The sequence below is a fragment of the Mycolicibacterium rhodesiae genome, assembly GCF_002086695.1.
Taxonomy (GTDB): Bacteria; Actinomycetota; Actinomycetes; order Mycobacteriales; family Mycobacteriaceae; genus Mycobacterium; species Mycobacterium rhodesiae.
In genome coordinates this window covers 399641-456932 of the sequence record NZ_MVIH01000003.1, presented here as the reverse complement: position 1 = coordinate 456932, position 57292 = coordinate 399641, and the positions used below count along the sequence as shown (strand labels likewise).

General features: G+C 65.8%; 52 protein-coding genes, 1 tRNA gene and 1 pseudogene (2 of these 54 cut by a window edge). 34 read left to right on the top strand and 20 right to left on the bottom strand.

Annotated elements, in window-relative coordinates:
• Together BST42_RS09510 and BST42_RS09505 are read right to left on the bottom strand one after the other, a co-directional pair.
• On the bottom strand, window positions 1-313 hold the 5' portion of the coding sequence (locus BST42_RS09510; protein WP_083118307.1) for a ferric reductase-like transmembrane domain-containing protein. Its footprint begins 230 nt before the window's first position; only the first 313 of its 543 coding nucleotides appear in the window; its start codon is at window positions 311-313; its stop codon lies off the left edge, out of view.
• Complete coding sequence (locus BST42_RS09505) at window positions 310-801, bottom strand: hypothetical protein (protein ID WP_083118306.1); 492 nt, start codon at window positions 799-801, stop codon at window positions 310-312. The genes BST42_RS09510 and BST42_RS09505 overlap by 4 nt, the downstream gene beginning before the upstream one ends.
• Window positions 802-894: 93 nt before the next feature.
• On the opposite strand from BST42_RS09505, the gene BST42_RS09500 reads away from it, so the two are divergent.
• Window positions 895-1335, top strand: coding sequence for a DUF5709 domain-containing protein (locus BST42_RS09500; RefSeq protein WP_083118305.1), 441 nt, complete (start codon window positions 895-897; stop codon window positions 1333-1335).
• On the opposite strand, the gene BST42_RS09495 is transcribed toward BST42_RS09500, so the two are convergent.
• Entirely contained in the window at window positions 1332-3731 is a 2400-nt protein-coding gene (locus BST42_RS09495; RefSeq protein ID WP_083118304.1) for a cadherin-like domain-containing protein, read from the bottom strand. The two genes, BST42_RS09500 and BST42_RS09495, sit on opposite strands and share 4 nt — an antisense overlap.
• Before the next feature lie 111 nt (window positions 3732-3842).
• On the opposite strand from BST42_RS09495, the gene BST42_RS09490 reads away from it, so the two are divergent.
• Window positions 3843-5027, top strand: coding sequence for an ROK family transcriptional regulator (locus BST42_RS09490; RefSeq protein ID WP_083118303.1), 1185 nt, complete (start codon window positions 3843-3845; stop codon window positions 5025-5027).
• Between the two features lie 4 nt (window positions 5028-5031).
• Here the strand turns inward: BST42_RS09490 and stpK7 are convergent, their stop codons facing one another.
• Window positions 5032-6831: a serine/threonine protein kinase StpK7 gene (stpK7, locus tag BST42_RS09485; RefSeq protein ID WP_083118302.1), complete on the bottom strand. Its 1800-nt coding sequence runs from the start codon at window positions 6829-6831 to the stop codon at window positions 5032-5034.
• 219 nt (window positions 6832-7050) lie between these two features.
• Here stpK7 and BST42_RS09480 point away from each other — a divergent pair, with 219 nt between their 5' ends.
• From BST42_RS09480 to BST42_RS09425, 12 genes and pseudogenes are all read left to right on the top strand, one after another.
• On the top strand, window positions 7051-8550 hold the full coding sequence (locus BST42_RS09480) for a hypothetical protein (RefSeq protein WP_083118301.1): 1500 nt from the start codon (window positions 7051-7053) through the stop codon (window positions 8548-8550).
• 420 nt (window positions 8551-8970) lie between these two features.
• The gene (locus BST42_RS09475) at window positions 8971-9837 is read left to right on the top strand and encodes an MlaE family ABC transporter permease (protein ID WP_083118300.1); all 867 of its coding nucleotides are present in this window, start codon (window positions 8971-8973) and stop codon (window positions 9835-9837) included.
• Window position 9838: 1 nt separating this feature from the next.
• On the top strand, window positions 9839-10693 hold the full coding sequence (locus BST42_RS09470; protein ID WP_083118299.1) for an MlaE family ABC transporter permease: 855 nt from the start codon (window positions 9839-9841) through the stop codon (window positions 10691-10693).
• Window positions 10694-12043, top strand: a pseudogene (locus BST42_RS09465) (MlaD family protein); the annotation flags it as partial. It abuts the gene before it with no gap.
• Window positions 12044-12057: 14 nt separating this feature from the next.
• On the top strand, window positions 12058-13113 hold the full coding sequence (locus tag BST42_RS09460; protein ID WP_083118297.1) for an MCE family protein: 1056 nt from the start codon (window positions 12058-12060) through the stop codon (window positions 13111-13113).
• On the top strand, window positions 13106-14125 hold the full coding sequence (locus BST42_RS09455) for an MCE family protein (RefSeq protein ID WP_083118296.1): 1020 nt from the start codon (window positions 13106-13108) through the stop codon (window positions 14123-14125). Before BST42_RS09460 ends, BST42_RS09455 begins: the two co-directional genes overlap by 8 nt.
• Complete coding sequence (locus BST42_RS09450; RefSeq protein WP_083118402.1) at window positions 14116-15231, top strand: MCE family protein; 1116 nt, start codon at window positions 14116-14118, stop codon at window positions 15229-15231. Before BST42_RS09455 ends, BST42_RS09450 begins: the two co-directional genes overlap by 10 nt.
• Window positions 15228-16430 carry an MlaD family protein gene (locus BST42_RS09445; protein ID WP_083118295.1) on the top strand — a complete coding sequence of 401 codons (1203 nt, stop codon included), beginning with the start codon at window positions 15228-15230 and terminating at the stop codon, window positions 16428-16430. Before BST42_RS09450 ends, BST42_RS09445 begins: the two co-directional genes overlap by 4 nt.
• The gene (locus BST42_RS09440; protein WP_083118294.1) at window positions 16427-17677 is read left to right on the top strand and encodes an MlaD family protein; all 1251 of its coding nucleotides are present in this window, start codon (window positions 16427-16429) and stop codon (window positions 17675-17677) included. Before BST42_RS09445 ends, BST42_RS09440 begins: the two co-directional genes overlap by 4 nt.
• Before the next feature lie 10 nt (window positions 17678-17687).
• Window positions 17688-18254 (top strand): Rv1363c family protein, encoded by a 567-nt coding sequence (locus BST42_RS09435; RefSeq protein ID WP_083118293.1) that lies wholly within the window; start codon window positions 17688-17690, stop codon window positions 18252-18254.
• The gene (locus BST42_RS09430) at window positions 18254-19030 is read left to right on the top strand and encodes a mannan-binding lectin (RefSeq protein WP_083118292.1); all 777 of its coding nucleotides are present in this window, start codon (window positions 18254-18256) and stop codon (window positions 19028-19030) included. Before BST42_RS09435 ends, BST42_RS09430 begins: the two co-directional genes overlap by 1 nt.
• A gap of 15 nt (window positions 19031-19045) precedes the next feature.
• Window positions 19046-20263 carry a TetR/AcrR family transcriptional regulator gene (locus BST42_RS09425; protein ID WP_237159325.1) on the top strand — a complete coding sequence of 406 codons (1218 nt, stop codon included), beginning with the start codon at window positions 19046-19048 and terminating at the stop codon, window positions 20261-20263.
• 345 nt (window positions 20264-20608) lie between these two features.
• Here the strand turns inward: BST42_RS09425 and BST42_RS09420 are convergent, their stop codons facing one another.
• Window positions 20609-21418 carry a glycoside hydrolase family 16 protein gene (locus BST42_RS09420; RefSeq protein ID WP_237159324.1) on the bottom strand — a complete coding sequence of 270 codons (810 nt, stop codon included), beginning with the start codon at window positions 21416-21418 and terminating at the stop codon, window positions 20609-20611.
• Between the two features lie 100 nt (window positions 21419-21518).
• Here BST42_RS09420 and BST42_RS09415 point away from each other — a divergent pair, with 100 nt between their 5' ends.
• Window positions 21519-22001 carry a hypothetical protein gene (locus tag BST42_RS09415; RefSeq protein WP_083118289.1) on the top strand — a complete coding sequence of 161 codons (483 nt, stop codon included), beginning with the start codon at window positions 21519-21521 and terminating at the stop codon, window positions 21999-22001.
• Window positions 22002-22003: 2 nt separating this feature from the next.
• On the opposite strand, the gene BST42_RS09410 is transcribed toward BST42_RS09415, so the two are convergent.
• The 5 genes from BST42_RS09410 to BST42_RS09390 all read right to left on the bottom strand — a co-directional run bounded on the left by BST42_RS09410 (window position 22004) and on the right by BST42_RS09390 (window position 25972).
• Entirely contained in the window at window positions 22004-23662 is a 1659-nt protein-coding gene (locus tag BST42_RS09410) for an SWIM zinc finger family protein (protein WP_083118288.1), read from the bottom strand.
• Window positions 23663-23737: 75 nt separating this feature from the next.
• The gene (locus BST42_RS09405) at window positions 23738-24136 is read right to left on the bottom strand and encodes a type II toxin-antitoxin system VapC family toxin (RefSeq protein WP_083118287.1); all 399 of its coding nucleotides are present in this window, start codon (window positions 24134-24136) and stop codon (window positions 23738-23740) included.
• Window positions 24133-24396, bottom strand: coding sequence for a type II toxin-antitoxin system VapB family antitoxin (locus tag BST42_RS09400; protein ID WP_083118286.1), 264 nt, complete (start codon window positions 24394-24396; stop codon window positions 24133-24135). Before BST42_RS09400 ends, BST42_RS09405 begins: the two co-directional genes overlap by 4 nt.
• A 57-nt stretch (window positions 24397-24453) precedes the next feature.
• Window positions 24454-25371, bottom strand: coding sequence for a hypothetical protein (locus tag BST42_RS09395; protein ID WP_083118285.1), 918 nt, complete (start codon window positions 25369-25371; stop codon window positions 24454-24456).
• A 22-nt stretch (window positions 25372-25393) separates the two neighbouring features.
• Window positions 25394-25972 carry a hypothetical protein gene (locus tag BST42_RS09390; protein WP_110918528.1) on the bottom strand — a complete coding sequence of 193 codons (579 nt, stop codon included), beginning with the start codon at window positions 25970-25972 and terminating at the stop codon, window positions 25394-25396.
• Window positions 25973-26115: 143 nt separating this feature from the next.
• Between BST42_RS09390 and BST42_RS09385 the strand changes: the two genes are divergently transcribed.
• A complete protein-coding gene (locus tag BST42_RS09385; protein ID WP_083118284.1) occupies window positions 26116-26331 on the top strand; it encodes a DUF4926 domain-containing protein in 216 nt (71 codons plus the stop codon).
• 80 nt (window positions 26332-26411) lie between these two features.
• Here BST42_RS09385 and BST42_RS09380 read toward each other — a convergent pair whose 3' ends face one another.
• A complete protein-coding gene (locus tag BST42_RS09380; RefSeq protein ID WP_083118283.1) occupies window positions 26412-26846 on the bottom strand; it encodes a cupin domain-containing protein in 435 nt (144 codons plus the stop codon).
• 126 nt (window positions 26847-26972) lie between these two features.
• On the opposite strand from BST42_RS09380, the gene BST42_RS09375 reads away from it, so the two are divergent.
• Together BST42_RS09375 and BST42_RS09370 are read left to right on the top strand one after the other, a co-directional pair.
• Window positions 26973-27221: a type II toxin-antitoxin system Phd/YefM family antitoxin gene (locus BST42_RS09375; RefSeq protein ID WP_083118282.1), complete on the top strand. Its 249-nt coding sequence runs from the start codon at window positions 26973-26975 to the stop codon at window positions 27219-27221.
• The gene (locus tag BST42_RS09370) at window positions 27222-27617 is read left to right on the top strand and encodes a type II toxin-antitoxin system VapC family toxin (protein ID WP_083118281.1); all 396 of its coding nucleotides are present in this window, start codon (window positions 27222-27224) and stop codon (window positions 27615-27617) included.
• A gap of 329 nt (window positions 27618-27946) precedes the next feature.
• Here the strand turns inward: BST42_RS09370 and BST42_RS09365 are convergent, their stop codons facing one another.
• Both BST42_RS09365 and BST42_RS09360 read right to left on the bottom strand, forming a co-directional pair.
• The gene (locus BST42_RS09365; protein WP_083118280.1) at window positions 27947-31021 is read right to left on the bottom strand and encodes a DUF3427 domain-containing protein; all 3075 of its coding nucleotides are present in this window, start codon (window positions 31019-31021) and stop codon (window positions 27947-27949) included.
• A gap of 170 nt (window positions 31022-31191) precedes the next feature.
• Window positions 31192-31605 carry a hypothetical protein gene (locus tag BST42_RS09360; protein WP_083118279.1) on the bottom strand — a complete coding sequence of 138 codons (414 nt, stop codon included), beginning with the start codon at window positions 31603-31605 and terminating at the stop codon, window positions 31192-31194.
• Window positions 31606-31761: 156 nt separating this feature from the next.
• Between BST42_RS09360 and BST42_RS09355 the strand changes: the two genes are divergently transcribed.
• The 7 genes from BST42_RS09355 (at window position 31762) to BST42_RS09325 (ending at window position 40375) form a co-directional block, all read left to right on the top strand.
• Window positions 31762-33384, top strand: coding sequence for a helix-turn-helix transcriptional regulator (locus BST42_RS09355; protein ID WP_083118278.1), 1623 nt, complete (start codon window positions 31762-31764; stop codon window positions 33382-33384).
• Window positions 33385-33462: 78 nt separating this feature from the next.
• On the top strand, window positions 33463-33765 hold the full coding sequence (locus BST42_RS09350; protein WP_083118400.1) for a hypothetical protein: 303 nt from the start codon (window positions 33463-33465) through the stop codon (window positions 33763-33765).
• A gap of 3 nt (window positions 33766-33768) precedes the next feature.
• Window positions 33769-35301 carry an MFS transporter gene (locus BST42_RS09345; RefSeq protein ID WP_083118277.1) on the top strand — a complete coding sequence of 511 codons (1533 nt, stop codon included), beginning with the start codon at window positions 33769-33771 and terminating at the stop codon, window positions 35299-35301.
• On the top strand, window positions 35298-36740 hold the full coding sequence (locus BST42_RS09340) for an amino acid permease (protein ID WP_083118276.1): 1443 nt from the start codon (window positions 35298-35300) through the stop codon (window positions 36738-36740). The genes BST42_RS09345 and BST42_RS09340 overlap by 4 nt, the downstream gene beginning before the upstream one ends.
• A gap of 365 nt (window positions 36741-37105) precedes the next feature.
• The gene (locus BST42_RS09335; RefSeq protein ID WP_165760818.1) at window positions 37106-39598 is read left to right on the top strand and encodes a cadherin-like domain-containing protein; all 2493 of its coding nucleotides are present in this window, start codon (window positions 37106-37108) and stop codon (window positions 39596-39598) included.
• A 112-nt stretch (window positions 39599-39710) separates the two neighbouring features.
• Window positions 39711-39992: a hypothetical protein gene (locus BST42_RS09330; protein WP_083118274.1), complete on the top strand. Its 282-nt coding sequence runs from the start codon at window positions 39711-39713 to the stop codon at window positions 39990-39992.
• Window positions 39993-40024: 32 nt separating this feature from the next.
• A complete protein-coding gene (locus BST42_RS09325) occupies window positions 40025-40375 on the top strand; it encodes a heme-binding protein (protein WP_083118273.1) in 351 nt (116 codons plus the stop codon).
• 200 nt (window positions 40376-40575) lie between these two features.
• Here BST42_RS09325 and BST42_RS09320 read toward each other — a convergent pair whose 3' ends face one another.
• Together BST42_RS09320 and BST42_RS09315 are read right to left on the bottom strand one after the other, a co-directional pair.
• The gene (locus BST42_RS09320; protein WP_083118272.1) at window positions 40576-42021 is read right to left on the bottom strand and encodes a beta strand repeat-containing protein; all 1446 of its coding nucleotides are present in this window, start codon (window positions 42019-42021) and stop codon (window positions 40576-40578) included.
• Window positions 42022-42118: 97 nt separating this feature from the next.
• Window positions 42119-44326: a hypothetical protein gene (locus BST42_RS09315; protein ID WP_083118271.1), complete on the bottom strand. Its 2208-nt coding sequence runs from the start codon at window positions 44324-44326 to the stop codon at window positions 42119-42121.
• Window positions 44327-44497: 171 nt separating this feature from the next.
• On the opposite strand from BST42_RS09315, the gene BST42_RS09310 reads away from it, so the two are divergent.
• The 3 genes from BST42_RS09310 to BST42_RS09300 are packed head-to-tail and all read left to right on the top strand — an operon-like array spanning window position 44498 to window position 47533.
• Complete coding sequence (locus BST42_RS09310) at window positions 44498-45295, top strand: alpha/beta fold hydrolase (protein WP_083118399.1); 798 nt, start codon at window positions 44498-44500, stop codon at window positions 45293-45295.
• The gene (locus BST42_RS09305) at window positions 45292-46437 is read left to right on the top strand and encodes a PP2C family protein-serine/threonine phosphatase (RefSeq protein WP_083118270.1); all 1146 of its coding nucleotides are present in this window, start codon (window positions 45292-45294) and stop codon (window positions 46435-46437) included. The genes BST42_RS09310 and BST42_RS09305 overlap by 4 nt, the downstream gene beginning before the upstream one ends.
• Window positions 46438-46447: 10 nt before the next feature.
• On the top strand, window positions 46448-47533 hold the full coding sequence (locus BST42_RS09300) for a DUF2855 family protein (protein WP_165760817.1): 1086 nt from the start codon (window positions 46448-46450) through the stop codon (window positions 47531-47533).
• Between the two features lie 15 nt (window positions 47534-47548).
• On the opposite strand, the gene BST42_RS09295 is transcribed toward BST42_RS09300, so the two are convergent.
• Together BST42_RS09295 and BST42_RS09290 are read right to left on the bottom strand one after the other, a co-directional pair.
• Entirely contained in the window at window positions 47549-48625 is a 1077-nt protein-coding gene (locus tag BST42_RS09295; RefSeq protein ID WP_083118269.1) for a GGDEF domain-containing protein, read from the bottom strand.
• Window positions 48626-48728: 103 nt separating this feature from the next.
• On the bottom strand, window positions 48729-49304 hold the full coding sequence (locus tag BST42_RS09290) for a TetR/AcrR family transcriptional regulator (RefSeq protein WP_083118268.1): 576 nt from the start codon (window positions 49302-49304) through the stop codon (window positions 48729-48731).
• Between the two features lie 73 nt (window positions 49305-49377).
• On the opposite strand from BST42_RS09290, the gene BST42_RS09285 reads away from it, so the two are divergent.
• The 3 genes from BST42_RS09285 to BST42_RS09275 all read left to right on the top strand — a co-directional run bounded on the left by BST42_RS09285 (window position 49378) and on the right by BST42_RS09275 (window position 53057).
• Window positions 49378-51147 carry an ABC transporter ATP-binding protein gene (locus tag BST42_RS09285; RefSeq protein WP_083118267.1) on the top strand — a complete coding sequence of 590 codons (1770 nt, stop codon included), beginning with the start codon at window positions 49378-49380 and terminating at the stop codon, window positions 51145-51147.
• Window positions 51148-51172: 25 nt separating this feature from the next.
• Window positions 51173-51730: a hypothetical protein gene (locus BST42_RS09280; RefSeq protein WP_133057438.1), complete on the top strand. Its 558-nt coding sequence runs from the start codon at window positions 51173-51175 to the stop codon at window positions 51728-51730.
• A 142-nt stretch (window positions 51731-51872) separates the two neighbouring features.
• On the top strand, window positions 51873-53057 hold the full coding sequence (locus BST42_RS09275) for a sensor domain-containing phosphodiesterase (protein ID WP_133057437.1): 1185 nt from the start codon (window positions 51873-51875) through the stop codon (window positions 53055-53057).
• 57 nt (window positions 53058-53114) lie between these two features.
• Here the strand turns inward: BST42_RS09275 and BST42_RS09270 are convergent.
• Window positions 53115-53200: transfer RNA gene (locus BST42_RS09270), tRNA-Tyr, on the bottom strand.
• A gap of 101 nt (window positions 53201-53301) precedes the next feature.
• Here BST42_RS09270 and BST42_RS09265 point away from each other — a divergent pair.
• The 3 genes from BST42_RS09265 (at window position 53302) to BST42_RS09255 (ending at window position 56496) form a co-directional block, all read left to right on the top strand.
• A complete protein-coding gene (locus BST42_RS09265) occupies window positions 53302-53793 on the top strand; it encodes a YajQ family cyclic di-GMP-binding protein (RefSeq protein ID WP_083118264.1) in 492 nt (163 codons plus the stop codon).
• A 77-nt stretch (window positions 53794-53870) separates the two neighbouring features.
• On the top strand, window positions 53871-55385 hold the full coding sequence (locus tag BST42_RS09260) for a flavin-containing monooxygenase (RefSeq protein WP_083118263.1): 1515 nt from the start codon (window positions 53871-53873) through the stop codon (window positions 55383-55385).
• Window positions 55386-55470: 85 nt separating this feature from the next.
• Window positions 55471-56496, top strand: coding sequence for an NAD(P)H-dependent glycerol-3-phosphate dehydrogenase (locus BST42_RS09255; RefSeq protein ID WP_083118262.1), 1026 nt, complete (start codon window positions 55471-55473; stop codon window positions 56494-56496).
• A 6-nt stretch (window positions 56497-56502) separates the two neighbouring features.
• On the opposite strand, the gene BST42_RS09250 is transcribed toward BST42_RS09255, so the two are convergent.
• Window positions 56503-57054, bottom strand: coding sequence for a hypothetical protein (locus BST42_RS09250; RefSeq protein ID WP_083118397.1), 552 nt, complete (start codon window positions 57052-57054; stop codon window positions 56503-56505).
• A gap of 93 nt (window positions 57055-57147) precedes the next feature.
• A protein-coding gene (gene htpX / locus BST42_RS09245) for a zinc metalloprotease HtpX (protein ID WP_083118261.1) crosses the window boundary here: on the bottom strand, window positions 57148-57292 show its final stretch. 722 nt of this gene lie beyond the right edge of the window; 145 of the gene's 867 nt are visible here — the last part of the coding sequence; the start codon falls outside the window, past its right edge; it ends in the stop codon at window positions 57148-57150.

Here is a 57292-nt window from a genome sequence, read left to right as displayed (position 1 = left end):
CGGCGAGCACGTCGACCGCGACGGTGCCCAGGCCCTGCCACAGCGGGCGGTAGGCGCCGAGGAACGGCACGACGATGTCGATGAGTTTCAGCTTGGCGTAGGGGTCGAGGAACAGCAGGCCGATGTGCAGCGCCACCAGCAGCGTCGACGACAGCGCGGCGAAGCGATGGACGTCAGAGACCGCGAATCTGGGCAGCACGAGCAGCGGGCGTCCAGACCGCGCGGCGATGCCCAATGCCATCGACACCGTCATGAACACCAACGCGACCACGCCGTTGCCGCGGCCCAGCGCCCATAGAGCCTCGTTCGTCATGACCCACGCGACACCGTGACGTGCGGCGAGAAGCTGTTGCCGCCCGATGTCCCGCCGCCACCGGCCGGGACATGGCTCTGCCGGATCGGGAACGCGGGTTGCGACTTGGTGCTCGGCGCGGCAGCCGGTGCGGGAGCCTGTTCCTGAACAGTCGCCTTCGGCGTGTAGGCCGGCTTCTGGGTGTAGGTCGGCTGCGGGGTGTAGGTCTCCGCAGGGGCCTGCGCGACCGTCGGCTCCGGGCTCGGCGGCGCCGGAGTGTCCGGCGCGGGAACCGGCGCCGGGGGTGGGTCGACGACGGGAGGTGCCGGAGGCAGGTCCACTGCCGGGTCGGTTGCGACCGGGTCTGCCGGCGGAAGCTCGGCAACGACGGGCTTGACGGTGTCGCCGTAGGCCAACGCCGATGCGCCTGCCACTCCGGCGATGCCGATGCCGGCCAGCGCCCACGAGGTCACGGCGGCCCGGCGGAATCCGGAACGAGGTGAGTCCATGCGTTGATGGTGGCGGTCGATTCTTTATGGCCTCTAAGAACTGGTGACGAAAGTCCCCGTGGCCCTGCTCCGAGGTCGTGACATTCTGGAGCGGTGAGCACCTGGGACGACAGCACTGACACCGGCGAATACAGCGTCGAGGACGACAACCAGCTCCAGCCCGAGGACACGTTGGTCGACCGCGGCGTCGACGACATCCTCGACGAGGGTATTTCCCCTCCGGAGCGGCCGGTCGCCCGCACGAACCTCGACCACCCCGGCCCGGAGACGCTCGACGAGCTGCTGGCCGAGGAGGAACCCGATCCGGTGTCCCGGCTGAACAACGTGCTCGACGAGCTGGACGGAGTTTCCGACGACTCCGACTATCCGGAGGACGACGAGGTGGGCCGGGCTCGGTCGGGGCGTTTGGTCGCACCTGACGCGGGCTTCGGTGAGGACGACGAGTCCGAGCTCGTGGCCGAAGACGTCGGTATCGATGGCGGGGCGGCCTCCGCGGAGGAGGCCGCCATGCACGTCATCGAGGATGGTGACTAGGCGCTCAACTGGTCGTCGATGACCTTCGTCGGATCGAGCAGCACCTGGGTGTTGCCGTCGAGTGTCGACGAGATCGTGCCGGTGATCGATCGGGTCAGCTTGTTGATGGTGGCGTCGGCCGTCAAGGAGCCGGTGTGTTCGCCGGTGACGACAATGTTGGCTTTGTAGACGATCGACGACTGGCTGGCCCCAGCGCTCGTCGACTCGGTGCCGTTGAGGATCATGCCTTCGGAGTTGACGTAATTGGTGTACGTCACGGTGCGGATCGTGTTGCCGGCGGTGGTGGAATCCGGCGCCTCGGAGACGTAGGCGGTGCCGCCGTACTGACTGGTGTACGCCCCGACCGGCGGCAGCGGTGCCGGTCCGGCTTTGTACGTGCTCAGCGTCGGTGCCCAGTCCGGATTCGGCGTTGCGAGATCACCCTGCACGGCGCCGACGCTGGTCGTGTACTTCAGGTTGGTGATGACCAGTCGAGTGTCCGACGGGTCGGTGATACTGCGCTCCCAGAAGGCTACTGAGGTGCCGTCGGCGTTCCAGCTGGGCATACTGCGCGCGGTGTAGCCGTCGCCGTTGACGAACAGCGGGATTCCGTTCTCGCCCTTGAGATCGTCTTCGACGGCGACCAGCCATTCCTGGTTGGACACGTTGATGCCGGTGCCATTGGGATAGTCGGGGGTCTTGAGCCCGCCGGCATAGGCGGTGTACACCGCGCCCTGGATGTCGGCGGGCAGCAGCGCCGGCCGGTCGATCCGAGTCATCGGGGTCAGGGCGTCGAGTCCGCGGGTGCTGCAGATCGCGATCCACTGCTGGTTGGGCGACATGTCGACGTCCTCGTCATAGTCGAGGTTGCCGGTCAGACGCGTGACGTTCCCGGTGGCCAGGTCGACGACGATGTCGTCGACGTTGCCCGACTCATACCGGCCTCCGAGGATGATCACGCCCTTGCCGTCGGGCGTCCACTGTTTACCTTCGCCGACCGGGTAGACCACCCTTGCGTCGTCGATGTGGTACTCCGGGGCACCGGTGGCCGCGTTGGTGGTCAGATTCAGTTTGCCGACGACCGGAATGGCGGTGATGAGATTGCCTGTGCCCAGCTGGATTTGGCTGAACAGCACGTACTTGCCGTCGGGCGAGATCCGCATCTCGCGTTGCTTGTCGATCGCGGTGGATCCCGATGGCGGCGTGATGATGGGGATCAGCGAGGCCGGGGCGGAGTCGGTCGCGGGCTGAAAGACGACGTTGGTGTAGACGCCGGTGGCCGGGTTCTCAGATTGCAGGACCATGCGGCCCGAGCCGTCTGCGGCGGGAACCGGTTTGCGCAAATCGTTGGTGATGTTCGTCGACACCCCACACGTGATGCAGGTGACGGTCGACCCGTCGGTGTCGTCGGCGCTGATCGAGTAGATTTCGGCGCGCCCGCCGGCCGCCGGTGTGCCGGAGAAGAACAGCGTCTTGCCGTCCGGGCTGAACCGCGGGATCTGGGGGCTGGTGATCGTGCTGGGCACGTTCAGGATCACCCGGGTGGCTTGCGGACTGAGCACTGTCAGGCTGCTGCTGGCCGATGCGGTGCGCGAACTGAACGGCATCAGAACGTTGAACTTGCCGTCGGTCACCGAGATGGTGAACGAATCGGCTTGCGCGGCAGTGTAGTTGATGTCGTCCGGCGCGTAGGTGAAGTTGCCGGTGGCCTGGTCGATCGTCAGCGTGCCGTACTTGGGCCCCTGGGTGACGGTGTACTTCAGCGCGTCGCCTTCGATGTCGGTGGCGCCGATGTTGCCGGTCACGGTCTGGCCGGTCTGCACCGTGGTACTCGGGGTTCCGATCGTCGGCGCCTGGTTGAACAGATCGCGCCGGACGGACCCCAGGGCCGTCCAGATGACCGGCACGATGGGTCCGCTGTTGGTCGGCGGCGGCTTGAGGAACGGGTTGAGCAGCGAGGTGACGATGCCGTTGAGCAATCCGGCCGGATTAGGGGCCACGACGGGTGCGCTGACCGCGGCGGGCACGGACGAGACAGCAGTCCGCAGGCTGCCGGCCTTCAGCTTTGGTGCGGCCGGCGTGACGGCCGCTGCCACCGCTCCGGTGCCGCTCGACTCGCGCGACTTCGTCGTGGCGGAGGGCTTCGAGAGCCGGCTGCCTCTAGCCTTGGCGGTACCGGTGGCACGCGGCCCGGCGTGGGCCGACGACGATCCACCGGACGACGAGCCACCGGCGGAGGAAGCGGACGAGGATGCACCCGAGGAGCTCCCGGTCGAGTCGGCCGCCGCAACCCCGTGACCAGCCGCGACCGCCCCGGCCAGCCATGCGGCCACCGCTATGCCGCCGTACGCGCCGACCTTGGCGGCATCCTGGACGGAGATCGGCAGCGGTTTGGCAGGTCGACGATCAGCAGGCATTGGAGGACTCCCCGGTTTAATTGGTGTGACGTACTTAATACGATTTAGTTGGTGTGACGAATTTAATAGCAGTTCGTCAGCCGTGCAGTCAAGAAGGGTGCACTGAAACCGTTGGAGTCGACGAAGCAGAGCAGGCAGGTTGCGCGCCTCCTGCAGCGCCAGCGCGTCGTTCATCTGCTGCGCACCTCTGGTCCGCTGGCCAGAGCAGACCTGGCTGACCGGCTCGGCCTACCCCGGCCATCGATCACCACGCTCGTCGCCGACCTCATCGAGGACGGCACTCTCGTCGAGTTGGAGTCGCGCGTCGAGGGGGTCAACTCGCGCGGCCGGCCGCGCATCCTGCTCGACTGCAACCCGGAAGCCCGCCGGGTGTTGGGCATTCGAATCGACGGCGTCCGCGCGCGGGTCATCCTTGCCGACGCCACCGGGAACATCTCAGATAAGGGCGAGACCCCGACAGGCGACAGGGAAGCGGCGGCGGTGATCCGCTCGATCACCCGCATCGCCAAGAAGCTGGTGAGCGACCCGAACGGTAAGCAGGCCTCCGTCGTCGGCGTCTGCATCCCTGGACTCGTCGATGAGACCACCGGGCTGGTCATCGCATCGCACGAGGTCGGCTGGGCGAATGTCGAACTGGGCAAGTTGCTTTCGCGTGATCTCGGCATCCCGGTGGCCGTTCAGGACACCACCAAGGCGATCACGTTGGCCGAGACGATTGCGGGCGCAGCCCGAGAGGCGCGCTCGGCGGTGGTCCTGGATCACGGCGGCCGGCTGGGTGTCGGACTGATCATCGACGGACGGCCCTACTCGGGTTCGACGGGCGTCGCCGGCGCCATCGGGCATGTGCCCGTCTACGGCAGCACCGCGTCGTGCCGATGCGGGCGAACCGGCTGCGTGGAAGCCGACATGTCGATGTACGCGATGCAGGCCGCCGCGCCGCAGACCGTCGGCCAGACCTACGAGGACGTCGACATCGAAGCGCTACGCGCAGAAACTTCTCGAAACGAGCGCGCACAGAACATCATTCGTGATGTCATCGACCGCGTCGCACACACCGCCACGATGATCGAGGCCCTGCTCGACCCGGAACTGGTCATCGTCGCCGGCTTGATCACCGAGTTCGACGAACTCGCCGAGGCTTTGGTCGCCCGTATCGACGAACTCCGTCCGCCGGAGCGGCAGGGCCGCACCACCACGGTTCGGTCCACCATCGGCCGCGACGCACCGATCGCGGTGATCGTTGCGCTGCAACAACTCGACCCCGACATCGCGGGGATGCTCCACACAACCGCGTAACTGACTACCGCACTGCGGCGTTGATCGACGGTTTGTCGATCATCCCCTTCTCGACGCCCCAGATCGTGGCGATGGTGCGGTACTCCCCGGTCTCGATCAGATGCTGCAGCGCCTGGCGGAGGGGTTCGGCGAGGCCGGAATCCTTGGCCACCGGCCATCCGTACGGTGCGGAGTCGAACACCGTGCCTGCGGCCTCGAGTTGCCCGCCGCTGGTTTTGATGGTGAACCCGGTGACGGGCGAATCCGCCGACATGGCATCGACTTCCCCGGCCATCAGCGCGGTGTTGAGGTCGTCCTGCCGGGTGTAGACGACCTTCTTGATGGCAGGCTTGCCTGCCGCCACACAGTCCTTGCTCTTGGCGGGCAACTCTTCGGACTCCTGCAGGGAGGGGTACGCCACCCCGACCCTGAGGCCGCACGCGTTGTCCGGGTCGATCGCGGCGCCTTGCCGCTGCGCCCACAGCGTGCCGGCCCGGAAGTAGGTGACGAAGTCGGCTGCGGCTTCGCGTTCCTTGGTGTCGGTGAACGACGACATCCCGAGGTTGAAGTCGCCGGCTCGTACCGACGGAATGATGGCCTCGAACGCGGTCTGGCGATATTCCGGTGTCAGCCCCAGCGTGCGGGCGACGGCATTCATCAGGTCGACGTCGAACCCGACCACCTTGCCGTCGGCGTCGATGAATTCGTTTGGCGCATAGGGGATGTTGACGCCGACGACGAGCCGTCCCGACTCCCGGATCTTGGCGGGCACCAGGGCGGCGATGGACGGCACCGCGCCGTCGGCCTGCGGTAGCGGTTGCGAGCTGGATGCGGTGCCCGCCAAACTCGTTGCGCTGCTGGACCGATTGTCCGATCCCTGCCACTGCCAGGCGCCGATACCCGCCGCGGCCACCAGCACGACGGCGGCGCCGATGGCGGCGAACGCGCGCCGCCGGTGTGGCCGCGGTTCGGCCAACACGTGCCGACCGGAACTGCCGGTCTTACGAATCCGCGCGGTCAGGGCCTGGCGCGCGGCAGCGGCCAGCTCGCCGGCGCTGGCGTAACGCTGGGCGGCCTTCTTGGCCATTCCTTTGGCGATGACGCCGTCGAACGCGGCCAGCTTGGGATTCTTCTCGGACGGTCGCGGCGCGGGGGTGGTCATGTGCCCCGCGATCTGCTGTTCCAAGCTGTCGTCCGGGTACGGCCGGTCGCCGGTGAGGCATTCGTAGAGGACGCATGCCAGGGCGTAGACATCGGATCGGTGATCGGCCTGACTGCCGCTGAACCGCTCCGGAGCCATGTACGCCAGCGTTCCCAGGGTGCTGCCTGCTGTGGTCAGCCCCGCTTCACTGGCGGTGCGGGCCAGGCCGAAGTCGATCAGGTAGGCGAAGTCACGACCGGTGATCAGAATGTTGGATGGCTTGACGTCGCGGTGGATCAGGCCGGCGGCGTGGGCGGCGTCCAACGCGGCGGCGACCTGCTCGACGATGCTGACCGCGAGCGCGGGGTCCAACGGCTTGCCGGTGTCGGACAGGATCGATCCCAGCGTGTGGCCCTCGATCAGCCGCATGTCCAGGTACAGCCTGCCGTCGATCTCGCCGTATCCGTGGATCGGGACGACGTGCGGTTCGTTGAGGGCGGCGGCGGCTTGCGCCTCACGCCTGAAACGTTGCTGGAACGTCTGGTCCTCGGCCAGCCGGTGCGGAAGTACCTTGAGGGCGACGACGCGATCGGTCTTGGTGTCGAAAGCCCGGTAGACCTCGCCCATGCCGCCGCGACCTATCAGCTCCTGCAGCTGATAGTGCCCGAATGGTGTCGCCTCCACCCTGTACTCCTCGGCAGCTCCCGTGGAGGTTGAAGCTACCGCACCTTTGCCAGGGACGCCGAAGGTCGGCATGGATCGTCGGACACCGCATGCCATCGGATGGACACTCACCCAAAACCGGGACTGACATTGCGCGTTGTCATACGCTCGTCGGCAAGGTAGGGCGACACCGGGCGGGCACATCCACCGGGATTACGCCGGGACACTTCGGGGGGATGCGTGACGGCACGGCTGCGAGACCGAGCGGACCGTCGCACGAACACGGCGCACCGGTGCGGTCTGGCCGCGGCCGCGCTCGGCATCGGTCTGGGCTTAGGGGTCTTGAGCGGACAGGCCCCGGCCTGGGCGGATACCGGTCACGCCGATTCGTCAGCCTCGTCGTCGAGCCATTCCACGGCGACCGCCGCCCGCACGTCCACCGGCGGTCACAGCGCACACCGTGAGGTGTCTCGGTCTACCGCCCACTCCGCCGCGCCGCGCGCCGGGCTGGCGACCAGCCGCCGCAGTGCCGTCCACACCGGTTCGACTGCCCCACAGCTCACCTCGACGACACCGGTCACCACATCAGCGGCTACCCCGCCGGGACAGCTGTCCCCGATCGCTCGGCTCATCGGCCTGCCCGGGCACGTCGTGAACACGGTGCTGCAGTCGCTGGACATGACTGCCGCCACCACCGGCCCGCAGAGCCCGCTCAACTTCGCACCGATCGACCAACTGGTGTTCGCGGCGTTCCGCAGGATCGAACACGTTGCGGGACTGGACGCGACGCCAACCAATCAGCCGATCCCGCCCACCATGACCTACACCGGTTCCACGACGGCGCTGACGCCGACGGTGGCGCAGTTCCTCAATGCGGCGGCGGCCGAATATGTCCTGGGAGGTGTCCCGGGCGGCCTGCGTCAGTTCACGGTCAACGGTGTCCCGGTGACGTCGACGAATGTTCTGTCCGGAGAGTCTGCCCAGGTCTGGGTGACGCCGCAGAATCAGATCATCATCGCCTATCAGGGCACCACCGGCGGGACGAACCTGTTGTTCAACCCGCTGATCGCCATCTCGCAGATCGTCACCGACCTCCAGATCCTGTTCACCGGCACCACGCCCCGAGCTTTCACCGACGCGCTGCGGTTCGAACAGCGGGTGCAGGGCCTGGCCACCGAACAGGGTTACAGCACCTCCGACATCTTCGTCACCGGCCACTCGCTCGGCGGCTGGGAAGCCGAATACGTCTCGCAGCAAACCGGATTGGGCGGAATAGGCTTCGAGAGTCCCGGCATCAACACCATCGTCGACGGCAACGGCGCCAACTCCGGCTTCGTCAATATCGAGACCTATGGCGACCCCGCGGCGTACTTCGCCAGCGACCTGCCCGGCCTGCAGCCGTTCATGCCCGCCTATGTCCCCGGCGGCGGAACCAAACCGCATTACGGACCGATCGTGATGATCGGTGACCCTGATGCGGTTGCGCCGCTGTTCAATTCGTCTGCTCTATACGGATACGGACCCATCGGGGATGCGATCTTCATGATCGACACCCTGGGCAATTTCTTCGAACATCATCTGCCCGCCATGCAGGCCCACAACCTGGACGTCGCCCCGGATCCGACGGTGGTGCCGTGGCTGGGGCTACCGATGGGGCCGGTCGAGGACGGCTACGGCACGCTGACGATCTCGCAATTGTTGCAGGCCGCGTCGCTGGCGGGGACGCTGATCAGGCCCTAAGCCTTTTGCCGCCGCGATGTGAATGGCCAGTCCAGAGGCCATCGCACGGAATCGGGTTCGTTCCCGCACGGATGCTGCGCCCGCCGACGCGGCGCACACCCAACACCGTCATCCGTAAGTGCGCTTATGGATGCACTTATCAGCTCGGCAGCTGACGGTGGGCGGAGCCCACACCTCGGGTCGGCAGCGGGCAACACCCTGATCAGTTGAGCAGTATGTGAATGAATATTCTTCAATACCTTGACGTCACAAGTCGGTCAGTCATACGGTGCAAACGGCAACCCATGAAACGCGTCACGTGACGACGTCGGCATCAAGCAGTGAACGGATGTGAATTCCTCATCTTCTGTGTCCACCAAATGCATTTGTGCGTAGGTCATTTGACGTTCAGAGCGCTCACCGCCTCAGGAATGCACGTCGATGCCTAGGCAGGATCTGGCCGCAACCCAACAGCCGAACACCGGCGGCGTCGAAGCCATCGAGAACTGGACCGTCGGCTATGTGAAGCGGCATCCGCTCGCATCGTTGACCACTGTCGGCGATCAGTTCGTGCTCGGTGTGCGGACTCTGCAGTACTTGTTCCTCGACCTCGTCACCGGCCGCTTCCCGTTCCAGGAGTTCGTCCGCCAGGGCGCCTTCCAGGCCGGCACCGCGGTGGTACCGACCGTGCTGGTGGCGCTACCGGTCGGCGTGACGCTGTCGATCCAGTTCGCCCTGCTCGCAGGCCAGGTCGGCGCCACCTCGCTGGCGGGTGCGGCCAGCGGCCTGGCCGTCATCCGGCAGGCCGCGTCACTGGTCGCGGCGATCCTGATGGCCGCCGCCGTCGGCTCCGCCATCACCGCCGACCTCGGCTCGCGGACCATGCGCGAGGAGATCGACGCCATGGAAGTCATGGGTGTCTCGGTGATCCGCCGCCTCGTCGTGCCGCGATTCGCCGCCGCCATCATGATCGGCGTCGCGCTGACCGGGGTGGTGTGCTTCGTCGGGTTCCTGGCGAGCTATCTGTTCAACGTCTACTTCCAGAACGGCGCACCCGGCAGCTTCGTGGCCACCTTCGCCTCGTTCACCACCCCCGGCGACATGGTGCTCGCGCTGCTCAAAGCGGTGGTGTTCGGCGCGATCGTCGCGATCGTGTCCAGCCAGAAGGGGCTGTCCACCAAAGGCGGCCCGACCGGGGTGGCCAACTCGGTGAATGCCGCTGTCGTCGAATCGATTCTGATCCTGATGGTCGTCAACGTCGTCATCAGCCAGCTCTACAACATGCTGTTCCCCCGGGTGGGGCTGTGACGTGACGGTATCGACCTACAGTCCGTTCCGGGTCCCGTGGGCGCGGCTCTCACGCATGCTCACCTCGCCGATCCTCCGACTCGGCCACATGCTGGTGTTCTTCATCCGTGCGGTCGCCGCGGTGCCGATCGTCTTACGGCACTACCGAGCCGAGTTCGCCCGGCTGCTGTCAGACATCGCCTGGGGCAACGGATCACTGGTGGTGGGCGGTGGCACCGCAGGCGTCGCGTTGGTCTTGGGCGTGACGGTCGGTGCCATAGTCGGCATCGAGGGCTACAACTTCCTGAACCTGCTGGGCCTCGGACCCGCAACCGGAATCATCTCCTCGCTGGTGAACACCCGCGAGCTCGCGCCGATCGCGGCATCGCTGGCGTTCGCCACCCAGGGTGGTTGCCGCTTCACCGCGCAGCTGGGGTCCATGCGGATCGCCGAGGAAATCGACGCTTTGGACTCGCTCGCCATCCGGCCGATCCCGTATCTGGTCACCACCCGGCTGATGGCGTCGGTGGTCGCCGTGATCCCGCTCTACGTCTTGTGTTTGGCGGTGAGCTACCTGACCACCCAGATCGTGGTCGAGGTGATCAGCGGCGGATCGAACGGTGCGTACATGCACTACTTCACGCTGATGCTGTCCGGCACGGACATCCTGTACTCACTGCTGAAGGCGGTCGTGTTCGTCTGGATCGCCTCGACGATCCAGTGCTACTACGGCTTCTACGCCAGCGGCGGACCCGAAGGCGTCGGCATCGCCGCCGGGCACGCGATGCGGGCCGCCATCACCGTGACGATCGTGGTGAACATGCTGATGACCATGGCGCTGTGGAGCGTCGACGCCGGCGCGAGGTTCGGCGGGTAGATGGCGAATTCCTTTGACACCGACGGGCGCGGCCCCACGGATCGTCAGCTGCTCGGCTGCGGTGTCGCCGTCGTGGTGGTCGCCGCGTTGGTGACGACGCTGCTGCTGGCCAAGTCGAACGGCAAACTCGACAACTACGTGCGGGTGGTCGCCGATCTGCTCAACGTCGGTGACGGGCTGCCGCAGAAGTCGGATGTGAAGTATCACGGTGTCCTCGTCGGCGCGGTCGACAGTGTGGTCCCCGCGGCCGACGGCCACCCCAACTACGTTCACATCGACCTCAAACCCGAGTACGCGGGCTCGATTCCGGCGTCGGTGACCGCGCGGGTGGTGCCGTCCAATGTGTTCGCGGTGTCGTCGGTGCAACTCGTCGCAGACGGCGCGGGCCCGGCGATCCGCGCCGGTGAGCACATCCCCGAGGACACCGCGCTGCCGACTGTGCTGTTCCAGACCACGATCAGCAAGCTGCGCGATGTGCTCGCTGCCACCGGCCGCGGCCGCGAGGACCGCAGCGTCGGCATCCTGGCCGCGGTCAACGCCGCGACCGAAAACCGCCGCGGGAAGCTGCTCACCGGCGGCGCGCAGCTGAATCGGCTTCTGGATCAACTGAACTCGGTGGTCAGCACCGACGACGGACCCTCGACGGTCTCAGCGCTGATCGACGCCACGCACGGGCTGGCCCAGACCGCGCCCGATCTGGTCGATGCCCTGCACCAGGCCGTCCGACCCATGCAGGTGCTGGCCGAGAAGCGTTCGGCGTTGACCGCGTTGGTGACCGGCGGCACCCACACTCTGGGCACCACGCGCACCGCGCTCGACAATCACATCGACCAGCTGACCGGCATCAGCCACGACCTGACGCCGGTGGTGGGCAGCCTCGCGATGAATGCAGGCAAGTTCGTGCCGGCGTTCACCAAACTGAACGGGTTGTCACGCAAGTTCTTCGACGAAGTGTGGATGCCGGCGCTGGACACCGGCAACATGCGCGTCAACCTGTCGCTGACACCGAGCTATGACTACACCCGCGCCGACTGCCCCCGGTACGGCCAACTGCTGGGCAACAGCTGCTACACCGCGCCGAAGATCGTGGTGCGCCCCGACCTGCCGGAGATGCTGCTGCCGCAGAACTACCAGCCGCCCAAGGATCTGGCCCCGCCGCCCGGCACCGTCGTCGGGGCAGGTGGCAACCTCGTCGCCGTCGGTCCGCCGCTGATCAATCCGACGCCGAACCTGACCGACCCGAACCCCCCGACGCCGTGGTGGGCACCGCCGTTTCCGCCGGTACCCGGCACCGCCGACCCGAACAACGTGCCGCCGCCACCGGCTGCGCCTGCGCCGCTACCCGCCGAAGCCGGAGGGTCTTGATGAGATTCCGTGCCCCGTTGATCGGGCTGTCGCTGTTCATGATCGTGGCGGTGACGCTGACCTGGCTGGTGTACGTCACGCTGCGCCGCGACGTCGCCGGCCCCACCACCCCGTACGCGGCGATGTTCACCGACGTGTACGGACTGCGGGAAGGTGACGACGTCCGGATGGCCGGCGTGCGGGTCGGGCGCGTCGAAAAGATCGAACTGGCAGGCACATTGGCCAAGGTGTCGTTCGTCGTCCAGAACGATCAGCCGTTGTTCGGCAACACGGTCGCCTCGGTGACCTACCAGAACATCGTCGGCCAGCGGTACCTCGGGCTGTCGCTCGGCACGCTCGGCAGCCCGGGTCCCCTCGCACCGGAGGCCACCATCCCGGTCGAACGCACCGACCCGTCGTTCGACGTCGGCACCCTGCTCAACGGTTACGAGCCGCTGTTCAGCGTGCTGAACCCCCGCGACGCCGACAACCTGACGAAGGGCGTGATCCAGTCGTTGCAGGGCGACAACGCCTCGATCGTGAACCTGGTGAACCAAACATCCACGCTGACCGACACATTCGCCGGGCGGGATCAGACACTGGGTGACGTCATCACCCAGCTGAACACGGTGATGAGCAACCTGGCCGGGCAGAACAAGAGCCTCGATCAGGTGCTGTCCCAGACCAGCAAGGTGGTCGCTGATTTCAACGCGCGGCGCCCCGAACTCGTCGACTCGACGGGCGCGCTGGCGCGGGTGATCCGCCAGCTGTCCACGATCTCCGACACCGTCAACCCGCAGCTGAACGACATGATCACCCGCCAACCAGGTTTCACCGGCCACCTGGTCGACATCGAGCCGCAGCTCGCGTTCACCGGCGCCAACCTGCCGCTGTTGCTGAAGGGGCTGGCCCGGATCACCAATGAAGGCGCGTACGCCAACGCCTACGCCTGCGACCTGAACGGCACCGGCTTCTTCCCCGGCCTCAACGACATCACGCCGATCATCGTCAACGCGGCGACCCCAGGGAACAAGGCGATGTACACCCCACGATGCAGGAACATGGCCAATGGCTAGGCGCACGCTGGAAAGCTACAACAAGACCTGGCTCGGCCTGATCGCCGTCGCCGTGGTCACCGTCATCGTCGGAGCGATGCTGATTGCCAACGCGGCCAACATCTCTCACCGGCACTACACCGCGAAATTCCTGCAGGCCGCGGCGCTGCAGGTGGGCAACCCGATCACCATCGGCGGCATCCAGGTCGGCAAGGTCACCAGCATGAAGCTGGCCGGTGATCACGTCGAAGCCGGCTTGGAGGTGCGCGACGACGTCACACTCGGCAAGGACTCGAAGGCGGTCATCAAAGTCGCCACCATCCTGGGCTCACGCTATCTCGCGCTGGAGCCTGAAGACGGGGGTAGCCTGCCGGACAACACCTTCGACCTGTCCCACACCGAGGTGCCCTACGATCTGCAGGCCGCGCTGGCCGACGTGACGACCACCTACGAGCAGGTCGACACCGACGCGTTCGCGAAGTCGCTGGGGATCCTGGGCACGCAGATGCAGGGGCTGCCCGCCGTCGTGCCGCAGGCCATGCAGAACATCCAGACCCTGTCCACGGTGATCGCCGACCGTCGAGACCAGTTGGGCGCCTTACTGAAAAGCACCGACATGATCAGCAGCACCCTGGAGCGTCAGCACGCCAACATCGCCGCGATGATCACTCAGGGCCAAGAGTTGATCGGCCGGTTCGTCGATCGCAGTGCGACGTTCCACGCGATGCTCGCGGCGCTGACCAACCTTGTGAACACGATGAGCACCACTGTGGTGGCCAACCGCGGCGAGCTGGATCAAACCATCACGAATCTGCGCCGGCTGTCCGACCTGTTGGCCCAGCACGACGATCTCCTCCGCAGCACCCTGCAGGCCGGGCCGGTGGCGCTACGCGGCTTCGCCAACGCCAGCGGCACGGGCAACGCGGTCGACTTCAACACGCCCAACGGAATCGCCGTCGACTCGTGGATGTGCGCAATCAGCGGGCGGGCCAAGCAGTTCGGCATGATCTCGTACTACAAGGACTGCAAGTGAGCGCGCGGCTGTTGGCTCTCGTGACGGTGGCCGTGGTGGTCGTGGCGTCCGTGGTCACGGTGGCGTGGGTGTACTTCCGCTCGACCACTGACCACATCACGCTGACCGCTCAATTCGACAGCGCCGCAGGGCTTTATGTCGACAACACGGTCGCAGTGCTCGGCATGCCGGTCGGCAAGGTCACCGCGATCACCCCGAAGAGCGGCTACGTCGAGGTGCAGTTCACCGTCGACCGCGACGTGCAGATCCCGGCCGATGCGCAGGCGGTGACGATCTCGACGTCGATCCTCACCGACCGGCAGATCGAGCTGACGCCGCCGTACCGCGGCGGCCCGGTGCTGAAGAACAACGACACCATCGGCCTGCCGCGCACCAAGACGCCGGTCGAGTTCGCCCGGGTGCTCGGAGTGCTGGACAAGATCTCGACGTCGCTCAAGGGCGACGGGAACGGCAACGGTCCGGTGGCCGACGTGGTCAACTCGGGTGCGGCGATCGCCGACGGTAACGGGCAGAAGATCAAGGACGCACTGGGCCAGCTGTCGAATGCGTTGCGCCTGTCCGCCGACGGCGGCGAACAGACCCGCGATCAGCTGACCACGATCGTGCGCAACCTGAGCTCGTTGTTGCAGGCCGCCGCCGACAATGACGCCACGTTGCGCGACTTCGGCACCACGGTGCGCCAGCTGAGCCAGATCGTCAACGACGAAGACTTCGGCAGCGGCACCACCGGCAAGACGATGAACACCCTGCTCACCCAAGTCGGTGACTTCCTGGAGAAGAACAGGGACAACATCAAAGCCGTTGTCAACAATGGCAATACGACGGCCAACACCCTCGTCGAACGGCAGCGTGATCTCAAGGAGTTCATCGACGTCGCGCCGCTGACGCTGGACAACATGTACAACGTCGTCGACCAGAACAACGGCGCCGCGCGCGCCCGGGTGCTTACTGACCGGGTGCTGTTCGACAGCCAGTACACCAAAGAGATCTGCAACCTGATGGGCCTGCGCCAGTTGGGCTGCAGCACCGGCACATTGCAGGACTTCGGGCCGGACTTTGGCCTGTCCTATGTGCTGGACGGCATGGCTGCGATGGGCCAGAAATGAAGCGCTGCGTAGCGATTCTGGTGGTGGCGGTCGGTGCCACGGCGTGCTCGTCGAATGGGCTGTCCAGCCTGCCGCTGCCGGCACCCACCGTCGGCAACGGCGGCTACCGGATCACCGCGGTGTTCTCCAACGCGCTGAACCTGCCCGCGGAGGCCAAGGTGAAACTCGCCGGTGCCGATGTGGGCCAGATGGAATCGATGGTGGCGCACAACTACACCGCCGTCACCACCATCCGGATCATGGACGGAGTGCGGCTGCCGCAGGGCAGCACAGCCGAATTGCGCTCGGCCACCCCGCTGGGCGATGTGTTCATCGCGCTGAAGCCCCCTCCCGGAGCCTCCCCGGCGACGCCGTTGTTGAAGGACGGCGACACCATCGGCCTGGACAAGACCGCCGCCGCGGCGACGGTCGAATCGGTGCTCAGTTCGGCGGCGGTGATGGTGAACGGCGGCGCGGTGCGCAACTTCACCAACATCATCAACGGGATGGGTAAGGCGACCGGAGATCAGGGCCAGGCGTTCGGCGACCTGATCGCCAAGACCAACGGCACACTGTCCAAGCTGACCGCGCGCTCCGACCAGATCTCGGATGCGTTGACCGAAACCTCGCGACTGGCCGGCGAACTCGACGCCAAGAACCAGGCGCTGACCGAGGTGATGGTGGCTGCGGGTCCGGCGACCGATACGCTGGCCGCCAACGCCGACACCGTCGCCGACGTCGTCCAGCAGGCCGGTGACACCAGCAAGCAGTTGGAGAAGTTCCCGTCGATCGCGGGCACCGACACCAGCGGGCGCAGTGTGATCGGCGACGCCAACACCATCGCGCGGTCGTGGAATGACCTTGTCCTGGCGCCGGACGCGAATCTGGCCGCCTTGAACCGGTTGATGCCGCCGATCATCAAAGCGACTGCCAGCAACGCGTTTTCGGTGCGGGCCAGTATCGACCGGCTGGTGCTCGGCTCGATGCCCGATGCCGGCTTCCTCGGCGACCCCGGGTTCCACGGGCCCAAGCGCTACGACTGGGCGCAGATGGTCGGCTCGTTCAAGTACACGCTGTGGCGCTTGCAGCAGCGGGTCGTCGGGTCCGGTCCCGGTGTGCCGCAGGTGCCGGTGCTGCCGAGCCCGACTGATCCGGGGCAGTTGATCGTCGCGCCCCAGGGGCCGCCGCCGGGACCGCCGCCGTCGGAGCCGCCGCCATGATCTCTCACGCCGCCGACCTCCTGGTCCGGGTGGTCAGATTCGGCTATCGACAGCGATTATGGCTCTCGACAGCGGGTTTGGTGATGACCCTGGTGGTCGGCGCCGCCTACGTGATGCTCGGCGCGTTGCGGGTGTCACCATTCGACTCGGCGTACCGGGTGACCATCCAGTTGCCGGAATCCGGCGGCCTGCTGCCCAATCAGGACGTCACACTGCGCGGGGTGGCGATCGGGCGGGTGCAGTCGCTGGCGATCACACCCGACGGCGTCAACGCGGTGGCGACGGTGCGCTCGGACGTGCGGATCCCGGCGGCGAGCCCGGTGCGGGTATCGGGGCTGTCCCCGGCCGGTGAGCAGTACATCGAATTCGCACCGGATTCCGACGCCGGCCCCTACCTCCACGACGGCAGCGTGATCGCGCAGAGCAAGACGTCGGTGCCGGTCAGTCTGGCCGACGTCCTCGCCCATGCCGACGGGATGCTGAAGCAGGTCGACCCGGCCAAGCTCGAGCTGATCAAGAAGGAGCTCAGCCTGACCAAGGAGGGCCCGCAGAAGCTGGCCGACATCATCGACGGCGGCACATTCCTGCTCTCCACCCTGGATTCGGTTCTGCCGCAGACCACGAGCATTCTGCGGACCAGCCGGATCGTGCTGACCACGGCGGCCGACAAGAACGCGGGCATCAAGGTAGCCAGCGGCAACCTCGCGCGCACCTTCGTCGGGGTGAACAAGATGGTCGACGGGTACCGGCGGTTGGTCGACCAGACGCCCCAGACACTGTCGGCCACCGACAACCTGTTCACCGACAACTCCGACACCATGGTGGGGCTGTTGACCAGCATGGCCACCGCGTCGCAACTGTTGTACGTCCGAGTGCCGGCCCTCAACGCGCTGTTCCCGGATTATCGCGGGTCGCTGCTCGACGCGTGGAGCACGGTGATGCACGACCACGGCCTGTGGGCGACCGCCGACATCTACCCGCGCTACGCGTGTGACTACGGCACGCCTCGGCGGCCTGCGTCGTCAGCCGACTACCCCGAGCCCTACCTGTACACCTACTGCCGCGACGACGATCCCGCGGTGCTGATCCGCGGCGCCAAGAACGCACCGCGGCCGGCCGGCGACGACACCGCCGGGCCGCCCCCGGGTGCCGACCTGGGCGCCACCACGGACCCGACACCCAAGGGCCGCTACACCATTCCGACCCCGTACGGCGGCCCTGTGCTGCCGATCGAACCGCCGAGTTGAGGAGATTGTGATGACTGCGACGACTGACATCGAACCCGAGGTCTCGGCCGCGGAGGAGACGGCTGACGAGGTTGCCTCCGACGAGCCGAACACGCGGCGACGCTGGCCTCTGATCCGGCGAGTGTTGCTGGGCGCGTTGATCGTTGCGCTGCTCGGCGGATCCGGCTTCCTGGGCTGGCAGGCGTGGCAGCAGCATCGGGTCGAGGTGGCGTCCCGCGACGGGCAGGCCGCGGCCGTGCGCTATGCGCAGGTGCTGACGAGCATCGACTCCAACAACGTCGACCAGAACTTCGCCGACGTCCTCAACGGGGCGACCGGCGAATTCAAGGACATGTACTCGCAATCCAGCGCGCAACTGCGTCAGCTGCTGCTGGACAACAAGGCCACCGCGCATGGTGTGGTGATCGATTCGGCGGTCAAGTCGGCGACGCCCGACAAGGTGGTCGTGTTGATGTTCGTCGACCAGACGGTGGCCAATAAGGCGGCGCCGGACCCGCGGATCGACCGCAGCCGGGTCAAGATGACGATGGACAAGGTTGACGGAGCCTGGCGGGCAAGCAAAGTCGAACTCCCCTGATGTTTGTTCGGTTGTCCGGCGTTCTCGCTGCGGCCGCGGTTGCGGCGGCTCCGGTGGCCGGCGCGTCGGCACCGGATCTGTGCGCCGGTCTGGGTACCGATTGGGACGGCGCCTACTGTCACACCTCGGTGCTCTCGGAGCGCAAGGCCGTCCGCGATATCAAGGTGGCGGTGCCCGGCGATCTGGTCGACAACCCGGTGACCGGACCGACCATTCGCGACTACCTCACGCAGTTGGTCAACAACTGGCGCAACGTCGGCGTGCACATGGTGGCCGACAGCTTCGGTGAGGAGAACTTCCAGATCCTGCAACGCGGCGACGTGCTGAGCGTGGTGTTCCACGAGGACTATCACGCCGACGGACCCAGAGTTAACAACGCTTTTCGCACGTTCACCTGGGACATGGGCCGCGGCGTTCGGCTGGGCCTGGTCGACGTGCTCAAGCCCGGAGTGGACCTCGGAGCGATCGCGTCGCTGGGCGCGCCCTTCGTTCAGGATGCGTTGGACGCCGCGCCGCCGCAGCATCAGCCGGGCACGTATCCGTTCGTGGCGGACCGGTGGGGGCCGGACAAGGTGTACTCCGGCGGCTACAAGGCGTGGGCGTTGAGCGGTGACGAGCTGATCCTGTACATGCCGGACTATCCGGTCGCCCATGACACGCCGCTCGACTACACGCCCGGCACCATGCAGTGGTCGATGGACGGCGGCACCGTGCAGGTGCACATTCCATTGTCGGCGCTGAGTTCGGTGCTGCGGCCCGAGTTCGGCGGGGTGTGATCTAGCGTGGAATCCGTGTCAGAAGGCGAACCCGGTGTTCGGCGGCGGCCCAAGGATCGCAAGGCGCAGATAGCGCGGGCGTCGGCCGATGCGTTCGGGTCGCAGGGTTATCACGCCGTCAGCATGGAGGACATCGCCGCCCGGGTCGGCATCACGCCCGCCGCGCTGTATCGGCACTCCCCCAGCAAGTACGACCTGTTCCGCGACGCCGTGCTGGGGCTGAGTCAGATGCTCGTCGACGTCACCGCGTTCGCCGATGACGCAGCCGACGCCAATCCCGCAGAAACGTTGCAGGCGTTGATATCTGCATTGGTCGACGCCACGATCACGAACCGGGCGGCCGGTGGGCTGTATCGGTGGGAAGCGCGGTATCTCAAGGACGACGACCGTGCGATCCTGGTTCACCAGCTCAAGGTCGTGAACGAGCGCCTGCACCTTCCGTTGCTCGCGCTGAGGCCCAAACTGCGCGCGAGTCAGGCGTGGACACTGTCGTCGGCTGCCCTGACCGTGATCGGCAGCATCACGGATCACTCCAATCCGCTTGCCGTGGGCGAGATCCGGTCGGTGTTGAACACGATGACGGCCGACGTGCTGGCCGCCGAGCTACCCGTGGGGCGGCGCCGCGCGGTGTCACGGCCCGAGCCTCTGACCATCGGCGCCGAGGCCGGTATGTACGAGCATGTGCTGTTCGAATCGGTGCGGTTGTTCTACGAGAACGGGTATCGCAATACGAGCATGGAGGACATCGCGTCGGCGGTGGGCATCCAGGCGTCGGGGCTGTACCGGTCATTCCCCGGTAAGGCGGACATTCTGGCGCTGGCGTATCGACGCGCGGCCGACCAGCATTCGAGCGACACCGCCGCCGCGCTGTCCCGCACCTCCGATCCGGAGGAGGCACTGGACGAAGTGATCGACGAGTACCTCGGCCGGGTGATGGAGTGGCCGGACCTGCCGTACGTGTATTACACGGAGCGGCACAATGTTCCGCCGGGCGATCTTCGCGTATTGGAGACCATCGAATCGTCGACGATGGATGCGTGGGCGCGGTTGGTGACGACTGCGCGCCCGGAGATGAAGGTCGGCGCTGCACGGTATGCGGTGGGCGCAGCCTTGGCGCTGACGGTGGACTTCCGGCGGCTGTTCGCGCGCGAATCCGGGCCGGAGTCGGTGGCGACGATCCGGCGGCTGATGGAGGTCACGCTGCTGGGCCGGCCGGTGCGGCGTCGACGGTAGGGGTTTCGACTGTGGGGCCTATGCACGCGAAATCGCCAAAATGCGTGCACGAGGCCCACACTCGAGATGCTTCCCCGCCCAGCGTGGGCGTTGTCGTCGACTTCTTGACGATTCGCCACCGATAGGGCGCACGCTCGGCGCTGGGCGTCCGCCGATCGAGTCCGCACGCTCCCGGTGGTTATGGCGTTGTTCTGGAACGTGATATCACCGGCGATATCGCGTCCTGGACAACCCCATTACCCCAGCGCGCTTTAGGGTTTCGACTCTGCGGTCAGCACATCGAGATTGCATACAGATCGCCATTTTTCGCCAATTTGCGATCTGAGCGCAGTCTCGATGAGGCGTTTACCAGACGCGGATGTAGTCGATCAGCATGTTGGCGGGGTAGCTGCCGCCGGTGGGATCACCACCACCGGAGCCGGCGACCGCGAGGTCGAACACCGGCATCATCGAGTAGCCCGGGTCGTTGAACTGCCAGTCCGGAAGTGAACGCGCCGGCACGTTGAAGTAGGGCGCCGCACCGTCCTTGGAGAACCGCATGCCGGCGTCGTCCCACACCACGCGCCAGGTGTGCCAGGCGCTGTCGACGGAGATCGTCTGGCTGACGTGTTCGCCGCCGTTGAGCTTGGCGTGCACCGCGGTGCCGGGGGCCCACTTGCCGTTGCCGTACCACTCCATGACGTCGACTTCGCCGCCGTTGACGGGGCTCTCGTTGGATAGGTAGAACGCGGGCCAGCAGCCTGGGGTCAGGCAGTCCATCTTCATCCGGGCTTCCCAGGTGTGGCCGATGCCGCCCTGCCACTTCCCGAAGATCTTGCCGCTGTAGTAGGTGGGGCCGTCTTTGGCGGCGTGGAAGACGAGGTTGGAGTTGCCGTCGAGGTAGACGTTGCGGCGGTCGTCGCGGTATTGGCCAACGTTGCCGGGCAGCTCCCAGAAGGTGGGGTCTTCCATCGATTCGCGGGCCAGCGCGGTAGTCCACTTCGACGGGTCGGGGGCGGAGCCGGCGGGGCCGTCGAATTCGTCGTGGAAGATGTAGTTCTGCGGTGCCGGGGCCTCGGGGACGGGTCGCGACGGGGCGGCGCCGGCCTGCGGGATCTTGGTGGCGGCGACCAGCAGGCCGAAGCCTGCGGTCATGAGCATCTGGCGACGATCCATGGACCCATGAAAGCCGCTGCGTTGGACTGGGCGCAACCTTGCGGTCGGCTGTATGCGCATTGAGCTGCGGTTATGCCTGTTGCGGTCGTACCGTTGTCGGGTGGCAGATCAGACAGCGGCGATCACGCCGGCGCCTCCGCCGGATGCGATCATGCGGGCCGTCAACCCGCTCATGCGGTATCTGTTGCGCACCCCGCTCGCCGGTGGGCTGCGTAAGCAATTCATGGTGCTGTCGTTCAAAGGGCGCAAGACCGGGCGGGAGTTCGTGGTGCCGGTTTCTGCGCATCACATCGACGGCGATCTGTATGCGTTAATCGGGAGCGTGTGGAAGCTGAACTTCCGCGGCGGCGCTCCTGCGTCGGTGTTGTACGACGGTGTTGAGCGGCCGATGCGCGGCGAGCTGATCGAGGACCGTGAGCAGACGGTGTCGCTATTTCATCGGTGTGCGTCGGCGTATGGAGTGAAGCGGGCGCAACGGATGATGGGGCTTCAGTTCCGCGATGATCGGATTCCGACGGTCGAAGAGTTCCGCGAGGCGATCGAGGTGAACAAGCTGGCGGCGATCCGGTTCACTCTGGAATAGCGTTAAAGTCGTTTAGCGTCAAGGGCTTTCATCAGCGAGGGTCGCCTCGCGTAGTCCTGGCGAATCTGCGCGATGAAGGACGCGAAATCGGCGCTGCAACCGCCGCGGTCATAAAGTTTCTTCATCGTCGCCAGCGTCGCGGCAATACCGGGATAGAGCTTGGTATCGGGGTAGCGGAGATCGCTCTCGAGCTGCGGACGGTACAGGTCTGCGGCTTCCACCGGCCGAGCCTCCGCGCCGCGGTCGGCGAGTTCCTTCCATGCCCAGCCGGGGCCATAACGCTCGGCCGCGTGCCACGCAGCGTCGACGTCACCCTCGCTCAAACACAGCTGAACCAAAACCGCGCCGAACGCGAAGCGGTCAGACACTGCCAGTTGCCGCGCGTGATCGAAGGCCCAGGTGCGCTCGGTATCGGCACGGTCGATGCCGGCAGCGAAATCGATCAGGACTCGATAGGTGGCGACCGACGATCTTCGGACGAAGTCCGTTCGAAGCACGCCGACCGCATCATCGATCCGGCCAAGGTCTCGGTAAGTCGCAGCGACATCGTCGGGGCTCAGCCAGTATTCGTTGCCGCCGCCCTGACTGCTGACTCTCCCCTGGGCCACTGCGCGGTCGATCCATGCCAGGGCTTCCTCAGCGCGGCTGGCGCCGCGTAACCGGTCGACGATCGCCCCGTATTGCGGGTGTTCCTCCCGGTGGGCGAGCAACTGGACGGCCCGGTCGACGTCACCGTCGTGATCAGCGAGCTCGAGCAACATTGCGTCGATTTCGAACCGTTGCCAGTGATCGCGGTCTGCCAGCTTTCGATCCAGTGCCGCGACCGCACGGCGATAGGTTTCGAGTGCTTGTTCGTCGAAAGAACCCACGAAGTCGGCCAGCACCACGTGCGGCCACCCCGGGGAGTCGGCCCGGAATTTCACCAGCCACTTCGCCAGTTCGACGGAGTCAGGCTGACCCAATCGACAGGCTCGCGCGTAGAGATCGGCAGCGCGTTGGCATTGATCGCCGATCGAGCCTGAGGAGTCGTCAACGTTGCCGAGCATCTTTCGTAACCGGGTCAGCGCGTACAACAGGGCAGGACGCACGAGTTCCGCAAAACCACTGTCCAAATGGACTTCGAGTTCGTCGAGCATGTCACTGGCCGATTCCGCGACCTCAAACGAACGGCGATAGTCGACAAAGCCTCTGAATGTCAGGGCATTTCGCACGTAGGCTTCCAACTCGGCCTTGGTCTGCGAGTTGTCGCCGGACGCGGCCGTCGCGCGAACCTCCAGCATTCGACGGACGCCGGCATCGCGCTGCGCAAGCGTCATGACGAGATCGCGCAACTCAGCGATTTCCATTGCCTGCACCGCCGCTTCGACCGTGGTGGTTGCTGTGTCGTCGGCAGGGACCCTTCCCGTGTCGATCGCCGCGAGTCCCGTCGCAACCAAATGCTTGCAGAAGTTGCCGTCGCCATGGTGCGGGCAAGTGCAAAATCCGGTGAGCGAGGGTCCGGACCAATCGAGCTCTACGGTGTAGACGTTCTTGGCCTGAATCGACGCATAAGCCTTGGAGGCGGTCATGCGGAGCCCTCGGACATAGCGCACGTAATCCTCGCCCCGGCCGTAGACCCGCTCGCCGGCAGCCCGGAGCAGCGTGGTTTCGGAGAGCGGCACATGATCATGGTGCCCGATAACGAGTCTGCGCGCAGTCGCCTTTTGTCGAGTGTGGCGGCGTGGGCATCCTATATCTCATTCGAGTGCAACAGCGGTGATGTCCGTATGAATGAAGTCGTCGCCGACGAACAGCAATGGTTCACCGGTGACCGAGGCAAGGGCGTAGGAGTAGCAGTCACCCAGATTCAGGCTGGCACGGTGGCCGCTGCCGCGCCCGAACTCTCGGTAGGCGCGTGCGGCATTCGTAGCCTGCTCGGCATCGAAAGGCACTGTCACGATGCCCAATTGGTCGATGAGGCGCTCTACACGTCGCAGATCTTCGGGTTTCAGTCGCCTCATGAGGACCGCCGCCACCTCGACCAGCGTGGCAGCGGACATCTTCGGCTCGGCCGCACCCATCAGCGCCTCGACTAACCGATCGCGCCCCGACTCGTTGAGCGCTATGGCCACGATCGCCGAGGTATCGACTATCACGCAGGCAGCCCGTTCTCGTCGTACAGGTTGGTTTGGTCTTTCATAATCGATTTGCGCTGATGCGCGGTGATCGACCGATCCAGTTCGGCGAGCAAGTCATCGACCTTCTGGCGTCGAGTATCTCCGCCCTCGCCAGCGGTGACCTGGGCGAGCCTAGCGCGCACCGCTTCTTCGACGGCGCTCGTCTGACTAAGTCCCGTACGCCGAGCGAGTTCCCTGACGAGCGCAACCGTCTGTGGGTTTTTGATGTTCAGACTCATGGTAGAAGTCTACCGGTTAATGGTAGATTTCTACATAGAGAGACGCTACGGTTGCTGCTACTTGGAATCAAGTGCCTGCGGCACTTCGGTTTCGGGCTCGGCTTGATGCCCGATAGCGCCGAAGACAGCGACGGCCACCGCACCGGCGACGGCGCCGACGAATCCGAGGGCCACCGCCCAGCCGAGTCCGGGCCGGGAGCTGTCGCCGAGGAACGCGACGCCGACGATTCCGGGCACCACCGTCTCGCCGACGACGAGTGCCGCGGTCGCGCCGTTCACAGAGCCGAGTTGCAGCGCCACAGTGTGCAGGTAGAAGCCGCCGATGCCGGCGACGGCGACCGTCCACGCGGCAGGGTCGGCCAGCACGACCAATGGTTGCAGCGGCTCAACGCCATCGAGCACGCGCACACCGATCGCGAGCATGCCGAACAGCACGCCGGCGATCAGCCCGGCCATGACCGCGCTTCGGGACCCGAGGATGCGGGTGAGTGCGATCCCGCCGAGCAGGATCAGCACCGACACCGCCAGCACGATCCAGTGGACAAGCCGGTCGGGATCCACCTCGCCGCGCTCACCGGAGCCGAGGCCGAGCACGAACAGGGAGGCGATGACCGCGACGATGGCGATCCAGTCGCGGCTGCGCAATCCGATGCCGAGGACGGCGATCCCGAGTACCGCGGTGACGACGAGGTTGGCGCTGATGATGGTCTGGGACAGGAACAGTGGGATCAGCCGCGCCGAGACCGCGCTGCCGACGAAGCCGACGACGTCCAGGACGATTCCGATGATGAACGCTGCGGTGACCGCGGCGTGCAGGGTGGAGCGCAGGGTCGGACCGCCGGTGGCGGTGACGTGTCCGGTCGCGCCGCGGTCGCGGGCTGCGGCGGCTGATCGGCGTGCGCCGTAGGCCTGCAGCACCGAGGAGACGCCGTAGCCGACGCACGCCAGCAGCGCGGCCAGGACACCGATCATCACCGCTTGAGGCTACGGCCTGGCGTCAGGCTCCGGCGCACACTCCGGAATCGCGGATGGTGGTGCCGTAGACGTTGACGGTGGCGATGTGCGCGTTGAGCTGACCCGAGGGCAACTGATGCTTCATGTTGTCGCTGATCTGGGTGAGCTGATACCAGAGGTGGTACATCGAATCCCCGTTGTAGACAGGCGAATACTCGCTCTGGTCGGGGTAATTCACGATGAAGAGGGTGTGGGCGCGGGGGCCGAGGAACGCTGCGGACTGGTCGAGGTTGGCTTCGATGTTATTGGCGGTTTGTTGGACGCCGGGGGCTTGCCAGTTGTCGTGTTGGCTGTCGAGGAAGTGTTGGAAGCCGAGCGTTTGGCTCATCAGCGAGTCGTACTGAGCGTTGAACCATTGGCAGGAGTCGCGCATGGCGGTGACTTGCTCGGGGGTGACGCGGTTCTGCCAGAGGTTGTAGGGATAGACGGTTGTGTCGGGCTGCCAGTCGGAGGCGTGCGGTACGAACTGCGGGAGCGACGGGGTTGGGTTGTCGGCGTTGGCGATTGGCGCGGTGAGGGCTGCCGCGATGAGTGCCGTCGCGAATCCTGGCCACATGCGCATAGGCAATTCTTTCGCCTGACAACCGGCGTTGTCTAGGGGCGACGCCGCCCTAACACTGGTTATGCGAGCGGCAGGGTACCGGTTTGATGGTGTGGTCCGGTTGGCCACGGCGATTCCGACGAAGCGATCAGGAAGTGCGGGGTATGAGCCCACAGGAAAACGACGTCGTCCGCCTGCTGCGGCCGCTGCCGCAATACGACCTTGCTGTCGGCGCTCAGGGTACGGTCGTAATGGTCTACCGAGATCCAGGGCTCCCGCCGGCCTATAAGGTGGAGTTCGCGGACGAAGACGGCGTGACCCAAGCGCTGGTGACTCTCAAAGATGACGATGTTGAAGTCACTTGGCGGGCCGACACCTAACCTGTTCTAAGCCCGAGTTCAAGCTCTAGGCAGTCCACCAATTCGCTTCATGGCGAGCGTCATTGGACGGTGTCTGTTATCTACGCCAGATCAATCGGGGGTGGGGTGCCGATGAGGACAGCGGCCATGCGGTAGCCGTCGGGGCCAGCCTTCCAGGCATGATCGACGCCGGTCATGAGGACCAGGTCGCCGGCTTCGATGCGGTGGGCCCCGTCGTCGAGGATGAGGTCGACGCTTCCGCTGAGCACGAGCTCGAGATCGAGGGTGTCGGTGTGGTGCTTGGGGGTCTCGGTGTTGGCGCCTTGGTCGACGACCATCCAGCGGACATGGCCAGGCTCAAGGTACTGGTCGATGAGGTCGGCATTGCCCGCCGGACGCGCCGGCGGCGGGGCCTGGGTGGTGTTGTAGGGAATCGCGATACCGAAACCGGGTGCGACTGAGTTGATTTCGACTTCGTCACTGCTGACGACGCAAGACTTGCCGTCGGCGTCGACTCCGGTGATGAACAGTCGCATGGGGCGTCTCCCTTTCGTCGGTGCCGAGCCAGCGTAGCTGGCACTGGTTCGCCGGATGCCCGTTGCACGACAGACCCGTCGAAGGACATGTAGCGCCGTGTAGCACATCTCGCTACACTGGCCACTATGGCCAGGACGATTCCGCAACGCGAGCTGCGCAACGAGAACGCGAAGCTCATGGATGCGGTGGCAGCGGGTGAGACGTTCGTCGTCACCCGCCGCGGGGAGCCGGTCGCGGAGCTTCGCCCTATTCAGTCCGCCCGCAAGACGTTCATCAGCCGCGACGACTTGGCACGTATCGCGGTCGCGGGTGTTCGGATCGACCCTGACCAGTTTCGTCAGGACCTCGACGCCGCGATCGATCAGAGTGTGTAGATGGCGGCCGGCCTGCTCGACACATCTGTGGTGATCGACTGGCACGATCCGGCCGTCGCCGACAAGCTACCGGACGAGATGGCAATTTCGGCCATCACCGCAGCCGAGCTGGCCGCCGGCCCCCTCCTGGCGAGTACGGCGGTAGAAGCCGCCAAACGCCAATCAAGGCTGCAGGAGATCGAATCTCTGATGGCGCCAATCCCGTTCGACGACAGGGCTGCTCGCAGCTACGGCCTCGTCGTTGCGGCCGTCATCAGCGAAGGTCGCAAACCCCGCAGCCGATTCGCAGATCTGCTGATAGCTGCTACTGCACACGCCCATGGTCTTGACCTGTACACCCGCAATGCGGATGACTTCGCAGGTCTCGGGGATCTGGTTCGCGTAGTGGCAGTGTAATGATGAAGAGCTGCGCCGCAACGAAACCCACTGGCTGAGCTGCCCATGCTCGCACAAATGGTGCCACGCACGACTAATCATCCATGCCGGTACGAGCTGTGGCCCCGAGCCTAGCTGTCGAGAACGCACGTTTCGACAAGGATGCCTTCCTCGCGGATGCCAGTTACCCAGTTGGGTCGTGAAATTCCCAGCGTTGAAATCACGTCGCCTACTTGTACTGCCGCGCAGACTCGCTCGAGAACCTCATCGTCGAATTGCTTAGTTATCGCGATCATTCGACCACCCGGAGGTATTCTTCTGCCGACGTCGGCGCGACCATATCCGCAATGTCACGCGACGGCAGCTGCAAACGCTTGATATAGATCTCCAGGCAAGGGGCTATGCAGCTCCCAGGTGATCGCCATCGGCTTCTCGCCTTCGTGGCTGCGATAAGTGGCCGGACCGAGAAACCAAAATGCGCGATCGTCGGCGCGCAGCCGGCTGAACAGCATGATCGAGCGTCCGTCGCGTTCGTGGTGCCGATATCGCAGACCCGTATCGCTATCGGCCCGTGTCGTCGACTGGCTCTCCCAGTGGACGAGCGTGGGGCTGATGGCGTAATCGCGGTAGCGGGTGGTGGGCGAAAACGCGCCGCTGCTCTTGTCGAGCGTGAACGCCAGCAGTTCGGCATTGGCCTCCTTGGCTTCGTAGACACCCTCCCGCCACGGCGGTGCTGTAGCCGCAGCCCCGATGCCGCAGGCAGCGAGGATCTCAATGCGCGTATAGCGGGCGTGCACCTGCAGCGGGACATCGGGATGACCCGCGAGCGGGCCGTGCAAGTGATCGACCCGGTCATCGAGCTCAATCAGGAGTTGGCGGAGCTCCGCGCGGACTTGTGGGTGGCTCCAGAGAAGGTCGACGCCGTCCTGCACCGAGTGCTCCTTCGTCAGCACCTGATCACTCAGGCTGGCGACGAGCATGCGTACCAGGCGTTGCTGCCGCTTCGGCATCGTTAAAACCACAGGTGGGCTTGATGATTCGAGAAGGCTCCGGTATATGTATATTCGCTCGTCGTCGTCAACGTGCAGCAGACGGCCTAACGCCTTGCGCAGCGGCTTCTCATGAGCTCCCGCCGGCGCGGTCGGCACTCCGGCGGCCTCGCACAGATCCGACCATCCCCGTGAGCCGTCGTACACATCGGGCAGATCGAGTCCGGATTCCTCCAGATACCCGGACAGCGTGACGTCGGGATAGGCCCTATGGACGATTCGCAGTTCCTCAACGCGAGCGGGCCAGCGCGAGGGAATCGCCTCCCGCAGGCTGCGCAGCACGATCTCCGACGCCTCTTCGTCCAGCTGCATGTAGCAGCCGGCAGGCAGGAATGGAAAGCCTTGCTGCACTGCCCGTTCTATGTCGCGACGAGTGCCACCAAGAAGGGCGCGGTAGCGACGGTCAAACCGGAATTCACGTCGATGCGTGCCCACGAAGTCCAGCACAGTGCAAAATGTCTTGCCCGCCGAGCGGCGCAAACCACGGCCGAGCTGCTGAAGGAACAGGGTCGGGCTCTCGGTGGGGCGCAGCATGAGCACGGTGTCCACCGCCGGCACGTCGACACCCTCGTTGAACAGATCGACGGAGAAAACGGCACGGATTCTGCCGCTGGCAAGGTCTTTCAGGGCCGCTGCGCGCTCCACGCGCGAGCTGTCGCCCCACACCGCTACAGCACGAACACCGTGCTGGTTGAAGTGCTTAGCCATGAACTGGGCGTGGTCGATACTGACGCAGAAGCCAAGGGCACGCATGGCACCTGGCTCCTCTGCGAGTCGCAGCACTTCCTGCAGAACGGTACGAGCCCAGGCGTCGGTGCTGGTGTAAAGGTTGCTTAGAGCGTCGATGTCGTAGCCCTGGCCGCGGCGCCACGGGATGTCGGTCAGGTCGAGCCCGTCGTGGATGCCGAAATACATGAATGGCGAGAGCCGCTGCTGGTCGATAGCGTCCCAAAGCCGCAATTCGGCAGCGATGCGGTCGTCGAACCAGTGCAGTATGGACAGCCCGTCGCTGCGTTCGGGCGTGGCTGTCAGGCCGAGGAGTTCGTGGGGTTGGACGTGGTCAAGCAGGCTGCTGTATGACGGCGCCGCTGCGTGGTGGAACTCGTCAACGATTACCACGTCAAAGTGATCGGGCGGCAGGTCGTCGAAGCTGGCGGCGTTCAGGCTCTGAATCGAGGCGAAGACGTGCTCGAAGCGTTGAGGGCGCGACCCGCTGATCCACTTCTCGCCAAACGACGCGTCGCGCAACGCGTGGCGGAAGGTGGCCATGCTCTGGTCGAGGATCTCGTTGCGATGCGCGACGAACAGCAAGCGAGAGCGCGGCAACTCGTCACGTAAACGCCCGTAGTCGACCGCAGCCATCACAGTCTTGCCCGTGCCAGTGGCGGCAACGAGCAGATTGCGGTGATGGCCGCGGCCACGAGATACCGCGATCTGTTCGAGCAGGCGCTCCTGGAACGGTTCGAGACGGATCTCGATGGGACTGAGGACAATCGCGGGACCGGTGTCGACCCGGTCAGCGCGCTTGTCGAACTCCTCATTGTTGTAAGCAACGAAATCGGAACTTTGCCAATAGCTTTCAAACACCGCCTCGAACTTCATGAGGATGTCGGGGTTGCGCGCCGAGGAGGCTCGAATGTTCCACTCAAGCCCAGTAACTTGGGCCGAATGGGTCAAGTTCGACGAACCCACGTAGGCGGTCGAGAAGCCCGAGCGGCGGTGGAACACCCACGCCTTAGCGTGCAGCCGGGTAGTGCTGACGTCGTAAGAGACGCGGACGTCTGCACCCAGAGCGGCGAGTTGGTCGAGCGCGGCACGCTCGGTGGAACCGGTGTAGATGGTGGTAAGGACGCGCAGCGGACGGCCGCGTTCACAGTGACGGCGAAGACGCGCCAGCAGCGGGTTGATACCGCTGCGGCGGATGAAGGCCATCACCACGTCGATGCCGTCGGCCGACTCGATCTCAGCGCCAATCTGGTTGAGCAGACCGGGCTCACCGGGAGCGTTAGTGAGCAGTGTGGAATCGAGGAGCGGGATGAGTGGTTCGGCAATCGGCTGAGCGGTACCGTCAGGCCGTCGTTCAAGGATCGCGTGCAGCACCTCAGCCGGCTCGACCGGGGCTGCGGAGGTGTCGGCCTGCCGAACGATCTCGGCGAGTCGAGCAATCAGGTCACGCGCGACCTGAATTCCGACCTCAACTCGGTCGCTATCGGTCACGGACGTAAGCGACCGCTCGATTTCGCGACTCAGATGTAGCGCGATGCGGTCCGCGGCCTCAGCCGTGTGCAGCGAGCGTCTTTGGGCTTGAGGTCCAAGTGAGCCGAGCTGAGCATGCAGCTCCTCGGTAATGAGTACTTCGTAGATCCCAGAATGCATCTCCCCCACTCGCCGACCATACGACGAGAGCTAATGGCATCCGAGAGTTATTTGCCTCGCGCGTCGTGTTAGTCCCCGAGAAGCGTGTCGAGGTCTAGCATTCCTCGCTACGGTGCGACGTAACGTATGGCCAGGAAGATGCCGCAACGTGGCTGCGCAACACCCATCCCCTAAGCAGCCACCAACGTAATCGGAATCTGCGACTGCCCGGGCCGGGTCAACACGCAGTTCCCCTGCTGGATCTCGGTCACCGAACCGGTCAGGCTCTGGGTGTTCCAGGTGAAGACCATGGCGCCCTTGGTCTTGGACCGGTCCGGACACACTGGCACCTGGCCGATGACCCGCATCATCCAGGTGTGCGCGCCTTGGTAGACGGCCTGGCCCTCGATCAGCGGGGACTTGATGTTGGCCAGGCAGCCCGTCTCGATCACGTTGCACAGGTTCGAGATGGTCCAGGTGTCGATGATCTCGTTCGGGCCCTTCACGGTGTAGCTGCCGCTCATCAGGTCGTCGGCCGCCGAGGCCGTCGGCGCAAGCGCCAACGCCAGCCCGCACACCACCGCAGCGACACCGCCAGCCCGCATGAGCAACCCCTTCCGAAGTCAACGGCTGTCACAGTATCCCGACAACCTGAAAACCTGCAGTACAAGACTCCGCAGCCAACCCGCCACACCGCCGAAGCACCCGCACTGTTCAGCCATTACATCGCCGCCGCCCGCGCTACCGTTAACGCGATCACCATGGCGAATCCCACCGAGCTCGACGCAGCCCGCGCCGCCTACGCCCAAGGCGACTGGCGCACCGCCTACGACCACTTCACCAGCGCCCAAGAAACCGACGAGCTCACCACCGAGGATCTGTCGTCATTCGGCCTGGCTGCCTGGCGCCTCGGCCACGGCCGGCACTCCATGCAGCTCTCTGAGCAGGCCTTCAACCGCCTCAACGCCGCAAACGACACCCACGGCGCCGCCATGAAAGCCGTCGAGGTCGCCCTGCAGTGGTTCAACGGCGGCGACCTCACCATCACCCGCGTCTGGATCAACCGCGCCCGCCGCCTGCACGACAAACAACCCGACGACCGGATCCTGGCCTACCTTCTCTACGTCGACTCCCTCGTCGCCATCGATGAAGGCCGCAACGACGTCGCGAAAACCCTCGCCGAGGAACTCGAAGAGGTCACCAAACGACTCGACGATCCCGGCTTCAACGCTCTCTGCTTCACCGCCAGCGGCGTCACCATGCTGCCGTTCGCCCGCACCAGCGAAGCCTTCGCCCAACTCGACGAGGCGATGATGCCTGTCCTCGCCGACCAGGTGCCCGTCGATTGGGCCGGCGACATCTACTGCGCCGTCATCCACGAATGCCACCGCCTCGCCGACCTCACCCGGATGAAAACCTGGTTTGACGCCATGGAGGTCTGGCGCAAAGGCCCCAAGGTCACCGCCTCCTGGTACGGCACCACCTGCGAGGTCCACAAGATGGATCTGCACAGCGCCACCAAAACCCTGAGCGAAGTCGAGCAGCGGCTGATCGACGCGATCGCCGCCATGGGCGACTTCCCCGCCACCGTCGGCAAGGGCTACTACGAGCTCGGCGAGATCCGCCGCCGCAAAGGCGACATCGACGGCGCCCGCGAAGCCTTCACCAAAGCACGCGACCACAACAAAGACCCCCAGCCGGGTGAAGCCCTCTTGAGGTGCCACCTCCGCGAGGCCGACGCCGCCGCAACCGACCTGCGCATGCGGATGGACGCCGAGCACGACGACATCAACCGTCTCCGGCTGCTGCCCGCCGCCGTCGAAATCGCCTTAGCCCGAGGCAAACCAGACGAAGCCGACCGCTACTGCGCCGAACTCGAAGCCGGCGCAGAGCGATTCGACTCCCCCGGCTTTCGGGCCTGGGCCCGCCACGCCCGCGGTGCCGTCCTCGTCAAACAAGGAAACCCCGCCGACGCACTGCCCGTTCTGCAGGACGCCCTGCGCCGCTACCGCAGCACGCAATGCCGCTACGAGATGGCCCAGGTCTACGACTGGATGTCGCTGGCCCGCAGCGACTCCGGGGATCCCGAGGGAGCCGCGGCGGACAAAGCCAACGCCGCCGCCATCTACCAACAGCTCGGCGTCGCCCACGCCCAAGCGCAGTCCACCGAAGCGCCCGGCGGACTGACCAAACGTGAACTCGAAGTGCTCGTCGGCGTCGCCACCGGCCTGTCCAACCGCGACCTCGCCAAGAAGCTGTTCATCAGCGAGAAGACCACCGCGCGGCACCTGGCCAACATCTACGTCAAGCTCGGCGTCTCCTCCCGCACCGCGGCCGCGGCCTGGGCGCACGAGAACAAGGTGCTGCACGGCGCGTCTACATAATTTGCACCATGCCGTACCTGCACAAACGCATAGTTCGGCTGATGATGCGGGGTGGCCGCCGGCCATAACGTCATCAGCATGAACAGCACGAAGCTCGCACTCACCTCCCTCGCCGCCCCGGTCCTGGCCGCCCTCGCGATCGGGCTGGCCGGCCACGCCGCCGCCGAAACCCCCGAGACCGACGGTGGAACCGTCACCGCCGCCGACACCGTGACCCAGCTGCGGGATCAAGGCATCCACGTTGTCGTCAACAAGGACGGCGGCACCCCCTTGGAGAACTGCTCGGTTATCTCGGTGCACCAGGATCGCCACGAGCATCACGGCGGCCAGCAGCGCGACGCCTTCGAAACCGCCTACGTCGACGTGTTCTGCCACGCCTGAGCAATGACCCACCGCTGGTCCGCTCTCGGTGTCCTCAGCCTGGGCGTGCTGCTCATCGGAATCGACGGCACCGTCCTCGCGGTGGCGGCACCGATCTTCGGCCGAGATCTCGGGATGACGGCCACCGAGATCCTCTGGATCGGTGACATCTATTCATTCGTGCTCGCCGGACTGCTCGTCACCATGGGTAGCCTCGGTGATCGCATCGGACACAGGAAGCTGTTGCTCTGCAGCGCAACCGGTTTCGCCCTGGCATCGCTGGCGGCGGCCTTCGCGCCGACGGCTGGCATGTTGATCGCCGCCCGTGCCCTTCTCGGTGTTGCCGGGGCCAGCCTGGCGCCGTCGACCTTGGCGCTGATCCGTGGGCTGTTTCCGAAGCCCCGGGAACGCGCTGTCGCCGTGGGCATTTGGGCCTCGGTGTTCTCGGCAGGCACCGCGGTGGGCCCGGTGATCGGCGGCCTGTGTTTGGAGCACTTCTGGTGGGGTGCGGTGTTCCTGATCAACGTGCCGGTGGTGATCGTGCTCGTAATCGGGGGCTGGCTGCTGCTGCCCGAACTGCGCAATCCGACGCCCGGGCCGTGGGATCCGATCGGCGTCGGCCTGTCCTTGGTCGGCATCCTCGGCGTGGTCTACGCCGCCAAACAGGGCGCCGCCCATGGACTGCACGTCGACATCGTCGCGACCGCGTTGGTGGGCGCGACCGCGCTAACGCTTTTCGTACGACGCCAGCTGAACGCCGCCCACCCGCTGATCGACGTGCGCCTGTTCACCAACCGCGCGTTCTCCGGCGTCATCGTCGCGAACATGCTGTCGATCCTCGGCCTGTCCGGGGTGCTGTTCTTCCTGTCGCAGTTCTTCCAACTCGTCGACGGGTACAGCCCGCTGCAGGCCGGGCTCGCCGAACTGCCCGCCGCTCTGGCGGCGACCGTGTTCGGTGTGCTGGCGGGAGTGGCGGTGCGGCACTGGTCGCCGCGCGCGGTCCTCACGACCGCGCTCGCGATGATCGGTGTGGCACTGGCATCGCTGACGCTGATCAGCCCGGCGACGCCGTACGGGCCGCTCGGAATCGCGCTGTTCATCGTCGGCGCCGGCCTCGGGCTGGCGTTCACCGTGGCCAACGACCTCATCATCGCCAGCGTCCCGCCGGAACGCGCAGGCGCCGCGGCGGGTGTGTCGGAGACCGCCTACGAATTGGGCATGGCGCTGGGTATCGCGCTGCTGGGCAGCGTGATCGCCGCGGTCTACCGCGGGCTGGACCGCCCGCCCGGCATCCACGACGACGTCGTCGCGCACGCCGAACAATCGCTCGCCGCCGCGCACCGCGCCGCCGCAACCCTCGGTGGCGACGAGGCGCACGCCCTGCTGACCGCAGCCCAGAATGCTTTCGCCGACGGGGTGGCCGTCGCCGCGGGAATCGGCTCGGCCCTACTGCTCGCGTCGGCGGCCGCGGTGTGGATGCTGCTCAAGCCGCCGCGTGAACACCGTGGCGTCCAATATCGTTGCCATGACTTCGAGGAAGGCCCGGTGCCGCAATGATCGAATCGACCGACGAGGAACTTCGGCATTCGGGCTACCAACCCGAATTGAAACGCACCCTGGGCGGATTCCAGGTGTTCGCAATCTCCTTCGCGTTCATCTCCGTGCTCGTCGCGATCTTCGCGACCTACGGCGCGGTGCTCAATTATTCGGGGCCGGTGGGCATCTGGCTGTGGATCATCGCCGCCGTCGGCCAGACGCTCGTCGCCCTGGTGGTGGCCCAATTCGCCGCCCGCATCGCGCTCACCGGTTCGTCGTATCAGTGGGCGTCGCGACTGGCGAATCCGAAAGTCGGGTGGTTCTTCGGTTGGCTGACGTTCTGGTTCCTGGCGATCGGGGTGGTCGCCATGAACAGCGCGCTGGCCAGCCAGGCCGTCATGCCGCTTTTCGGGATGGCGCCCGACGAAGGTGCCGCCCGATTGATCACTTTGGCACTGATGCTCGCCGAGGCCGCACTCGTCATCGCCTCTACCCGACTGCTCGGCAGGGTCACATCGACCACGGTGGGACTCGAGCTGACGATATTGGCGGTGATGATCGTCGGCCTGGGGGCGGTGATGGTGTTCTCGGGCAGCGGCACCGCCGCCAACCTGGTCTCCCGTGGTGTGGCCGCTGATGCGCCGAATTACTTCGCGATCGGCGGTCCACTGATGGCCGGGATAATCATGGGGTTGGTGACGCTGGTCGGTTTCGACTCCGCGGCGAATCTTGCTGAGGAGGCCAAGGATCCGTTCCGCAGCGTTCCGCGCGCGATCGTCTCGTCAGTGGTGGCATCAGCAACGCTCGGGCTGGTGTTCATCATCATCCTCACGTTGGCCATCAAGGACATTCCCGCGGTGACCACCAGCGGATCGCCGGTGGCGACGATCATCCGCGGCCAACTCGGCCCGGTGGTCGAACGAATTCTGCTGACCGGCATCGCGTTTGCGATGTTCGGGGCGGGCATGGTGATGATCGCCGCGTGCTCGCGGCAGGCCTTCGCCATGGCGCGCGATTCGCGCTTTCCCGCCCACAGCGTGCTGCGCAAGGTCAGTCCACGGACACAGACGCCGGTGTTCGCGACGGTCCTGATCCTGGTGATCGGGGTCGTCTTGATGGTCGCATTGCCCGGTGATGCGCTGCTGCAGTTGATCGTCGCGTCGACGATCTTGCCTGCGCTGCTCTACGCCGGAATCGTCGTGCTCTATCTGTGCGTACGCAAACGCCTCAACACCAAAGAAGGCGGGTTCAGCCTCGGGCGGTTCGAAACACCGGTGGCCTACACCGCGCTCGTCTGGGTGGCCTTCTCGATCTTCGCCCTCGTATCACCCAGTGAGGCAAGGATTCCCGGGCTGATCGTGCTCGGTTTGCTCGCGGTGGGCGGTCTGTACTTCGTCACGTTGCTGATCACCAACCGCGAGGCGCTGGAGTCCGAGCCCGGCGAGCCGGGTGCATTCTGATCACCCGGGCATAAGCAACGTTACGCACGTTCGACGCCTGGGTGAATGTTTGCGGCTCACCCTGTCCACCGCTGACTAGAAGCGATATACCGAGAGCGTCAATATGCGCGACGTCGGGGGCCGTTATGGGCAGCAAGCCAACAGCATGGTGGACACGGACGGTCGCGGCGGTAGCTGGCCTAGGCGTCGCAGCCTTCACCAGTCACGGTGTCGCGCAGGCTGATCCGTCCGAAAGCTCGGCGAGCCCGGGCTCGTCGAAGTCGACCACAGCCAAGTCCGCGCGACAAAGCTCCACGCGGCAGCACACCGCCGCCAAAACTGCCCACGGCGCTGAGGTCACCACCCCACCCACGACCAAGCTGCGGGTGACTCCCCCGCGCCTGACGGCCAACCGCCGGATTTCGTGGCCGCCGAGGCCGGCGCCGGGCTCCGTTGACGCACCCCCGCCCCCGATCGGCGCAGGCGGGACCCAGCCGCCCCCGCCGGACGCGGTGGTCGAAGCCGTGGTCGTCGGGATACCGCTCGTCGTCACCCGCATCGCGAACGTCGTGGCGACCAGTGTCGCCGGCTACCTGCAAGCACTCGCCAACTCGAATCCGACAACTCCCCCGAGCCTGTGGGTGTTGGCAGCGTATGTGCGGCGCGAGATCGGCGACACCATCGAGAGCACGTTCTTCAACGGGACGCCGAAAGCTGCGCCAATTCAGTTGGCGCAGGGGCCGTCCGGTGTCATCGGCACCCTCAACGTCACCGATCCCAACCGTGACCGGCTGTCCTACGGGCTTGTGGCCCAACCGCAGCACGGCACCGTCACGCTGAACGCCGACGGCACGTTCCTCTACAAGCCGAACGCCGACTTCGGCGCCACCGGCGGAACCGACACGTTCGCCGTGGTGGTCAGCGACAACACCACCCTGCACTTCCATCTGGCCGGCGGAACCGGCGCCACCGTCGTTCCGGTCTCGGTGACCGTCGCACCCGGTGGTTACGGCACGATCGGTGTAGGCCGGGCACCGCAGGCCGTCGCCGCCAGCCGCGACGGCAAACAGGTATATGTCACCAGCAGTGAGGACAACACAGTCGCCGTCTACGACGTCACCACCAGGTCGGTGATCACCACCATCGAGGTCGGGGATCTCCCGTCGGCGTTGGCGGTCACCGACTCGTCGGTGTACGTCAGTTCCGCGCTCGGCGGCAGCGTCGCGGTGATCGACCGGGCGACCAATACCGTCGCGGCGACTATCGCCGTCGGCGACAACCCGACAGCACTTGCGTTGAACAGCAACAAGACTCGGCTGTACGTGGCCAACTCTGGCGACGGGTCGGTCTCGATCATCGATGTCGCCTCCGGCGCGGTGCTCAATACCGTCAACGTCGGCTCGGCCCCGACGGCACTGGCCGTCGCGCCCGATGGCACCAAGGTCTATGTCGCCGTCAACGGGCCGAGCACCAATGACGGCGCCGTCGCAGTCCTCAACACCCAGACCAATACGGTCACAGCCAACTACTCGGTGGGTGGCATTCCGGGAGCCGTCGTCGTTACCCCGGACGGCAAGCAACTCTACGTCGCGACGCTCGGCGCCATCTGGGCGCTCGACGCCAGCACCGGAGCCGCCACCGGCGTCGTTCCCACGGTGCACAGCTTCGACGCATTGACCCTCAGCGGCGACGGCACCCGCCTGTATGCCGCCGCCGCGGACGCGTCGACATTGGCGACCATCGACACCCGCACCAACAAGGTGCTGGACAGCGTCGCGATCAACGACCTCGGGGGCGCGCTGGCCCTCAGCGGCGACGACACCAAGCTGTACATCCCCAACCTGCTCGGCGGCACGGTCACCTACCTGGCTCTCACGCCGGGCAGCCAGACTCCGGCGGTGCTCGATGACGAACGCACTCTCACCCTGCTGAACGTCCAGCTCTACAACCTCACCGACCAACCGGTGTTCGTCTCCCACATTCAGGTCGCGTCCGACGAGGGCAGTCTGCACCTGTCCGGGCCGTCTCTCGGTACCACGATCCCCGTTGGGGGTTCGGTGACGGTGCTGGGCTACATCGGCCAGGACTACAGCCCCTTGGGCGCCAGCTACTTCGACGTTGGTTACACGTTGACCTCGCAGGACGCCAACTTCAACCACCTGGTGTCCATCCGCGCCGAGATGCTCGGAGCCACTCAGCGGGTACTTCCCGACGTCTCCTGCAAGATCGGCAACTGCATCGTGGACATCACCGCGGTGTCGAGCTCGCCGTTGACGCCTTGGGGCATAGCCGCGTACGTCCTCAACCCGTCGGGTAGCTCGGTGCAGGTGCCTGCCTCGAACGCCCAGCAGCAAGCCGACATCCTCAACGCGTACTGCGGTGAAAGTGGCGGGCCGCCAATGAGTTGCGCGTTCACGCCCACCAGCCAGATCGAAACGACGACTGGCCCACACCCGGTCGGGCATTCGGTCACCAACAACACCTCGTCGCCGTTGACGAACAAGATCTACATCTCGGATGCGGTGGCGCAAAGCGACAGTGTCACAATCACCACCAAGGTTGGCTGGAAGATCAGTGAGATCCTCAATGCCGAGATCACGGCGGCCTACGGGCACACGTGGACCACCACGCACACTTTCACCGACGAACTCGATGTCACCATCCAGCCCGGGCAGACGATGCAGGTCTATGGCACGACACCGATATTCCGGGTGTACGGCGACTTCACCGTCTCGGTGGGCGACACCACCTTCATCCTCAAGGACGTGTACTTCGACAGCCCGAACCCCGACGGCAGCGGCAACTATCGCGCCGAGATCGTGCCGCCGCCTGTCCAACGGACAGTAAATCGCGGGATGTCGGTCGATATCACGCAATAGCCCCCGCGCGGTACTACACTCTGGCAGTTCGGGGAGTCCACCCGGCCACTGCGGTCGTGGAGGCGCGCCCGGAGAATCGGGGTGTACGGCCGTGCGAAAAGCTCTGACTTTCATGACATTCGGGATCGTCATCGCGACAGGATCCGCCAGCCTGATTTCGGCCACACCCGCCTCGGCCGACTGCACGAATGCCGGCGCGGCCACCGTCTGCGCGCAAGGCGAAGTCCGCGGCGGCGGTCCCACCGCACCGATTGCCGGACCGGCGTACCCCGGCTACTGCGCAGACCCGTGGTACTGCGACGACGCCTGGGGCATCGACATCGACCTCAACCCCCGACCGAATCCACCGTCTCCGCCGATCCGGCCGGGTCGACCGGGAATCGGTCCGCGCTAATCTGTCCATCCCTCATCGTTAGGAGCAGTCGAATGTTGGTCCGCAACTTGATCAGCGCCGGCATCATCTCAGGCGCAATGCTGATCGGCAGCGCGGCAACCGCCGCTGCCGACGTACCGAACTGTACGGCGGGCGACCTCACCCAGGTCCTGTCCGGAGTCAACGCGGGCATGTCGGTGTACCTGTTCACCCACCCTGACGTGAATGCCTTCTTCACCGGGCTCAAGGGCAAGTCGCGCGACGAGATGCGTACAGCCGTCGCCGATTACCTGCAGGCGAATCCTGAAGTGCGCGACCAGATCAAGGCCGTGCGGCAGCCGGCCGCGGACTTCCGCGCCCGCTGCGACGCACCGATGCCCGACGACATGGGGCCGATGGGCTGAGCCCGTCGGGGTTGGCACGGTTGGTGTCCGCCTCTGAGCGACAAGACGGCTGGCGCTGCGCTGCGAGATTGATCTGACGCAGCAGTGCACTCGCACTTCGTCTGCGTGACGTCAATTTCGACGGCGACCGCGCGCGCCGAATCCGTTGTCGCTCAGAGGCGGGCACCAACCCTATGCCCTACTCCTGAGTCGCGAGGCCGCTAGCGCTTACCCCGCGCACTTCCTGCGGATGCCTTCTTCTTGCCACTGTCGCCGGTCTTCGCCGCCGGAGCCTTGCTGCTCGAGCCGCCGGTCGCCTGCGCCCCGCCGATGCGGAAGTTGTTGATCGCGACACCGGGACCCGTCTTGGTGACAGTTGCACCGTTGTTGAAGATCGTGCCTGCGAAGGCAAGCGGACCCGGTCCCGCGGTCACGGTGTTGGTGCCACCCGCAAAGTTGAACCCGGCCGTGAGGTTGCCGCCGGCGCCGCCCGAGGACACCTGGTTGTTGCTGCCCAACGAATTGAACGTCAGGTTGTAGTTGCTGCCGGCGCCACCAGCGGACAGCGTGTTGTTGTTCCCGATGATGTTCACCACCGAGTTGTTGTACCCGGTCGTCGACGTGAGCGTATTGCCGTTGCCACCGAGGAAGTTAGTGGCCGAGCTGTAGATGCCTCCCGCAACGGTCACGGCATTGTTGGTGCCGAACCAGTTCTGTGCGGTGCTTCCATAGGCGCCGCCCGCCACTGTCACGGTATTGCCGCCGCCGAACAGGTTTCGGACCGCGTTCGCGTAGCCGCCGGTGATCGTGACGGTGTTGCCATCGCCGAGAATGTTGCGGGCCCAGTTCCCGTAGCCGCCCGTTGTGGTGACGGTGTTATTGCTGCCGAGCAGATTGCTCGCGGTGTTTACCAGGCTGCCACTGGTGGCAACGGTGTTGTTGTTGCCGAGGAGGTTGGTGGCCCAGTTGAAGATGCCGCCCTCGGCCGTGACGCTGGTATTGCTGCCAAAGAAATTCGTGGTCAAGTTGAGCAGCGAGCTCGTCGCTGCATCACCGGCCTCGATGACGTTGTCGTGGCCGCCCCAGTTCGTGGCGATGTTGAGCAGGCCGTGCGAGACCACCTTCATGCTGTCCGGATTGTTCGCGGTCCCCCGGCCGAACAGATTGAGGGCGATGTTGCCGGCTGCACCCGGACCGCCGGCGATGACGCTACTGCTGTCGGTAGGCGCACCGAGTGCCGAGACATTCAGCGCAATGTTGAACCCGGGGTTGGTCAACAGGCCCGAACCCTGGGTGGTGGCGGAGCCATTCGGACCCAGCTGCGCGGCGATGCCGAAGAGTCCATTCGCGGTGGCGACCGATCCGTTCCCGGCAGCCGTGGCGAAGGTGAAGGCATCGCCGGTGGTCGCGGCGGAATTGGTGCCGAGGGCGAAGGCGCCGCCGAACAGTCCGCTGGCATGCGCGGTCGCGCCGCTGCCGACCGCGATCGCGATGCTCAGCGGTGTGCTGGAGCAGTCGGCGCTGTTCCCGAGACCGAAGAACGATGCGCAGCTCGCGTTGGCCTTGGGGGCTGACCCCAGCGCGGCGCCGGCGAGTAATGCGCTGGCAGCGGCGCCTGCGGCGAGCACACCGGTCACGGTGTAACGAGTCTTTGCGGTACTGATCATGACAATTCCCCGATCAAGCCAAGAGCGCCGTTGGCGGATTTGCTATACGACAGCAATGAGTATGGCGCAACCGCCCGTGTTTGCGCCCGATTCTCGATCAGGCAATCTGCAGCGTCACGAAATACGAGCTGCCACTCGGGACCGAGGACGCCGCCGACAGACCCCCGGTCAGGCCGAGGAGGTTCGCCGCCCCGAAGCTGAACACCAACGCCAGCGCCGCGCCGATACCGGCCAGCTGACCCACCGCGTAGGCAACCGGGTTGTCGCCGAGCAGCGCACCGAAGCCCTGCCCCAGCGACTGCCCGAGCGCGATCTGCAACGCCGGGCTGTCCACGACCCGGGAAATCACCGTCTGCACCACATCGGCCGGCGGCGTGCCGCCGAGGAGATCCCCGGCCAGGTCACCGATCAAGCCCTGCGCGGCCGGGTTGGACACGAAGGCCTGGACCGTCGCCTTCGCGACCTGACTCACCACCGGATCGAGGACCGTGTTGTTCAGCGGGGTCGAGTCGATCAGCTGATTGACCACACCTTGCGCGACCGTGCTGATCACGTCCCGAACGGCCGGCGCCTTGAGCACCGACTGCAAAGCGTCCGGCACGGTGGCGTTGAATGCCGCGACCAACGCCGGGTCGGAAGCCAGCTGCTGCACACCGCCTTCCAGCACGTCGACGGGCGAAACCCCGGACAGTAGCGCCGCCACGATCTGCTCGGCGGCAGAAGACAACGTCGCCGCCACCCCGTCCTGGGCGAGGAAGCTGGTGATCACCGAGCCGGCCGTCGCACCGAGTTGCGCCGCCGACTTCGGATCGGCAAGGGCCTCAGCCAGTGTCGGGCCGTACGTCGGCCCGAACAACTCAGAGACGACAGCGCGGAAGCCTTCGTCGGCGGCCAAGCTGACCACCAAAGACTTCGCCGTCGACGCCAGCGCGGCGACCACATCGGCGTTGGTGACCAGCGAGGACACTACGTCACCCGCGGCGGGAGCCAGCGCCGACAGGAACGCCGAATTGCCTTCCAGCCCTTGCCACGCGACATCCAGCGCATCGATCCAGTTGTCACCCGCCAGCAGGGCGGTGCCGAAGTGCGTGATGTAGTCGGCCAGCGCGGCGGGGACGCCCGGCGCGGACAAGATGTCGGTGACAGCCGAACCGGCCACCGCGGCAACACCATTGATCGCCTTGGTGTTGCTCAGCAAGCCCTGGACGGCCGCGCCCAGCGCGTTGCCGACGGCAGTCGCGGTGGCGTCGCCGCCCAGCGCGGAGGTCACCCAGCCGTCGACGGCAGTGCCGAGCCACGCCGGGATGACCGCACCGCTGGTCAGATCGATCACTGCACCAGACACCCCCGAAGCCAGCGCAGCCTGGACGGCCGGGGTGCTCAGGAAGGTCGCGATCTCGTCGGAGGAGTTGGCGACCACTGCCTTGAGGTAATTCGCAAGCGGCGCAATGTCGTTGGTCGCCAGACCGGCCGCGATCGCGGTGGCTTGCGCGGTGTCCGGCTGCACGGCGGTGGCGAGCACGTCCAGCGCGGCCTGGACGCCGGTGTTGCCGAGCACGGTGCGAGCGAAGCTGACCGCCGCATTGCCGACGACGGTGCCGACCGGTGACGGCACACCGAGGTACGTGTTCAGTGCCGTCGAGATCTTCGTCGAAACGAACTGCATGATCGCGTTATTCGCGAGAAGCTGATTCACCTCGGCGCTGACCTTGCCGTTGGCGAGCAGGTCCTGGATTCCGTTGGCCACGATCGGCGCCAAGTCGCCGGCGATCGGGCTCCAACCCGGGAAATGCGAGTCGATGAAGTTGCGCACCGCGGTGCCGAGCGCGCTGCCCGCGGTCGCTCCCGCGGGCGGCGGGGTGCTTCCTGTGACGGCGGCAGTGGGCACCGAAGCGGCTGCTGCAGAAGCGGTTCCACCGGTGACGACCGAGCGTGCCGAGCGGGCGGTCCCGTCCCGGCGAGTCGCCGCCAGCACCGCAAACGACAGCGGCTCGGTGGCAGGCGCCGAGGGATCGCCGCTGCCGCTGACCCGATCCAGCGGCCGACGACTCGCCACGGAGATCGATGCGGCCGGCTTAACCGCGGCCGCAGGCGTCGACGCCGACGTCTTCGGGGCACGCGGACCCGCCTTCGCCGCGGTCCGCGGGGCGGCCTTGCCTGCCGACGACGTGGTCTTGCCCGAGTCCCCCGCCCCGCTGTCCGCGCCGGCCACCGCCGGCAACGCGACGATCAGCCCGCCGACACCGAGAGCCACCGCCAACGCTCCAACCCGACCGACGTAGCGACTCTGCTGTCCCAGACCCATGGCATGAACCCCCGATGTTGACGAAAAAGCTGATTTGCTAGGGGTATAGCACACGCCGTGGGTGACGTGAGTGTGTACGCGTAAACGCACTTATGCGAATTGTTCATTGCCTACGCTGACCGCGCTATTTCCCCTAAAATCCAGCTCGTGGGGGCCAACTATCATGCCTTGATGGACGTCGCTCTCCGCAACAACGTCACCCGTCTCGGTGACGTCACCGGGCCGACGCTCCTATTGGCCCATGGCTTCGGCTGCGATCAGCACCTGTGGCACCCGGTGGCGTCCCGGCTGCAGGACCGCTTCGACATCGTCCTGTTCGACCACGTCGGCTCGGGCAACGCCGACCCCGCCGCGTGGGATCCGGCCAAATATGCCTCGTTGCAGGGCTACGCCGACGACGTGGTCGAGATTGCCGAAGCGCTTGACCTGTACGACGTGACACTCGTCGGGCACTCGGTGGCCGCGATGATCGGCGCCCTTGCGGTATCCACCGCACCGGCCCGATTCAGCAAGCTCGCGATGATCACCCCGTCGCCGCGCTACATCGACGACGACGGCTACCGCGGCGGATTCAGCCGCGCCGACATCGACGAGCTCCTCGAATCGCTGGAAAGTAACTACCTCGGCTGGTCGCAGTCGATGGCCCCGGCGATCATGGGCAACCCGGACCGCCCCGAGCTCGCGGCGGATCTCACCGCGACGTTCTGCCGCACCAACCCCGCCGCCGCGAAAGTGTTCGCCCGCGCCACATTCCTCTCCGACAACCGGGCCGACCTCGCCAACATCCCGGTCCCTACGCTGATCATCGACTGCCGCCAGGATGTCATCGCCCCGCCCGAAGTGGGCGCCTACGTCCGCGATCACATCCCCGACGCCCAGCTCGTCACGCTCGACGCGACCGGCCACTGCCCGCACGTCAGCGCGCCCGAGGCCACTGCAGAGGCCCTTGCGGAATTCGCCTCCCCATGATCGACACCGAGGATCTGTGGCAGCACGCGCCAAGCGGTCAGCTGGCGGCGACCACGGACGGCCGTATCGTCGAGGCCAACGCCACACTGGCGTCCTGGCTCGGGACAACGCCGGATGCGTTGCGCGGCAAGCCGATCACCGATCTGCTCACCGCCGGTGGGCGCATCCACTTCGAAACCCACTTCGCCCCGCTGCTGCAGATGAGCGGCCAGCTCGACGGCATCAGCGTGGAGTTGCGGGCCGCGGACGGCTCACGGCGATCCGTCTTCCTGACCGCCAACGTCAAGCGCGGGGACGACGGGCGGCCGGAGCTACTTCGGGTGGACATCCAGGATGCCCGGGAACGCAGGTCGTACGAACGGGAGCTGCTCGTCGAGCGTCAACGCGCCGAATCCGCGCAAGCCAGGGCCGAGTCGTTGGCCGAGACGCTGCGGCGATCGCTGTTGCCGCCGTCACTGTCGGTGCCCCAGGGGCTCACCGCCGCCGCCCACTACCATGCATCGGTGCAAGACATCGGCGGCGACTTCTACGACCTTTTCCCGTTGTCCCACAACGTGTCTGGCTTCTTCCTCGGTGATGTGTGCGGGAAGGGCCCGGCGGCCGCGGCGATCACGTCGTTGACCCGCTACACGCTGCGCACAGCTGCCGTCGTCGACCCTGAACCCATCACCGTGCTGCACCGATTGAACACCGTGCTGGGCCAGGAGTACCGCGATGGCCAAACGCGGTTCTGCACAGTGATTTTCGGGACTCTCACCCAGAAGGACGAGGGGTTCGAGGTGCGGCTGGCCAGCGGTGGCCATCCGCCGCCGCTGCTGATGGAACACTCCGGCGAGGTCGGCTATCTGGATTTCACCGGCGGTATGGCAGTCGGTTTGACCGTCCGGCCGAGGTTCGTCGACGCCACGCTGCGACTCACGCCGGGCGACACCCTGCTGCTCTACAGCGACGGGCTGACCGAGGCGCGGGTCGGCGACGGCACCCGCCGATACGACGACGACGGCGCCCTGCGACGATTCGTCACGGCCCTGGGCCCGGTAGGCGCTGACGAGTTGATCGTCGAAATCCGGCAATTGCTGGACTCTTTCGGATCCGGCATCGAGGACGACACAGCCGTGCTGGCGGTGGGTGTCCCTGAGTGATGGGAGAACCATGACGACGAGCTTCGTGGTGCAACGCAATGATCTGCGCACCACTCACTGGGACGAGTCACCCGCGGCAAGCCTGGACGATGGCGATGTGCGTCTGCGGATCGACGCCTTCGCCCTGACGTCGAACAACATCACCTACGCGGCCCTCGGCGACGTGATGAACTACTGGCAGTTCTATCCGACCGGCGAATCGGATACCGGCCACGTCCCGGTATGGGGTTTCGCAACCGTCGTAGAATCACGCTGTCCCGGAGTGGAAGTCGACGAGCGCTTCTACGGTTACTGGCCGATCGCCGACGAGGTGGTGCTGCGGGCCACCGATGTGCACCCCGGTGGTTTCGCCGAGGGTTCCGAGCATCGCCGCGCCCTGCACGCGGTCTACAACCAGTACATCCGGTGCAGCGCCGACCCCGGCTATCGCGCCGACCGCGAGGCACAGCAGGCACTGCTACGTCCGCTGTTCGCCACGTCGTTCCTCATCGACGACTTCCTGGCCGACAACGCATTCTTCGGCGCCACGACGGTGATCCTGTCCAGCGCATCCAGCAAGACTGCGTACGGCACCGCGTTCTGCCTCGCACAGCGCGGCGGGGATGTCACCGTCGTCGGGCTGACGTCACCGGCGAACGCCGAATTCACCCGCTCCCTTGGCTGTTACGACGACGTCCTCTGCTACGACGACGCGGGCACCCTTCCCGAGGTCGCATCGGTGTACGTCGACATGAGCGGCGACACCGCGGTACGCGGGGCCGTTCACCGCAGACTTGGCGATCTGCTGGCCTACAGCTGCGCAGTGGGCGCCACACATTGGGATGCGATGGGAGGCGGCGGTGACCTACCCGGCCCGCCGCCGCAGTTGTTCTTCGCGCCCGAACAAGCCCGTAAGCGCGCGGCGGAGTGGGGCACGGACGGACTGCAGGAGCGGTTGGCATCGGCGTGGACGGCATTCCTTGCTCGCATCGACGACGCGGAGCAGCCGTGGATGAAGGTGGTGAGGTCAGAAGGTCGCGATGCCGTCGAGCAGTGTTATCTGGCGCTGCTGAACGGGACCGTTCCGGCGAACGAGGGGCACATCCTGTCGGTGTGAGCAGGGCCGCCGTGACTACGCCGGTCCGTTCGTGTCGACGAGTTGGTCAGCGGCGTAAGCACTCTTGCCGCGTCCCAGCCTTTTCGCCTGGTACATCGCATGATCCGCGTCCCGCAGGATGGCGGCCGCGGTGTTGTCGTCGCGTTCGTTGATCGGGGCGATTCCGATGCTGGCAGTCATGCGCAGGGTGGCGTCGTTGATGCGGACCGGCTCGGCCAACGCAGCGTGCATTCGCTCGCTGAGTCCGTCCAGCGCCTCGGGGGTGGTCGGACCGAACAGCAACGCGACGAACTCGTCGCCGCCAAGTCGGGCGACCACATCCCCGGCTCGTACCGAACGCGCAAGGCGTTGCGCCGCGGTCTGAAGCATCGTGTCGCCGGCGTCGTGCCCCAACGAGTCGTTGATGACTTTCAAGTTGTCGATATCGAGAAACAGCACGGCGGACAACGCATCACGGCCGTCTCGGGTGAGGGCGTCAGTGATCCGGGCGAGCACATACGCCCGATTCGGCAGACCGGTCAGGTCGTCGTGGGTCGCCTGATGGGCCAGCCGCTCGCTTGCAGTGCGCTCGGAGGAGATTTCGGCAATCTGGCGCGCGTGAACATACGTCGCGAGGAATGCCGCACAGCACAGGTATACGTACACGACGACGAGGAACCACGCCGTCGGCCAGCCGATTCTCTGGTGTATCGACGAGTCGGCGATCAGCGTCCCCACGAATGCAACCACGCTCAGCGACAACACGATTGCCGCGCGCTGCCAGGACAGCTCGACGATCACCATCAGCGGAAGCAGCCCGATCAGCAGCAGCGGAACATACCCGCCCTCGGTCAGCAGGTGGAAACCCGCCAGCGCCACGATGTCGGTGGCGGCGGTCGCGATGCGCCAGCGTGGTCCGCTGATCCGCTTGCCGACTGGTGATACCGCCAGAACGGCCGCACCGATCGCGGCGAGCGCATAGGCCGCGATCCAGATGCACTCCGCGATCCAGTCGCCCGGCGATGTGCCGACGATCATCGCGCCGACCATGATCAGCACGACACCGAGCCGCAGTACCGCTTGGCGGGCGCGGCCGAGGGCGATCAGATCCATCGCGGTTCAGCTACCACGACGGAGCGGGACAAACCGACCTGTATTACGCACTCGTCAATAATTTCACACATTCAGCGAAGAACCACGACAGGCGACTCGTTGATCACCCTTCCGCGGTGGCTGCGCCGGCCAGCTTCATCAGCGCTCGGTGACACATGTCCCGAGTCTCGCGGCGGGGCTGCTTTCCGTGCCGCACGTCGTAGTACGCCGCGGTCAGCATCGACCACGTCGCGCCGACCATGAACATCGGGGTGAACTGGGTGTCGACTGTGCCATCGCGGTGGCCGCGCTGGATGACCGCGATCAAGCCCTGGTCGGCCTCGCAGTCGAAGTCGTCGAGGTCGTAGTCCGCCGTCGCGCGCATCCACCACCCCAAGCTGTCGAGGCGCTCAAGCATCTCGTCGACGATTCGCAGATATGCCGCCAACCCGGTGCCCTCCGCAGTCCGGGCTGCCCGGACTGCGTCCTCGTACTGCGCCTCGACGAACGACTCGATGCCCTCGGTCAACGCCGCGCGATCGGCAAAGTAGCGGTTGAGGGTGCTCCGGGCGACGCCGGCGGTCGCGGCGATCTCGCTCATCGAGGCAGCCGCGTTCTCGGTGAGCACGTCTATGGCCGCTGCCAGCAGGGCCGCCCGCGTGCGGTCCCTGACCCGCGGCGGCATATCGGTAGACGCCATGCGCCCATCGTGCCCGATGAACCCAAAATGGGACGGATTTGACTAAAATAGGACACACTGTCCTAATAATTGGATGGCTGCACTTCTCGACGTCGACCCGACCACACCGGCGCAACCGACCAAGTTGTCCGTGTTGTGGGGGTTCGCCCGACCCCATAAGGGCCGCCTGGCCTTCGCCTTCGTGCTGGGCCTGGGTGTCTCGGCAGCCGAACTCGCGACGCCGCTCGTCACCCGGTGGGTGCTGGACTCGATCGGCAGCACGGGTAGCCGCTTCGTCGGCCCGATCCTGTTGCTGGCCGGCCTGATCGTCGTGGGCACCGTCCTGAGCTGGCAGCAGTGGGTGATGCTCGGCAGCCTGGCCGAGGACGTGGTCTACGACGCCCGCCAGGGCATGGTCCGGCGATTCCTGCGAGCGCGCCTGATCCCTCTCCAGGTACGGCCCAACGGCGAACTGGTGACCCGGGTGACCAGCGATACGGTGCTGCTGCGCGAGGCGGCGTCCTCGAGTGCGGTCGGGCTGGTCAACGGCACCATCACCGTCGTCGGCACTTTGGTGCTGATGGTCTACCTCAATCCCCTGCTCGCAGCCGTCACCATCGGCGCCATCGTCGTGATCGCGGTCATCTTCGGGGCACTGATGCCGGCCATCGGGCAGGCTCAGGAAGACGCTCAGAGTTCACTGGGCGCACTCGGCGGGCTGTTGGAGACGACGTTGCGCGCCATCAAGACCGTCAAAGTCGCCGCCGCCGAAGACCGGCAATCGCGCGCCTTGCTTTCGCTCGCCGAAGAGTCGAGGGGGCACAGCTTGCGCGCCGTTCGCCGCGAGGCGTTGGTGTGGAGTGTGACCTTCTCCGGCATCCAGGCCGCGACCTTGGTCATCGTGTGCGGTGGCGCGTATCTGGTGTCGATCGGACAACTCAGCATGTCGACGCTCGTGGCGTTCCTGTTGTATGCGGTGGGATTGCTCGGCCCCACAATGGAATTGAGCACGCACCTCACCACGCTGCAGGCGGGTATTGCGGCGGCGGGTCGCATCCGTGACGTGCAGGCGCTGACCCCGGAGCGATCCGCTGACACGCTGGCGCAGGTTGACCCATCCGATGCCGACGCCCCCGCACTTACCGTCGAGCGAGTCAGCGCACGTTATCGCCGAGGCGGACCTACGGTGCTGCACGGCGTCGATTTCACGGTGCCCCGGCGTGGTCACACGGCGATCGTCGGGCCCTCCGGGGCCGGCAAGACAACGCTGTTCGCCTTGATCCTCAAGTTCATCGAGCCCGACGCCGGGCGCCTGCTGATGGCCGGCCAGCCGTACTCGGACTTGGGTATCACCGGCGTCCGCGCGCGCCTCGGCTACGTGGAGCAGGACAGTCCGCTACTACCCGGCACCCTGCGCGAGAACCTCGTCTTCGCCAATCAATCAGCCACACAGCGCAATATCGACGACGTTCTGCGCCGGCTCCAGCTCGTCGACTTCGTCGAGGGACTCGAACTGGGGCTCGACACCGATGTCGCGTCGGTGACCATGTCGGGTGGGCAGCGGCAACGAGTGGCGCTCGCGCGGGCGTTGCTCGGTGAGCCCGACGTGCTGCTCCTCGACGAAGTCACGGCTCAAATAGACGGGCTCTCAGAGGCGGCGGTTCACGACGTCATCCGGCACCAGGCGAGGCAACGCGCGGTCATCACCATCGCGCACCGGCTCTCGACCGTCATCGACGCCGACACGATCCTCGTCATGGATCGCGGGCGAATCGTCGACCGCGGGAGCCACGACGAACTGATCGGCCGCTGCGAGTTGTATCGACGTCTGGTCGACGCGCTGCGCCTCGACTCCGGCAGATAGCTCATCCCAGAATCAGGACCACACCATGACAGTTGACTCAACGACCATCGAATCTCCGCCGCGGGAGCAGACTCCCCTGGCAAAAGTGCTGTCCGCCAACGACATTTACGGCGGAGTGATCGGTACGGTGTTCGCCAGTGCCACGCTCGCGGCAATACCCATCGGCCCATCACCGGGCTACTCAGCGGTGTGGGTGGCCGCCAGCGTCGCCATCGCGGCACTCACCCGGAGTTACGGACAGCACGTCTCCACCCACCAGGCCGGCACCACGACGAGCTTCGTCAAGGACCTCAGATCGTTCATGCTGACCGGCATCCCCATGGTCCTCGCGTCGATCCCCACCCTGATTGTCCTGTGGGTGGCCCATCTCACCGGATGGCGGGACGACGTGATCGGAGTGGGCGGATCGCTCGCGGTCGGCTACACCTCTTTCGCGCTGATGATGAACGCGGGCCTGCTCTTCGGCTGGGGTGTGGTGGCCGGCCGGATAAGCGGCTACTCCCGCTGGGGTTCGTGTGTGGTCGGACTGGCCAACACCGGTCTCGGGGTGGCGGTGATCATCGTCAACCTGATGATCAAGTGAGCGTCGGTTGAGTAAGGCATCTGCAACACACGACACCTCAGATTGAGGCTCCGGGACTCTTTTCTCGGGACCTTCAGCACTACTTGCCGCTTCGGAGTTTCGCGAGGCTTCACCGTGCTGGCGTTGCGCGCGGAGGTCGAGCGTGATTGGTGAGAAGGACATGGCGCGGGCGCTGGCTGAAGCGTTGCGCGCCGACGCGGTGGAGCCGTACTTTCAGCCGATCGTCGCCCTGGATGACGGGCGGATCCTGGGCCTGGAAGTCCTTGCCCGCTGGGAACATCCCGAGTGGGGGCGCGTCAGCCCCGCGCGTTTCATTCCGGTCGCGGATCGCTTCGGGCTGCTTGACCAACTGCTGGACACCCTGTTGCGACGAGCCTTCGCCGCCGCGCAGCAATGGCCGCCGTCCATATTTCTCGGGTTCAATGTGTCGCCCGCCCAACTGCATGACCCCGACCTCCCGCGCCGCATCGCGGCAGCCGCGCAGGATCTGTCCTTCCCCCTTGGCCGCGTCCATATCGAAGTCACCGAGGCCGGGGTCATTCACGATCTGGCCCAGTCGAAACGCACTCTCGAGCAACTGGTCAACCTGGGCTGCATGATCGCGATGGACGATTTCGGGACGGGCTATTCCAGCTTGACCTGGCTGAGCGCGTTGCCGTTCTCCAAGCTCAAGATCGACACCAGCTTCGTCACTGCGATGACCGAGCACCGCCAGAGCCGCAAGATCGTCGCCGCGGTGATCAGCCTGGGACACAGTTTGGGACTGGCCGTGGTCGCCGAAGGGGTGGAGAACTCCAGCCAAGCCGACATGCTGCGCGAGATGGGCGGACGACTCGCCCAGGGGTATCTGTTCGGTCGTCCCACCTCGGCGGAGCAGGTCCTGCAGCTGTGGGGCGAGGATGCCGCCCCACGCACCGCCTCCGCCTCCGCGTCGCTGGCCCTCGAGCTCGAACGCGTCGCCCGTGAGCATCGGGACTTGACCAACCCCGATGCACCGGCGACCGCGTTCATGGACGTGGCCGGTTCGGTCGTCGCCTGCAACCGTGCGTTCGAGCAGCTGCTGGCTGTGGACAGCGCAGCTCGTGCCGCGATCGGCCATCACATCTGGGAACTCATGGCGATCACTCCCGAAGCGTTCGCCGAGGTTCGCGCTACCGACCTACTCGGTCAGCCATTCCCCGCGATCGAAACCACCACCCCCGCAGGCTCGCCCGCCGGAGCTCTCCTCCGTTCGGTGCGAGACGACACGGGCGAACTGCTGGGCTATCAGCTGACAGTCGACGATTCCCCCGGTCGACTCACCCCCGACACACTGGGGAGCCCCTGAGCACGATTTCGATGGGCCTGAACACATTCAGGCCCGGTGGAAAACCGGGCCTGAAATTGGTGGCAGGTACAGGATTCGAACCTGTGTAGGCTTCCGCCGACGGATTTACAGTCCGCTCCCATTGGCCGCTCGGGCAACCTGCCTGGGTGCGCCGCGCCGGGGATCCGGTTTGGTGCGACTAGCAGGGTACAACGATCATGTACCTCAGATACAAACCGGCCGATCAACCGAAGGGACGAGTCCAATGGCGGATTCATCGTTCGACATCGTGAGCAAGGTCGACCGCCAAGAGGTCGACAACGCACTGAACCAGGCGGCCAAAGAGCTGAGCACCCGGTTCGACTTCCGCGGCACCGACACCACGATCGCCTGGAAGGGCGACGAGGTCATCGAACTCGTCAGCTCCACCGAGGAGCGGGTGAAAGCCGCCGTCGACGTCTTCAAGGAGAAGCTGATCCGTCGCGACATCTCCATGAAGGCCTTCGACGCCGGCGAACCGCAGGCCAGCGGAAAGACCTACAAAGTGTCGGGCACCCTCAAGCAGGGCATCGACCAGGAGCACGCCAAGAAGATCAACAAGCTGATCCGCGACGAAGGCCCCAAAGGGGTGAAGTCCCAGGTCCAGGGCGACGAGATCCGGGTCAGCTCCAAGAAGCGTGACGACCTGCAGGCCGTCATCGCCCTGCTCAAAGGTGCCGAACTCGACGTGGCCCTGCAGTTCGTCAACTACCGGTAGACAAAGAGCCCTCGCTCAACCAACCGGTCAGTGCCTAGTGTGGTGAGCATCACCACCCACGCGAAGCGAGGACCGCGATGACCGCCACCCCGGAGACTGCCCCCGTACCCGCCGAGAGCGATGGCGGGTCCTACGACGTCGTGATCATCGGCGCCGGCTTCTCCGGGATCGGCGCCGCCTACCGCATCGCCGAGCGCAACCCCGGCACCCGCTACGTGATCCTGGAACGCCGCGAGCGGATCGGGGGCACCTGGGACCTGTTCCGCTACCCCGGCGTGCGCTCGGACTCCAGCATCTTCTCGCTGTCCTGGCCGTGGGAACCGTGGGTGCGCAAGGAAGGCGTCGCCGACGGCGACCACATCCGCGAATACATGGAAAACACCGCCCGCAAGCACGGCATCTTGTCCAACATCCATTTCGGAACCCACGTGCAGTCGGCCGATTGGGATTCAGCCACCGATACCTGGACCGTGCACGCGGACGAGAACGGCGAACGCAAGACCTACCGCGGGCGCTTCGTCTTCTTCGGCTCGGGCTACTACAACTACGACGAGGGCTACACCCCCGACTTCCCGGGCCTCGAAACATTCGGCGGCACCGTCGTGCACCCACAATTCTGGCCGGAGGATCTCGACTACACCGGCAAGAACGTGATCGTCATCGGCAGCGGGGCCACCGCGGTCTCGCTGATCCCCGCGCTGGCGCAGAAGGCGGCCAAAGTCACGATGCTGCAGCGCTCACCGACCTACCTACTGGCCGGCTCCCGGGTCAACCCGCTCATCGAAGCGGTCCGGAAAGTCCTTCCCCGCAAGATTTCTCACGCGTTCGCCCGCTACTTCGCGGTCGCCTTCGAAAGCGTCGTGTGGTTCCTTGCCCGCACCGTGCCCGGCCTGGCCCGCAAGATCATCCGCGCCCAGAACCTCAGCCGGCTGCCCGCGGGCTATCCGGTCGACGTGCACTTCAAGCCGCGTTACAACGTCTGGGATCAGCGCCTGTGCCTGGTGGCCGACGGTGACTTGTTCGAGGTGATCTCCGACGGCCGCGCTGAGGTCGTCACCGATCACATCGACCGCTTCGACGACACCGGCGTCACGCTGAAGTCGGGTAAGCACCTCGCGGCCGACATCATCGTCACCGCGACCGGTCTGCAATTGCAGGCCCTCGGTGGTGTGCGAATCACGTTGGACGGCAACGAGATCAAGCCTCAGGAATTGTTCTCCTACAAGGCCCACATGCTCGAGGATGTGCCGAACCTGATCTGGTGCATCGGCTACACCAACGCGTCGTGGACGCTGCGCGCGGACATGACCGCGCGGGCGGCGGCCAAGCTGATCGAATACATGAACTCACACGGCTACACCCACGCCTTCCCGCACCGGGGCGGCGAACCCATCGCCGAGAAGCCCGCGTGGGACATCCAGGCCGGCTACGTGTTGCGCAACCTGCACGCCCTGCCGAAGTCCGGTCTCAAGCGACCGTGGGTGGTTCGGCAGAACTATCTCGCCGACGCCTTCGACCACCACTTCATCGACAAGATCGACGAGGACATGACGTTCGGACGGATCGCGTCCCCGGCGCGGGTGGCCGGATAGCCCAGCCGCGGATGGGGTGGGTGCACATTCCCCGATTGCACGAACTCCCCATGAACAACCGGCTATTCGCAATACGCTGACCACCATGACTTCTCAACGCCGCGAACCCAAGGTCGTCGTGCTCGGTGGCGGGTCCTGGGGTACCACCGTCGCATCCATCTGCTCGCGCCGGGGGCCGACGCTGCAATGGGTGCGCTCGGAGGAGACCGCCAAGGACATCAACGAGAACCATCGCAACTCGCGCTATCTGAGCGACGAGGTCGAACTCTCGGAAACCCTGCGGGCCACCACCGATTTCAGCGAAGCCGCCGAGTGCGCCGACGTCGTCGTCATGGGTGTGCCGTCACACGGTTTCCGCGGCGTGCTGGCCGAGCTGAGCAAGGAGCTGCGCCCCTGGGTTCCCGTCGTCAGCCTGGTCAAGGGCCTCGAGCAGGGCACCAACATGCGGATGAGTCAGATCATCGACGAGGTTCTGCCCGGTCACCCGGCCGGCATCCTGGCCGGGCCCAACATCGCACGTGAGGTCGCCGACGGGTATGCGGCCGCCGCCGTGCTGGCCATGCCCGACCAGCACCTGGCCGCCAACCTCGCGAAGATGTTCCGCACCAAGCGGTTCCGCGTCTACACCACCGACGACGTCGTGGGCATCGAGATCGCAGGCGCGCTGAAGAACGTCTACGCCATCGCCGTCGGCATGGGCTACTCGCTGGGCATCGGCGAGAACACCCGGGCGCTGGTGATGGCTCGTGCCGTGCGGGAGATGTCACGGCTCGGCGAAGCCATCGGCGGGCACCGCGACACCTTCGCCGGCCTGGCCGGCATGGGTGACCTGATCGTCACCTGCACCTCACAACGCAGCCGCAACCGTCACGTCGGCGAACAACTGGGCTCCGGCAAGACCATCGAGGAGATCATCGCTTCGATGAATCAAGTCGCCGAGGGCGTCAAAGCCGCCAGCGTGATCATGGAGTTCGCCGAGAAGTACGGCCTGAATATGCCGATCGCGCGCGAGGTCGATGCCGTGGTCAACCACGGCGCCAACGTCGAACAGGCCTACCGCGGCCTGATGGCCGAGAAGCCCGGCCACGAGGTCAACGACTCACACTTCTGACACGGCTCAGCCGGGGAACGACGGGAACAGCGGGTTCGAGTTCTTCGGCCGATCCAGCATCGGGCTCGGGCCCGACGTGAACGTCGCCCCGGGTCCGACGACGAAGCCGACCTGGTCGTGGTTGTTCACGCATGCCACCACCCCGCCGCCGTCGACGCCGCAGCTGACGTCGCGGAAGCTCAGCCGGGTGTTCGGCGGCAACGGCTTGACGTCACCGGCCACCGCATACAGCGGCGCGGGGCTGCTCGAGAAGCCAGGCTGGCCGGACGGACCGGCGCTGACCAGGTTGGCGCCATCGGGTGCGCCTGGCAGCGGTCCACTGCAGCCGTAGCCGCCGTTCCCCTTGTCCAGCACGCAGACCACTCCCGGCGGGCCGGCGAAGGCGTACCAGTTGCCGCCCATCGCCGTGTAGTCCACCGGGCTCACGGGCTTGTATGCATTGACGTTCGGAAGGACCGGGGCGGGCGCCGGCTCGGGATCGGCCGCGGCCATACCCGGCGTACCGATCGCCGCCGCCCCCGCGACGCTCACCAGGCCGATCAGGATTCTGCTCAGCATCATCACACCCTACGTAAGCGCCACCGATGGCGCAGTTTGCGGACTCACCTGGTCCTTCGGCATAGCGGTCGCGATTCGTTACCGCCAAGCCGATCAGTGGCCGGCCATCTTCTCCAGCCGCGCGATGCGATCCTGGATCGGCGGATGGGTGGAGAACATCTTGCCGATCTTCTCCCCGGAGCGGAACGGGCTCGCGATCATCAGGTGCGCCTGGTCGGCCAGCTGCGGCTCGGGAGGC

What these genes read in the sequence shown, in the direction of transcription:
- BST42_RS09420 (WP_237159324.1), bottom strand. Translation starts at nt 21,418, where the DNA reads ATGGATCGTCGCCAGATGCTCATGACCGCAGGCTTCGGCCTGCTGGTC.
- BST42_RS09455 (WP_083118296.1), top strand. Translation starts at nt 13,106, where the DNA reads ATGGCTAGGCGCACGCTGGAAAGCTACAACAAGACCTGGCTCGGCCTG.
- BST42_RS09285 (WP_083118267.1), top strand. Translation starts at nt 49,378, where the DNA reads ATGGCTGCACTTCTCGACGTCGACCCGACCACACCGGCGCAACCGACC.
- BST42_RS09400 (WP_083118286.1), bottom strand. Translation starts at nt 24,396, where the DNA reads ATGAGTCTGAACATCAAAAACCCACAGACGGTTGCGCTCGTCAGGGAA.
- BST42_RS09430 (WP_083118292.1), top strand. Translation starts at nt 18,254, where the DNA reads ATGTTTGTTCGGTTGTCCGGCGTTCTCGCTGCGGCCGCGGTTGCGGCG.
- BST42_RS09320 (WP_083118272.1), bottom strand. Translation starts at nt 42,021, where the DNA reads ATGATCAGTACCGCAAAGACTCGTTACACCGTGACCGGTGTGCTCGCC.
- BST42_RS09280 (WP_133057438.1), top strand. Translation starts at nt 51,173, where the DNA reads ATGACAGTTGACTCAACGACCATCGAATCTCCGCCGCGGGAGCAGACT.
- BST42_RS09265 (WP_083118264.1), top strand. Translation starts at nt 53,302, where the DNA reads ATGGCGGATTCATCGTTCGACATCGTGAGCAAGGTCGACCGCCAAGAG.
- BST42_RS09390 (WP_110918528.1), bottom strand. Translation starts at nt 25,972, where the DNA reads ATGCGCATGTGGCCAGGATTCGCGACGGCACTCATCGCGGCAGCCCTC.
- BST42_RS09340 (WP_083118276.1), top strand. Translation starts at nt 35,298, where the DNA reads ATGATCGAATCGACCGACGAGGAACTTCGGCATTCGGGCTACCAACCC.
- BST42_RS09290 (WP_083118268.1), bottom strand. Translation starts at nt 49,304, where the DNA reads ATGGCGTCTACCGATATGCCGCCGCGGGTCAGGGACCGCACGCGGGCG.
- BST42_RS09260 (WP_083118263.1), top strand. Translation starts at nt 53,871, where the DNA reads ATGACCGCCACCCCGGAGACTGCCCCCGTACCCGCCGAGAGCGATGGC.
- BST42_RS09345 (WP_083118277.1), top strand. Translation starts at nt 33,769, where the DNA reads ATGACCCACCGCTGGTCCGCTCTCGGTGTCCTCAGCCTGGGCGTGCTG.
- BST42_RS09250 (WP_083118397.1), bottom strand. Translation starts at nt 57,054, where the DNA reads ATGCTGAGCAGAATCCTGATCGGCCTGGTGAGCGTCGCGGGGGCGGCG.
- BST42_RS09440 (WP_083118294.1), top strand. Translation starts at nt 16,427, where the DNA reads ATGATCTCTCACGCCGCCGACCTCCTGGTCCGGGTGGTCAGATTCGGC.
- BST42_RS09310 (WP_083118399.1), top strand. Translation starts at nt 44,498, where the DNA reads ATGGACGTCGCTCTCCGCAACAACGTCACCCGTCTCGGTGACGTCACC.
- BST42_RS09330 (WP_083118274.1), top strand. Translation starts at nt 39,711, where the DNA reads ATGACATTCGGGATCGTCATCGCGACAGGATCCGCCAGCCTGATTTCG.
- BST42_RS09475 (WP_083118300.1), top strand. Translation starts at nt 8,971, where the DNA reads ATGCCTAGGCAGGATCTGGCCGCAACCCAACAGCCGAACACCGGCGGC.
- BST42_RS09435 (WP_083118293.1), top strand. Translation starts at nt 17,688, where the DNA reads ATGACTGCGACGACTGACATCGAACCCGAGGTCTCGGCCGCGGAGGAG.
- BST42_RS09360 (WP_083118279.1), bottom strand. Translation starts at nt 31,605, where the DNA reads ATGCGGGCTGGCGGTGTCGCTGCGGTGGTGTGCGGGCTGGCGTTGGCG.
- BST42_RS09255 (WP_083118262.1), top strand. Translation starts at nt 55,471, where the DNA reads ATGACTTCTCAACGCCGCGAACCCAAGGTCGTCGTGCTCGGTGGCGGG.
- BST42_RS09300 (WP_165760817.1), top strand. Translation starts at nt 46,448, where the DNA reads ATGACGACGAGCTTCGTGGTGCAACGCAATGATCTGCGCACCACTCAC.
- BST42_RS09315 (WP_083118271.1), bottom strand. Translation starts at nt 44,326, where the DNA reads ATGGGTCTGGGACAGCAGAGTCGCTACGTCGGTCGGGTTGGAGCGTTG.
- BST42_RS09380 (WP_083118283.1), bottom strand. Translation starts at nt 26,846, where the DNA reads ATGCGACTGTTCATCACCGGAGTCGACGCCGACGGCAAGTCTTGCGTC.
- BST42_RS09355 (WP_083118278.1), top strand. Translation starts at nt 31,762, where the DNA reads ATGGCGAATCCCACCGAGCTCGACGCAGCCCGCGCCGCCTACGCCCAA.
- BST42_RS09460 (WP_083118297.1), top strand. Translation starts at nt 12,058, where the DNA reads ATGAGATTCCGTGCCCCGTTGATCGGGCTGTCGCTGTTCATGATCGTG.
- BST42_RS09370 (WP_083118281.1), top strand. Translation starts at nt 27,222, where the DNA reads ATGGCGGCCGGCCTGCTCGACACATCTGTGGTGATCGACTGGCACGAT.
- BST42_RS09350 (WP_083118400.1), top strand. Translation starts at nt 33,463, where the DNA reads ATGAACAGCACGAAGCTCGCACTCACCTCCCTCGCCGCCCCGGTCCTG.
- BST42_RS09365 (WP_083118280.1), bottom strand. Translation starts at nt 31,021, where the DNA reads ATGCATTCTGGGATCTACGAAGTACTCATTACCGAGGAGCTGCATGCT.
- BST42_RS09295 (WP_083118269.1), bottom strand. Translation starts at nt 48,625, where the DNA reads ATGGATCTGATCGCCCTCGGCCGCGCCCGCCAAGCGGTACTGCGGCTC.
- BST42_RS09325 (WP_083118273.1), top strand. Translation starts at nt 40,025, where the DNA reads ATGTTGGTCCGCAACTTGATCAGCGCCGGCATCATCTCAGGCGCAATG.
- BST42_RS09385 (WP_083118284.1), top strand. Translation starts at nt 26,116, where the DNA reads ATGAGCCCACAGGAAAACGACGTCGTCCGCCTGCTGCGGCCGCTGCCG.
- BST42_RS09495 (WP_083118304.1), bottom strand. Translation starts at nt 3,731, where the DNA reads ATGCCTGCTGATCGTCGACCTGCCAAACCGCTGCCGATCTCCGTCCAG.
- BST42_RS09305 (WP_083118270.1), top strand. Translation starts at nt 45,292, where the DNA reads ATGATCGACACCGAGGATCTGTGGCAGCACGCGCCAAGCGGTCAGCTG.
- BST42_RS09375 (WP_083118282.1), top strand. Translation starts at nt 26,973, where the DNA reads ATGGCCAGGACGATTCCGCAACGCGAGCTGCGCAACGAGAACGCGAAG.
- BST42_RS09505 (WP_083118306.1), bottom strand. Translation starts at nt 801, where the DNA reads ATGGACTCACCTCGTTCCGGATTCCGCCGGGCCGCCGTGACCTCGTGG.
- BST42_RS09445 (WP_083118295.1), top strand. Translation starts at nt 15,228, where the DNA reads ATGAAGCGCTGCGTAGCGATTCTGGTGGTGGCGGTCGGTGCCACGGCG.